General features: G+C 58.1%; 48 protein-coding genes, 1 tRNA gene and 1 riboswitch (2 of these 50 only partly in view). Of the genes, 28 read left to right on the plus strand and 21 right to left on the minus strand.

Translation table 11 applies throughout. The annotated features are described in order from the left end of the window. The 6 genes from flgH to mgtE all read left to right on the plus strand — a co-directional run. Positions 1 to 383, plus strand: the 3' portion of a protein-coding gene (gene flgH / locus BN1117_RS18370) for a flagellar basal body L-ring protein FlgH (protein WP_040099738.1). It extends 289 nt beyond the left edge of the window; the window shows 383 of its 672 coding nt (coding positions 290–672); the start codon falls outside the window, past its left edge; the stop codon is at positions 381 to 383. A gap of 8 nt (positions 384 to 391) precedes the next feature. Then, positions 392 to 1,489, plus strand: a complete 1,098-nt coding sequence (locus BN1117_RS18375; RefSeq protein ID WP_040099740.1) for a flagellar basal body P-ring protein FlgI — start codon at positions 392 to 394, stop codon at positions 1,487 to 1,489. A gap of 43 nt (positions 1,490 to 1,532) precedes the next feature. Next, the gene (gene flgJ / locus BN1117_RS18380; RefSeq protein ID WP_040099742.1) at positions 1,533 to 2,606 is read left to right on the plus strand and encodes a flagellar assembly peptidoglycan hydrolase FlgJ; all 1,074 of its coding nucleotides are present in this window, start codon (positions 1,533 to 1,535) and stop codon (positions 2,604 to 2,606) included. A 3-nt stretch (positions 2,607 to 2,609) separates the two neighbouring features. Beyond that, entirely contained in the window at positions 2,610 to 4,613 is a 2,004-nt protein-coding gene (locus tag BN1117_RS18385) for a FlgK family flagellar hook-associated protein (protein ID WP_040099744.1), read from the plus strand. A 4-nt stretch (positions 4,614 to 4,617) separates the two neighbouring features. Beyond that, a complete protein-coding gene (gene flgL / locus BN1117_RS18390; RefSeq protein ID WP_040099746.1) occupies positions 4,618 to 5,826 on the plus strand; it encodes a flagellar hook-associated protein FlgL in 1,209 nt (402 codons plus the stop codon). Positions 5,827 to 6,003: 177 nt separating this feature from the next. Then, positions 6,004 to 6,173, plus strand: a riboswitch (M-box (ykoK) riboswitch). 122 nt (positions 6,174 to 6,295) lie between these two features. Further along, positions 6,296 to 7,639, plus strand: coding sequence for a magnesium transporter (mgtE, locus tag BN1117_RS18395; protein ID WP_040099748.1), 1,344 nt, complete (start codon positions 6,296 to 6,298; stop codon positions 7,637 to 7,639). Positions 7,640 to 7,699: 60 nt separating this feature from the next. On the opposite strand, the gene ppx is transcribed toward mgtE, so the two are convergent. The 3 genes from ppx to BN1117_RS18410 all read right to left on the minus strand — a co-directional run bounded on the left by ppx (position 7,700) and on the right by BN1117_RS18410 (position 11,843). Continuing rightward, positions 7,700 to 9,190 carry an exopolyphosphatase gene (gene ppx / locus BN1117_RS18400; protein ID WP_040099750.1) on the minus strand — a complete coding sequence of 497 codons (1,491 nt, stop codon included), beginning with the start codon at positions 9,188 to 9,190 and terminating at the stop codon, positions 7,700 to 7,702. Beyond that, positions 9,180 to 11,249: a polyphosphate kinase 1 gene (ppk1, locus tag BN1117_RS18405; RefSeq protein WP_040099751.1), complete on the minus strand. Its 2,070-nt coding sequence runs from the start codon at positions 11,247 to 11,249 to the stop codon at positions 9,180 to 9,182. The genes ppx and ppk1 overlap by 11 nt, the downstream gene beginning before the upstream one ends. A gap of 81 nt (positions 11,250 to 11,330) precedes the next feature. Beyond that, positions 11,331 to 11,843 (minus strand): glycine cleavage system transcriptional repressor, encoded by a 513-nt coding sequence (locus tag BN1117_RS18410; protein WP_040099755.1) that lies wholly within the window; start codon positions 11,841 to 11,843, stop codon positions 11,331 to 11,333. 197 nt (positions 11,844 to 12,040) lie between these two features. On the opposite strand from BN1117_RS18410, the gene BN1117_RS18415 reads away from it, so the two are divergent. From BN1117_RS18415 to BN1117_RS18435, 5 genes are all read left to right on the plus strand, one after another. After that, positions 12,041 to 12,916 (plus strand): DUF2726 domain-containing protein, encoded by an 876-nt coding sequence (locus tag BN1117_RS18415; protein ID WP_040099756.1) that lies wholly within the window; start codon positions 12,041 to 12,043, stop codon positions 12,914 to 12,916. A gap of 269 nt (positions 12,917 to 13,185) precedes the next feature. Further along, positions 13,186 to 14,607, plus strand: a complete 1,422-nt coding sequence (locus BN1117_RS18420) for a sigma-54 dependent transcriptional regulator (RefSeq protein WP_040099758.1) — start codon at positions 13,186 to 13,188, stop codon at positions 14,605 to 14,607. Positions 14,608 to 14,713: 106 nt separating this feature from the next. Then, a complete protein-coding gene (locus BN1117_RS18425) occupies positions 14,714 to 15,748 on the plus strand; it encodes a sensor histidine kinase (RefSeq protein WP_040099761.1) in 1,035 nt (344 codons plus the stop codon). Then, positions 15,745 to 17,088 (plus strand): sigma-54-dependent transcriptional regulator, encoded by a 1,344-nt coding sequence (locus BN1117_RS18430; RefSeq protein ID WP_040099763.1) that lies wholly within the window; start codon positions 15,745 to 15,747, stop codon positions 17,086 to 17,088. Before BN1117_RS18425 ends, BN1117_RS18430 begins: the two co-directional genes overlap by 4 nt. 141 nt (positions 17,089 to 17,229) lie before the next feature. Continuing rightward, the gene (locus BN1117_RS18435; protein ID WP_040099764.1) at positions 17,230 to 17,991 is read left to right on the plus strand and encodes a Nif3-like dinuclear metal center hexameric protein; all 762 of its coding nucleotides are present in this window, start codon (positions 17,230 to 17,232) and stop codon (positions 17,989 to 17,991) included. A gap of 117 nt (positions 17,992 to 18,108) precedes the next feature. Here BN1117_RS18435 and purN read toward each other — a convergent pair whose 3' ends face one another. Further along, on the minus strand, positions 18,109 to 18,747 hold the full coding sequence (gene purN / locus BN1117_RS18440) for a phosphoribosylglycinamide formyltransferase (RefSeq protein ID WP_040099765.1): 639 nt from the start codon (positions 18,745 to 18,747) through the stop codon (positions 18,109 to 18,111). Beyond that, the gene (gene purM / locus BN1117_RS18445) at positions 18,744 to 19,781 is read right to left on the minus strand and encodes a phosphoribosylformylglycinamidine cyclo-ligase (RefSeq protein WP_040099766.1); all 1,038 of its coding nucleotides are present in this window, start codon (positions 19,779 to 19,781) and stop codon (positions 18,744 to 18,746) included. The genes purN and purM overlap by 4 nt, the downstream gene beginning before the upstream one ends. 176 nt (positions 19,782 to 19,957) lie before the next feature. Between purM and upp the strand changes: the two genes are divergently transcribed. The 3 genes from upp (at position 19,958) to hda (ending at position 22,557) form a co-directional block, all read left to right on the plus strand. Beyond that, positions 19,958 to 20,584, plus strand: a complete 627-nt coding sequence (gene upp, locus BN1117_RS18450) for a uracil phosphoribosyltransferase (RefSeq protein WP_005334115.1) — start codon at positions 19,958 to 19,960, stop codon at positions 20,582 to 20,584. A gap of 150 nt (positions 20,585 to 20,734) precedes the next feature. Continuing rightward, positions 20,735 to 21,754 (plus strand): DUF2066 domain-containing protein, encoded by a 1,020-nt coding sequence (locus BN1117_RS18455; protein ID WP_040099767.1) that lies wholly within the window; start codon positions 20,735 to 20,737, stop codon positions 21,752 to 21,754. Positions 21,755 to 21,855: 101 nt separating this feature from the next. Continuing rightward, positions 21,856 to 22,557, plus strand: a complete 702-nt coding sequence (gene hda / locus BN1117_RS18460; RefSeq protein WP_013723920.1) for a DnaA inactivator Hda — start codon at positions 21,856 to 21,858, stop codon at positions 22,555 to 22,557. Positions 22,558 to 22,775: 218 nt separating this feature from the next. Here the strand turns inward: hda and aceA are convergent, their stop codons facing one another. From aceA to BN1117_RS18475, 4 genes are all read right to left on the minus strand, one after another. Beyond that, on the minus strand, positions 22,776 to 24,089 hold the full coding sequence (gene aceA / locus BN1117_RS18465) for an isocitrate lyase (RefSeq protein WP_040099769.1): 1,314 nt from the start codon (positions 24,087 to 24,089) through the stop codon (positions 22,776 to 22,778). A 73-nt stretch (positions 24,090 to 24,162) separates the two neighbouring features. Then, complete coding sequence (gene aceB / locus BN1117_RS18470; protein WP_040099770.1) at positions 24,163 to 25,770, minus strand: malate synthase A; 1,608 nt, start codon at positions 25,768 to 25,770, stop codon at positions 24,163 to 24,165. 686 nt (positions 25,771 to 26,456) lie between these two features. Then, positions 26,457 to 26,597 (minus strand): hypothetical protein, encoded by a 141-nt coding sequence (locus tag BN1117_RS19705; protein WP_167334834.1) that lies wholly within the window; start codon positions 26,595 to 26,597, stop codon positions 26,457 to 26,459. A gap of 223 nt (positions 26,598 to 26,820) precedes the next feature. Continuing rightward, a tRNA-Pro gene (locus BN1117_RS18475) sits at positions 26,821 to 26,897 on the minus strand. A gap of 323 nt (positions 26,898 to 27,220) precedes the next feature. Between BN1117_RS18475 and tadA the strand changes: the two genes are divergently transcribed. The 9 genes from tadA to BN1117_RS18520 all read left to right on the plus strand — a co-directional run bounded on the left by tadA (position 27,221) and on the right by BN1117_RS18520 (position 38,355). After that, the gene (gene tadA / locus BN1117_RS18480) at positions 27,221 to 27,703 is read left to right on the plus strand and encodes a tRNA adenosine(34) deaminase TadA (RefSeq protein WP_040099832.1); all 483 of its coding nucleotides are present in this window, start codon (positions 27,221 to 27,223) and stop codon (positions 27,701 to 27,703) included. 205 nt (positions 27,704 to 27,908) lie between these two features. Then, positions 27,909 to 30,146, plus strand: coding sequence for an ABC transporter permease subunit (locus tag BN1117_RS18485; protein WP_040099771.1), 2,238 nt, complete (start codon positions 27,909 to 27,911; stop codon positions 30,144 to 30,146). 32 nt (positions 30,147 to 30,178) lie between these two features. Beyond that, positions 30,179 to 31,828, plus strand: coding sequence for a phosphate ABC transporter permease PstA (gene pstA / locus BN1117_RS18490; RefSeq protein WP_040099772.1), 1,650 nt, complete (start codon positions 30,179 to 30,181; stop codon positions 31,826 to 31,828). A gap of 243 nt (positions 31,829 to 32,071) precedes the next feature. Continuing rightward, positions 32,072 to 32,890, plus strand: a complete 819-nt coding sequence (gene pstB, locus BN1117_RS18495; protein WP_040099774.1) for a phosphate ABC transporter ATP-binding protein PstB — start codon at positions 32,072 to 32,074, stop codon at positions 32,888 to 32,890. A gap of 84 nt (positions 32,891 to 32,974) precedes the next feature. After that, entirely contained in the window at positions 32,975 to 33,685 is a 711-nt protein-coding gene (gene phoU, locus BN1117_RS18500; protein ID WP_040099776.1) for a phosphate signaling complex protein PhoU, read from the plus strand. A gap of 192 nt (positions 33,686 to 33,877) precedes the next feature. After that, the gene (paeA, locus tag BN1117_RS18505; protein WP_040099779.1) at positions 33,878 to 35,197 is read left to right on the plus strand and encodes a polyamine export protein PaeA; all 1,320 of its coding nucleotides are present in this window, start codon (positions 33,878 to 33,880) and stop codon (positions 35,195 to 35,197) included. Positions 35,198 to 35,216: 19 nt separating this feature from the next. Further along, on the plus strand, positions 35,217 to 35,759 hold the full coding sequence (locus BN1117_RS18510; RefSeq protein ID WP_040099781.1) for a hypothetical protein: 543 nt from the start codon (positions 35,217 to 35,219) through the stop codon (positions 35,757 to 35,759). A 268-nt stretch (positions 35,760 to 36,027) separates the two neighbouring features. Continuing rightward, positions 36,028 to 36,930 (plus strand): homocysteine S-methyltransferase family protein, encoded by a 903-nt coding sequence (locus BN1117_RS18515; RefSeq protein WP_040099783.1) that lies wholly within the window; start codon positions 36,028 to 36,030, stop codon positions 36,928 to 36,930. Between the two features lie 9 nt (positions 36,931 to 36,939). Continuing rightward, entirely contained in the window at positions 36,940 to 38,355 is a 1,416-nt protein-coding gene (locus BN1117_RS18520; protein ID WP_040099785.1) for a basic amino acid/polyamine antiporter, read from the plus strand. A 111-nt stretch (positions 38,356 to 38,466) separates the two neighbouring features. On the opposite strand, the gene BN1117_RS18525 is transcribed toward BN1117_RS18520, so the two are convergent. After that, the gene (locus BN1117_RS18525) at positions 38,467 to 39,306 is read right to left on the minus strand and encodes a sterol desaturase family protein (protein ID WP_040099787.1); all 840 of its coding nucleotides are present in this window, start codon (positions 39,304 to 39,306) and stop codon (positions 38,467 to 38,469) included. A 202-nt stretch (positions 39,307 to 39,508) separates the two neighbouring features. Here BN1117_RS18525 and BN1117_RS18530 point away from each other — a divergent pair, with 202 nt between their 5' ends. From BN1117_RS18530 to BN1117_RS18540, 3 genes are all read left to right on the plus strand, one after another. Next, a complete protein-coding gene (locus BN1117_RS18530) occupies positions 39,509 to 40,264 on the plus strand; it encodes a substrate-binding periplasmic protein (protein WP_040099789.1) in 756 nt (251 codons plus the stop codon). An 84-nt stretch (positions 40,265 to 40,348) separates the two neighbouring features. Continuing rightward, positions 40,349 to 41,140: a transporter substrate-binding domain-containing protein gene (locus BN1117_RS18535; protein ID WP_040099791.1), complete on the plus strand. Its 792-nt coding sequence runs from the start codon at positions 40,349 to 40,351 to the stop codon at positions 41,138 to 41,140. Positions 41,141 to 41,590: 450 nt separating this feature from the next. Further along, positions 41,591 to 42,721, plus strand: coding sequence for a GGDEF domain-containing protein (locus BN1117_RS18540; protein WP_040099793.1), 1,131 nt, complete (start codon positions 41,591 to 41,593; stop codon positions 42,719 to 42,721). Between the two features lie 57 nt (positions 42,722 to 42,778). Here the strand turns inward: BN1117_RS18540 and uhpC are convergent, their stop codons facing one another. From uhpC to BN1117_RS18580, 8 genes are all read right to left on the minus strand, one after another. Then, positions 42,779 to 44,110, minus strand: coding sequence for an MFS transporter (gene uhpC / locus BN1117_RS18545; protein WP_040099795.1), 1,332 nt, complete (start codon positions 44,108 to 44,110; stop codon positions 42,779 to 42,781). 21 nt (positions 44,111 to 44,131) lie between these two features. Then, positions 44,132 to 45,652: a signal transduction histidine-protein kinase/phosphatase UhpB gene (uhpB, locus tag BN1117_RS18550; RefSeq protein WP_040099797.1), complete on the minus strand. Its 1,521-nt coding sequence runs from the start codon at positions 45,650 to 45,652 to the stop codon at positions 44,132 to 44,134. Further along, positions 45,649 to 46,239 carry a response regulator transcription factor UhpA gene (gene uhpA, locus BN1117_RS18555; RefSeq protein WP_040099798.1) on the minus strand — a complete coding sequence of 197 codons (591 nt, stop codon included), beginning with the start codon at positions 46,237 to 46,239 and terminating at the stop codon, positions 45,649 to 45,651. The genes uhpB and uhpA overlap by 4 nt, the downstream gene beginning before the upstream one ends. A 159-nt stretch (positions 46,240 to 46,398) precedes the next feature. Then, positions 46,399 to 46,794, minus strand: a complete 396-nt coding sequence (gene rnk, locus BN1117_RS18560) for a nucleoside diphosphate kinase regulator (RefSeq protein WP_040099800.1) — start codon at positions 46,792 to 46,794, stop codon at positions 46,399 to 46,401. 245 nt (positions 46,795 to 47,039) lie between these two features. Continuing rightward, positions 47,040 to 47,777, minus strand: coding sequence for a substrate-binding periplasmic protein (locus BN1117_RS18565; RefSeq protein ID WP_040099802.1), 738 nt, complete (start codon positions 47,775 to 47,777; stop codon positions 47,040 to 47,042). 83 nt (positions 47,778 to 47,860) lie between these two features. Beyond that, positions 47,861 to 48,547, minus strand: coding sequence for a hypothetical protein (locus BN1117_RS18570; RefSeq protein ID WP_040099803.1), 687 nt, complete (start codon positions 48,545 to 48,547; stop codon positions 47,861 to 47,863). Between the two features lie 59 nt (positions 48,548 to 48,606). Continuing rightward, entirely contained in the window at positions 48,607 to 49,998 is a 1,392-nt protein-coding gene (locus BN1117_RS18575) for an alkaline phosphatase (RefSeq protein WP_040099805.1), read from the minus strand. A gap of 11 nt (positions 49,999 to 50,009) precedes the next feature. Beyond that, on the minus strand, positions 50,010 to 51,407 hold the full coding sequence (locus BN1117_RS18580; protein ID WP_040099807.1) for an alkaline phosphatase: 1,398 nt from the start codon (positions 51,405 to 51,407) through the stop codon (positions 50,010 to 50,012). 321 nt (positions 51,408 to 51,728) lie between these two features. Between BN1117_RS18580 and ylqF the strand changes: the two genes are divergently transcribed. Further along, on the plus strand, positions 51,729 to 52,679 hold the full coding sequence (gene ylqF / locus BN1117_RS18585) for a ribosome biogenesis GTPase YlqF (RefSeq protein WP_040099809.1): 951 nt from the start codon (positions 51,729 to 51,731) through the stop codon (positions 52,677 to 52,679). Between the two features lie 171 nt (positions 52,680 to 52,850). On the opposite strand, the gene BN1117_RS18590 is transcribed toward ylqF, so the two are convergent. The 3 genes from BN1117_RS18590 to dinG form a co-directional block, all read right to left on the minus strand. Further along, positions 52,851 to 53,747 (minus strand): histone deacetylase family protein, encoded by an 897-nt coding sequence (locus BN1117_RS18590; RefSeq protein ID WP_040099811.1) that lies wholly within the window; start codon positions 53,745 to 53,747, stop codon positions 52,851 to 52,853. 98 nt (positions 53,748 to 53,845) lie between these two features. Beyond that, positions 53,846 to 54,505: a YccT family protein gene (locus BN1117_RS18595; RefSeq protein WP_040099812.1), complete on the minus strand. Its 660-nt coding sequence runs from the start codon at positions 54,503 to 54,505 to the stop codon at positions 53,846 to 53,848. Between the two features lie 141 nt (positions 54,506 to 54,646). Beyond that, positions 54,647 to 56,734 (minus strand): ATP-dependent DNA helicase DinG, encoded by a 2,088-nt coding sequence (gene dinG, locus BN1117_RS18600; RefSeq protein ID WP_040099835.1) that lies wholly within the window; start codon positions 56,732 to 56,734, stop codon positions 54,647 to 54,649. Between the two features lie 396 nt (positions 56,735 to 57,130). Here dinG and BN1117_RS18605 point away from each other — a divergent pair, with 396 nt between their 5' ends. Then, positions 57,131 to 57,671, plus strand: the 5' portion of a protein-coding gene (locus BN1117_RS18605) for a porin (RefSeq protein WP_040099814.1). 482 nt of this gene lie beyond the right edge of the window; 541 of the gene's 1,023 nt are visible here — the first part of the coding sequence; the start codon lies at positions 57,131 to 57,133; its stop codon lies off the right edge, out of view.

Here is a 57,671-nt window from a genome sequence, read left to right on the forward strand (position 1 = left end):
CGGTCAGATTGGGCGGCGTGCCAGTCACCGCCAGTCCCTATGATCTCTCGGCCTCCATCGGTCAAAACAGTGCATTCAAGGGCCAGGCCAAGGCGGATCAGAGTAACAGCTTGCAGGGTAATATTTCGGTCAGTGTGGCCAAGGTACTGCCCAACGGCAATCTGGTGGTGCGTGGCGAGAAGTGGATCATGCTCAACAATGGCAATGAATATATCCGGATCACCGGTCTTATTCGCCCGGAGGATGTGACCTCGGAAAACAGCGTCTCGTCCCAGAAGGTAGCCAATGCCCGCATCCACTATGGTGGTACCGGCGATCTGGCCAATAGCCAGGAGCAAGGGTGGTTGACCAGCTTTTTCAACGGGCCCTGGTGGCCGCTCTAGGAGATGTTATGAAGTCACTCCGTCTTGTCACACTGCTCTGCTGTCTGCTGCCCTTGGGCGTGGCCAATGCTGCCCGGATCAAGGACATCAGCTCGGTTGAAGGGGTGCGTAGCAACCAGTTGATCGGTTACGGTCTGGTCGTGGGGTTGCCCGGTACCGGTGAGAAGAACAACGCGTTTACCGAGCAGACCTTCCGTACCATGCTCAACAACTTTGGCATCAAGGTTCCGGACAATATCAAGCCCAAGATCAAGGATGTGGCGCCGGTGGCAATCCATGCTGATCTGCCACCGTTTGCCAAGCCGGGTCAGACTATCGATGTGACAGTGTCGGCCATCGGCGAGGCCAAGAGCCTGCGGGGCGGCACCTTGCTGCAGAGCTTCCTGAAAGGACTTGATGGTCGGGTTTATGCGGTTGCCCAGGGCAGTCTGGTTGTCGGCGGCCTGGGTGCCGAGGGGGCGGATGGCTCCAAAGTAGTGATCAATACCCCGACCGTGGGGCGAATAGCCAACGGTGCAACTGTCGAGCGGGAAGTGCCCAACTCATTCAGTCAGGGGGACACCATTACGTTCAACCTCAACCGCCCCGATTTTACCACGGCACGCCGGTTGGCCGATGTGGTGAACGATCTGGTGGGGCCTAATACCGCCCAGGCACTTGATGCCACCTCGGTCAAGGTCTATGCCCCGCGGGATCCGGGTCAGCGTGTGTCCTATCTCGCCACCATCGAAAATCTGGAGGTGGACCCGGCCAACGAGGCGGCCAAGATCATCGTCAACTCTCGCACCGGTACCATTGTCATTGGCAGTCAGGTCAGGCTGAAACCGGCAGCCATCAGCCATGGTGGCTTGACGGTGACCATCGCCGAAAACCAGCAGGTCTCCCAGCCCAACCCGCTGGCGGGAGGAGAGACGACGGTGACCAACAACTCGACTATCAATGTCCAGCAGGAGCCGGGGCGGATGTTCAAGTTTGATACTGGTGCGACCCTGGATGACCTGGTCCGTGCAGTCAATCAGGTCGGGGTCGCCCCTGGTGACTTGATGGCAATACTCGAAGCGCTGCAGCAGGCCGGCGCGATCCAGGGTCAGTTGGTCATACTGTAACAGGTGGCAAGTGATTGCCACAGGTGGCAATGAGGTAAGCAAAATGGCGGAGTTTGACAGCAACAGTGGCATGAATCTCGGGATGGTACAGGAGATCAAGAACCTGGATCGTCTGCGCCAGATGAGCCAAAGCGAAGCGGGACAGGCCGACGCGCTCAAGAGTGCGTCACGCCAGTTCGAGTCAATCTTTACCCAGATGCTGTTTCAGGGCATGCGTCAGGCCAACGGTGTGTTGACTCAGGACAACCCCATGAGCAGCAGCTATACCCGCTTCTATGAAGGCATGCTGGACGAACAGCGGGTGGCTGATATGTCCAGCAAGGGAGGGTTGGGACTGGCAGAGATGGTGGCCAAACAGTTCTCTCCAGAGACCTTTACCCATCAGGATGGACGGGTGCTCAAGATGCCACAGCGTACTGAGCGGGCCTACAAGCCCTATCTGCCCCCCAGCGCGGCTGCCGATGATTTGATCGCGGCGTCAAAAGTTGGCAAAGATTTTGCTGAAAATAAAATGATAGAGGGGCGCGAGGATAGCCTCAAGCGGGCGATGCCTCACAAAGTTGCTCGCAGCGTGCCGCCCATGGGGCGCATAGGTAACGCAGAGGGCAAGGTCGGCGGGAGTGGCAGCAAAGCGTTTGATACCCCGGAAGAGTTCGTCAATCGCCTTATGCCACTGGCCAAAAAGGCGGCTGACAAGCTCGGTTTAAGTCCGGCGGCACTGGTCGCTCAGGCTGCACTGGAGAGTGGTTGGGGCAAGCGGGTGATCAAGAATGGGGATGGGCAGATGACCCATAACCTGTTTGGCATCAAAGCGGATCCTCGCTGGCAAGGGCCCAAGGCCGTGGTCAGCACCCTGGAGTATGAACAAGGTGTGGCCTCCCGCCAGAAAGCGGCATTTCGCTCTTATGAGTCGTTTGAAGAGAGCTTCAATGACTACGTGGACTTCCTCACCTCCGGCTCCCGCTATAAGGGGGCCCTGGCGAAAGTGGATAGCCCGGACCGCTATTTCGAGGCGTTGCAGCAGGCCGGTTATGCCACTGACCCGCATTACGCCAGAAAACTGAAACAGGTATTGCGCAGTGATGTGATTGCGCAATACAACGAGATGGAGCTGTAACGTATGGCAGTCGATCTGCTTGGAATTGGGACATCAGGTGTGCTGGCTCATCAGCGCTTGCTGCAGACCACCAGTAACAACATAGTGAACGTCAATAGCCAGGGCTATGTGCGTGAGCGTACGCTGGTGTATACCAACACTGTCGGTCTTGGTACCGGTGACCTCAAGACCGAGCGGGTGATCAACGACTATATGCAGGGGGAGGTGCGTCGTGACACTTCCGCCTATCACGCCTCCCTGAACCATTACCAACAGCTGGCGGGTATTGACCGCTTGTTGGGGGATACCGGCAACAGCGTCGGGGCAGCCATTGCCTCCTATTTTAAAGCATTTCACTCAGCCAATGAGTCACCTGCCGAGATCGGTGGGCGCAAGGTGGTGATGACTGAAATGAGTGGCATGGTTAATCGGTTTAATACCCTCTCGGCCCAGTTCGACAAACAGAGCGATATCCTCAATACCCGCATTGAGGATGAAACCAAACAGGTTAATAGCTTGCTGACCAGCATCAATGATCTCAACCAGGCCATTATCCGTACCCAGGGGTCACCGGAAGAGAACCTGATGCTGTTTGATCAGCGGGATGAGGCGATTCGCCAGCTTTCGGAGAAGATGGATATTCGCACCGTTGCCCAACCCAACGGCAGCATGCTGGTCAATATGAGTACTGGTCACTCGCTGATCCTCGATGGAGGCGTTGCCCAGTTTAAAGTGGTGGCGGGCGATCCCGACTCCCGCCATCAGGAGTTGTTGTTGACGCTGGGGAATAATCAGGCGCTCATCGATAACGAGACTTTCGGGGGGGGCATGGGAGGCTTGTTCAAAGCGCGCACCGATCTTGAGCCAACCAAGCGTGAGTTGGGCCAGCTTGCCGTGGCGATGGCCGATGCCATGAACCAGCAAAACCGCCTCGGGATGGATCTGGATAATGAAATTGGTGGCGATATCTTCAAATTGCCCATCAGCAAAGGGCTCCCCTATGCCAACAATACGGGAACGACGGGGGCGAATGTCAGCTTTATGCCAGGCAAGGGGACATCCGTTACGCCGTTTGATTACGAAGTGCGTTTTAGCAGTGCTACCGGTTTTGAGGTGTTTTCGTTGGACAAAGCGGGTAACCGTACCTCTGTGGCGACAGGTAGCACGCCGCCGACGACCTTTGAATTGCCAGATCATGGGATCGCGATCGATTTTACCGGTACCCCAGCGGCAGGGGACAAGCTACTGCTACAACCCACCAAGAGTGCGGCGGCTGGGCTGGAACAGCTGATCACCCGACCGGAAGATTTGGCATTGGCCTCTCCGCTTAAAGTGGAAAAGACCACCAATAATGGCGGTGGCGCAGATATCAAGCTGGGTGGTGTATTCAATACCGGAGCAGGATCAGGTTTTGGTACCAATAGTCTGAGCCCGACAGCGCCTCAGGTCGTCAAGATTGACGCCAACGGTAACTATCAGGTGTTTCAAGCCGATGGCACTACCCTGATTGGCACTGCCCCTGCGAGCAGCAAAGGGCAAAACCTGATGTCGGCGATCGTCAACCCTTTCCCCGCCGGAGCCGCAGTCTATGCCAACCCGAAACAGGCCCCCGGCTACGAGTTCAGCATCACCGGAACGGTGAATGCTAACGACAGCTTCAAGCTTAGCTACAACAGCAATGGCTTTGCCGATAACAGCAATGGCCTGGTGCTGGCCGAGCTGCAAAACAAGGATCTGGTGCGCAAGAGCACCAATGGTGGTACGACCAATGACAAGATGACCTTTAACCAAGCCTATTCCGGATTGGTGATGGAAGTCGGTAACAATACCAGTCAAGCAAATACCTTGCTTAAGGCCAATGAATCCAAGTTGCTCCAGAGCACCGGCATCTTTGAAAGCGTGTCAGGGGTCAACCTGGAGGAGGAAGCCGCCAATCTGATCCGCTTCCAGCAATCCTATGCGGCATCTGCTCAGGTAGTCAGTACCGCCAAAACCATCTTCGATACACTGCTCTCTTCCGTGAGGTAACGTCATGCGCATTACTACCAACATGATCTATGACCGGAACCTCTACTCGCTGACCAATACCAACGAACGGTTGAACAAGGCCTACCAGCAGTTGCAAACCGGTAATAAATTCCAGACTGCCGGTGAAGACCCAGCGGGGATGAGCCAGAAGATGGCGTTGACCAAGGAGATCGACCTGTTCAAGCAGTACAGTGTCAATGGCAGTTTGCTGGAAAATAGTCTGGGCCACGAGGAGACGGTATTGGCATCAATAAATACAGCGATGCAAAGTGCCCAAACCCTGATCCAGAAATCTAACAATGGAGCTATCAGTCTGGATGACCGCAAGGCGATCGCCAGTGAGTTGGAAGGTCTCCAGCAGCAGATATTTGACCTGATGAATAGCAAGAATTCGTCTGGTGAATTTATATTTGGCGGGAATCAAAGCAAGACCCAGCCTTATATAAAAGATGCCAACGGAAAATATATTTATCAGGGTGACCCCGGGCAGCGACATATTCAGGTATCACCAACCGTTCAGATTGCTGCCAATGATTCCGGCCAGGATCTGTTTGAGATTGTAGCGACGCGAAGGACTGCCAGCGCTGCCAGTGCCGATATCCAAGTCAGGATTGGCGACCAGGGTAACTTTGATAATTTTTTTAAATCCAGTTACAACCCTGCGCTGCCAGTCAACAGCTATACCGTGTCTACCGCCCTGGGTCCGCCTGACACTTATGAGATTCAGGACAGTGGTGGCGCGGTTCTACAAACGGGTGATTATACTCCCGGCAGCAAGATCCCCTTCAATGGTCTCGAGTTGACCCTGGATGTTCCCGCTGGCGGGGCAACCCAGCAGTTCAATCTCGATTCCCCCACGAATGACAATATATTGAACGGGATGTCAGAATTTATTACTGCGTTGCGTGACCCCAATATTTCAGCCGAGAGTTTTGAGCGGAAAGTGGTCGATGCCTCCGTCCATATGAATAATGCCCGCCTGAATATCGACCATGGATTGGGAGAGCTGGGGGGCCGGATGAACAGTCTGGAGCAGGTGATAAACTCTAACGAGGGGTTAAGTATTCTCAATACCGAGGCAAGGGCCAAGGTTGCTGACATGGATCTCTATGAGGTCATTTCAACGTTGGCAAAAGAGGATGCCGCCCTGAGTGCCTCACAGCTCTCTTTCAGCAAGATAAGTCGTCTGACGCTCTTTGATTACATCCGCTGACAAGAGGCCTTTCGGGGCCTTCTTGTCTGGTCGTGTCACGCAAACGATTTTGCAGCCCTTTCCCATCAATTGTAACAAGCTGTTGCCATTCCCATTTAAGAGTGGCTATGGGGTTGACCTCCCTGCGGGATTGGATAATCATGCCGCCCGCACAACAGAGGGTTGTGCGAATTATTTGCAGCATCTCGTTAGGCGAGGCTCCTGTATAAACACAGGCCACTGATCTCACGACGTCCAGAGACGCCCAAGATCAGGACAGTTTTCATCGGATTAAGGTGTAAACCCAAGTGGCTTCCGGCATGCCGGATACGTTATACAGTGCTAAAGCTGGTACGTGGGGATGATGACACGCCGAACGGCGTCATTTCCTGCCTATTACTCGTCAATCAAATTGCTGTTTTCTTGTCGTTGCATCCGGCTATTTCCGGAGGCATTCAGGCTTGCCTGAAATCACATGAGGATATCTGTGATGAAGAAAACACATACCATTCTTAACCGTCACCAACTGCTCGATCTGGCCGCCCTGCAGGGTTGGCTGGAACATAATCTGGATCCGGTTCAGCGTGCCGATCAACTGTTGACCCTGCGTCCGGAAGAGCTCAACTGCATCTTTGATACCCTGCCAATATCGCAAGGGGCCGAACTGCTTGGCTCACTCTCGGCCGAGAGTGCCGGGCGTCTGTTGCAGCGGCTCCATGGCAGCATCGTCAGCGTGTTGCAGGAGGCTATTCCCCGGCGCGAGATGGTGGCAATTCTGCGCAAACTGGGTCGTCAGGATCGCACCATGTTGCTGGCCCGCTTCCCGACCCAGGCGCAGGCCATGTATTACTCTCTGCTGGATTGGCCCACCGAGTCGGTGGGTGCCAACATGCGCCACGAGTATCTGGCGGTGCGGGAGGAGGACACGGTCGGTCACGCCAAACAGCTGATCCACGATGCCTGGGACAATGCCCAGCTGTTTCGCCATATCTATGTGGTCAACGGGGATGGTCGTCTGCAAGGGAGCCTCTCTCTCAAGACCTTGCTGATTGCCGACCCGCTGGCCAGTGTCGCGACCCTGATGGATCGGGAGACGGTACGGATCAACGCCCGTGCGGATCAGGAGTTGGCTGCACGCCTGCTCATCGATCGCGACCTCTCGGTTTTGCCGGTCGAGGATCAGGGGCGACTGGTCGGTATTTTCCACGTCGATGATGCGGCGGATATTCTGGAGCTCGAATCCACCGAGGATGCCGAGATGCAGGGGGGCTCATCACCGCTCGATACCCCTTACTTGCAGGCGACCCCCTGGCAGCTATGGCGTAAACGGGTGGGCTGGCTGCTTATCCTGTTTGTGGCGGAAGCCTACACCGGCACTGTGCTGCGGGCATTCGAGGAGCAGCTGGAAGCCGCGATTGCATTGGCCTTCTTTATTCCGCTGCTGATCGGTACCGGTGGTAACAGCGGCACCCAGATCACCACCACCATAGTACGAGCCATGGCGGTCGGGGAGGTGAGCCTGCGCAACCTCGGCACCGTGCTGAAAAAGGAGCTCTCCACCGGTCTGCTGATCTCGGGTGCCATCGCCATGGCTGCCTGGGTGCGGGCATGGAGTCTTGGCGTCGGTCCCCAGATTGGCATGGTGGTGACCTTTACCATCATCGCCATCGTGCTTTGGAGTGCCACGGTCGCGTCCATTATCCCCATGGTGCTGCGTCGTTTACGCATCGATCCGGCGGTGGTCTCTGCACCTTTCATCGCGACGCTGGTGGATGGTACCGGCCTTATCATCTACTTCGAGATGGCCAAGTGGTTGTTGCCCGAGTTGCAGTAACCGGGAGATTGAGATGAAAAAGGCAGCCAGTGGGCTGCCTTTTTCATTTATCTTTCCGGTTTAGCCGAGCTGGAACAACAGTGGCCAGCCCTGCTCCTGGCAATAACGGTGCTCCTTCTCCAGATTCTGCATCAGCAGCCGGTTCTCCTCACACCAGTCGATCGGCAGGGTCACGACCAGCTGATCCCCTTGCACTGCAACTTTCCACTCGGGCAGCAGGTTGTCCTGGCGCTTGTGGTGCGCGGCGACTGCGAGGCGCAGAATGCGGATGCAGCGCAGCACCGTCTGCAGGTCATGGTTGGGTAGGGGCGGCAGCTCACAGAGCTTGAGCGCTTTGCGCTGAAAACGCACCAGTGCCGCCAGCAGTGCCTGATCGTCCTGGTTGAAGCCGGGCAGGTCGGTGTGTTGCAGGATATAGGCTGAGTGGCGATGAATGCCGCTGTAGTTGATGGCAAGACCGATTTCATGCAGCCGCGCCGCCCAGCCAAGGATGGCGCGATAGGGTTCTGCCTCCATCTGCCAGGGCGCTTGCAGGGCATCAAACAGCGTCAGTACGCTCTGCTCCACCCGGGCGGCCTGTTTTTTGTCCATCCGGTAGTGGGTGCCGAGGGCCTGTGCGGTACGCTCGCGAATGTCGTGGTGTTGTAAACGCTCCTCGAACTGGTAGAGCAACCCTTCGCGCAGGGCGCCATCAGAGTAGTCCAGCCGCTCGATGGGCAACGAGGTAAACAGGCCGAGCAGGATGGCAACTGCAGCGGCAAACACCTCCTGGCGCTCCTCGGCGAGCCCGGCCAGCTTGAGGTTGTCGACCCGCTTGCGCTCTATCATCATGGCCTTGAGTCGCTCCAGCCCCTCCAGCGTGATACTGCCATCCGTCAGCCCTTCACCCTGCAGTACATCACGTACCGTGCGAATGGAGCCGGAGCTACCAAGGCAGCTCTGCCAGCCCAGCTTGTGGTACTGGTCGATGATGGGGGCGAGCTGGTGCTGCGCCTCCAGCACGGCGTTGCTGAAGTGCTTGTCGCTCAGCTTGCCGCTGGCAAAGAAGCTCTGGGTAAAGCTGACGCAGCCCATCTTGCGGCTGGTGAGGGCCTTGTGCTCAAACCCCTCGCCGATGATGAGCTCGGTGCTGCCGCCCCCGATATCGATCACCAGTACCTGACCCTCGATATGCTGGGTATGGGCGACTCCCTGATAGATGAGACGCGCTTCCTCCTGGCCGCTGATGATTTCGATAGGGTGGTTGAGTACCTTGGCGGCCTCAGTGACAAACTCGCGGGCGTTGCTGGCGCGGCGTAGTGTGTAGGTCCCTGCGATACGGATATGCTCCGGCTTGATATTGGTGAGGCGTTCGGCAAACAGCGACAGACAGGCGAGGCCGCGGGCCATCGCCTCCGGGCTCATTCGCTTCTGCTCATCCATCCCCTCGGCCAGACGGACTCGCTCCTTGATACGATCAATGAGCCGAAAACGCCCCTCGCTCAGGTGCGCTATCACCATATGAAAACTGTTGGAGCCGAGATCCACGGCAGCGTAGAGGCTATTGTCCATTGTGTGACTCGATACGTTTGAGATAGTCGTAAATGGCAACCTGAGAGCGGACTTTGCGGCGATTACCCCGCTTCACATATTCGTTCTTCTGGTCGGCATCGATCACCCGAGCCTTACAGGTATCACTCAGTTGTAGCTCGAGAATATCCATGATGCGCTGCTTGAGCCGCTCATCATAAATGGGGGTACCTACCTCGATCCGGCCGTCAATATTGCGGCTCATCCAGTCGGCGCTGGAGATGTAGAGCTGGGGGGTACCCTTGTTATGGAACACCATCACCCGCGGGTGTTCAAGGAAGCGGTCGATGATGCTGATCACCTTGATGTTGTCACTCAGGCCCGGCACGCCCGGGCGCAGGGCACACATGCCGCGAATGATCATCTGGATGGGCACTCCTGCCTGACTGGCGGCATAGAGACGGTTGATGAGGTCCCGGTCCACCAGGTTGTTGATCTTGAGGATGATGCCGCTCGGCTGGCCCGCCTTGGCGTTGGTCAGCTCGTTGTCGATAAGACGATAGAGCTGACGACGGCTGTTGATGGGGGAGACCAGCAGATGATTGAACTTGTAACGTCGATAGGGATACTCGATGTACTCGAATACGCTCTCCACTTCTGCCGTGATATCCGGATTACGGGTTAGCAGCGAGAAGTCGGTGTAAATCTTGGCGGTCTTTTCGTTGAAGTTACCGGTGCCGATATGGGCGTAGCGCACCGCTTCGCCCTGCTCGTGGCGGGTGATAAGGCAGAGCTTGGAGTGGATCTTGAGGCTCGGCACCCCGAACACCACCTTGACGCCGGCATCGGTCAGCATGTTGGCCCAGTCGATGTTGGCCGCCTCGTCGAAACGGGCGCGCAGCTCCACCACCACGGTCACCTTCTTGCCGTTGTTGGCAGCATCGATAAGGGAGTGGATGATCCGCGACTTCTTGGCGACCCGGTAGATATTGATGCGAATGGCGCTGACCGCCGGATCGAATGCCGCCTGGCGCACCAACTCGGTGAAGTGATGAAACTTGTGGTACGGGTAGTAGAGCAGAATATCCTGCTTGCTAATCGCATCGAAGGCGTTGACGAAACCGTCAAAATCACGGCAATCGAGGGCCGGCAGCTTGGGATTTTCCAGATAATCCCGGCCTACGTTGGGGAAGCCGATAAAATCCTTGAAGTTGTGATAACGTCCACCCGGCATGATGGCGTCGTAGGAGCTGATCTGCAGCTTGAGCTTGAGGAAGCTTATCATGGCGGCGGGCATCTCCCGCTCGTAGACGAAGCGCACCGGCATGGCGGTGAGACGCTGTTTCAGGCCGTCACTCATTTTGTCCAGCAGACTCAAGTCCAGCTGGTCGGAGAGTCCGTATTCGGCATCCCGGGTCAGCTTCACCGCATAGGCGGCAATCTCGTCGTAATCGAAGAAGCCCTTGAAGATCTCGTCGAGACAGAAGCGGATGACGTTATCCAGAATGATGATCTGCTTCTTGCGGCGAGTCCCTTCCGGCGGCAACTGGAAGAAGCGGGGCAGGTCGTCGGTCGGCACTTCTACCAGGGCGTACTGGATCACCTGACCGTTTTTTTTCATCTCGACGGCCAGATAGGTGTACTCATCCTTGAGGAATTTGACCGGATTGACCTCCTTGTTGAGCAGGATCGGGATGATGTGGCGCAGCACCTTCTCTTTGAAGAAGACCCTCAGCCACTGCTGGATTGGCTCAGAGAGTTGATTTTCGTTGACCAAAAAGATGTTGTGGCGGGCGAGCGCGATCAACAGCTCCTTGTAGGTGTTGTCGAACGCTTCACCGAGCGCCATCACCTTCTGCTGGATGGCGCGCAGCAGCACTTTCGCCTCATCGTCGCCACCATGTACTTCATTGATGAGGATGCGGCGCTTGACGTCCGATACCCGTACTTTGAAAAACTCATCCTGGTTGGAGGAGAAGATCCCCAAAAAGCGGACCCGCTCGATGAGCGGGACCGACTTGTCCATTGCCTCTTGCAACACCCGTTCATTGAATGAGAGCCAGCTTAGCTCTTTCTCTTCATAAAGCTTGTCGGTGTTCATGGTATGCCTCAGGTCCCTGTATCAACGTGCCGATGCGCGGCAGATATGGCGTGAATATATGACAGAAAGATGACAATTATATTACTCGGAGATCGCCTCATCGATATCGACCATCAGGTCGTCGGAGAGGGACTCCAGCGCGCTGATCAGGTCATCAAGGGCGAGGCCATCAGGCAGTGCGACCAGCGCATGGGCGTAGAAGAGCGGGGCGCCGGAGTGGGGGGCCGGCTCACAGCCGGTATTGAGATCGGCCACGTTGATCTCGAGCTGGCGCAGGATGCTGGCCACTTCATGGACGATCCCGGGACGGTCGTTGCCGGTGACCGTCATCATTACCTGATGGGCGGGTAGTGCAGTGGGAGTTCCTTCGGCAAAGCTGATGGTCAAGCCAGGCAGTAAGGCCAGCGCTTCGCACAGGCTACGATAGTGCGAAGTGGGAACACTGACATGGAGGATACCGGCAAACTGGCCTGCCAGCTCACTCATGGCACTGCCCAGCCAGTTGCCCTGCTCACGGCTGATGACGGCCGCCAGACTCTCGACGATCCCGGGTTTGTCTGCACCGATCACGGTGACCACCAATTGTTTTTGCATCCTGCTCTCCTTGAAAATGGATTTCTCTCTCACTCTCCATTGTGCCTGCTGGGGCTGGCCATATGAACCCCGCTTGCTGACAAATAGATAAAAAAGGCGGGACTTTTACGCACGCCATACGCTTGCCTGCTGCCTTGCTCCGTGACGGCTGTGGTAAAGTGGTTCCCCTTTCGTGTCGTGAACTGGATCGTGCTCTCATGAATACCCTTCTCCTATCGGGATTGTTGTTACTGGCGCTGCTTGTGCTGGCGATCTTCTGGCGCAGAGGCAAACAGCAAAAACGTCTGCCCTATGACCTGCAAGAGACCCTGTTCAGTCCCGCCGAGCGCTCCTTCCTCGGGGTGCTGGATCTGGCGGTGGGTGACAAGGCCCGGGTCTTTGCCAAGGTGCGGGTGGCCGATGTGCTGACGCCGCAGGCCGGGATCGGCAAAAGCAAATGGCAGCAGTACTTCAACAAGATCAGTGCCAAGCATTTCGACTATCTGCTTTGCCACCCCGCTGATCTCTCCTTCATCTGTGCCATCGAACTCGATGACAACTCCCACCGTCACCAGAAGCGCAAGGCGCGCGACCTTTTTCTGAAAACCGCCTGCGACAGCGCCGGGCTGCCGTTGCTGCAGATCCCGGCAAGAGCCTGCTATCCGGTGGAAGAGCTGCGCGAACAGATCCTGCCACTGCTGGTCAAAAGCAGCGAACCGCTGCTCGACGATCTGCCGCACGGGGCACGCCGCGAGCCGACGTTCAACCCTCTGTTGCTTGACGGCGTGGATGTCGGTGCCGGGATGCGTGGCCGCACTTCCCATGCCGAGGCCATCTCGCCCGCGTCGTTCCACGAACCCGCCATCCAGGCCAAGGGGGTGGTGGCGGTGCCACAGAGTGAGGGTGAGCTGGTCGATGGCCTGTTCGCCGATATAGAGGATGACGAAGAACACGTACAACATTGTCCACGTTGCGATGCGCCGCTGGTGGAGCGGGAGGCGAAAAAAGGCCCCCACGCCGGTCGACTCTTTCTGGCTTGCAGCCGTTTCCCCGAGTGTCGTTACGCGGCGCCGCACCACCATAATCGCCACTGAGTGCTCTTCACCATGTCCCATGCTGCCCTCTGACGAGGGCAGTTTTCTTTTTGCGATTGGCGGTGTTAATAGGTGGTGATGCATACAGAAAATTCCTCGGCAAAATTTATCTAATCTCCCGTTTCTGTCGATACACTTAGTCTGAATACGACAACTTTTGACAATGTGTCGGAATTTTGGCACTTTGTGTGCCTGCAAAAAGACAGTCGGTAGCTGTTTTATCATTAAATAAAACAATAAGTTAGTTCAGGACATCGCGAGGAATGGATATGGTGGAGATGGGCGTGTTGATTGTTGATGCCGATGCGCAGCGGCGCCAACAGTTGGGAACCGTGCTCTCGTTTATGGGGATCCCGTGGCAGGAGGTGGCACAAAGCGATCTGGATGTGGCCATCGAATCCTCCGGTCCGCTGCAAGGTGTGCTGGTGGGTGAGCTGACCGACCGTCCCTTGCCTGATCTACTGGCCGCTTTCCCCCGAACCCCCTTCATTTCGCTGGTTGAAGCCGATCTGCCCAACAACAACTTTATCGGTGTTGCGCAGGCCCCCTTTACCTATGGATCGCTGACTCGTCATCTGCACTTCTGTCAGGCCTTCGTCTCGCTCCACCCCCGTCAACAGACTCACGACAAGGGTCAAACATTACTGCGTTTGCTGGTAGGCAAAGGGAAGGGGATCCAGGAGGTGCGCCGCCTCATTAGCCAGGTGGCCGAGACCGATGCCAATGTGCTGATCCTCGGCGAGTCCGGCACCGGCAAAGAGGTGGTGGCCCGCGCTATCCATGAACTCTCTTCCCGAAGTCAAGGTCCATTCGTGCCCATCAACTGCGGCGCCATTCCTGCCGAGCTGCTGGAGAGCGAATTGTTTGGCCACGAGAAGGGGGCGTTTACCGGCGCCATTGCGGCCCGTCGTGGTCGCTTCGAGCTGGCCCAGGGGGGCACCCTGTTTCTCGACGAGATCGGCGATATGCCGATGCCGATGCAGGTCAAACTGCTGCGGGTGCTGCAGGAGCGGCTATTCGATCGGGTCGGTGGCGGCAAGCCTATTCAGGCCGATGTGCGCATCATAGCGGCGACTCACCGGGATCTGGAGGCGCAGATCCGAACCCAGGGCTTCCGTGAGGATCTCTACTATCGTCTCAACGTCTTCCCCATTGAGACTCCGCCGTTGCGGGATCGCATCGACGATATTCCACTGCTGCTGCAGGAGCTGCTCAACCGCCATGCCGAACAGCATCACGGCTTTATCCGGCTGACCCAGCGGGCGCTGGAGTCGCTGATGCAGTACCCCTGGCCCGGCAATGTGCGCGAGCTCTCCAACCTGCTGGAGCGGCTGCTGATCCTCTACCCGCACCAGATCGTCGATGTGGCCGATCTGCCGAGCCGTTATCGCCTGTTGCCGAGCGAGCCACGGGATGAGCGGTTGACCGAGATGGATGAGCGGGATGCGTTGGCGGCAGTATTCCAGGAGCCACCCGAGCTGGATCATGCTCTGGTTGCGCCACGCACCATGCAGCTGCCGGAGGACGGGATCAATCTCAAAGAGATGCTGGCTGACCTGGAAGTGGAGCTGATCCGTCAGGCGCTGGAGTCTCAGGACGGGGTGGTGGCTCGCGCCGCCGATCTGCTCGGTATGCGTCGAACCACCTTGGTGGAGAAGATGAAAAAGTACGGAATGAGCAAGGACGTCTGACAGTCAAAGCCTTGACGATGATATACAATGCATTGTTTTAATTAATATATTTTAGTGGCATGAAAATTGAATAACCTGACCCAATAGCCAGTTTGAGGTCAGCTTTATGACAATCCAGCAGCAGGACATGCCACTCCAGTCCCACGAAGTGAGCCAGCTTTATGCCATCTTCAAGGCGCTCCCTACCGGGGTGCTGTTGCTTGATGGGGCTGGGGTAGTCACCCGCGCGAATCCGGCGGCTATCTCCCTGCTGGGGGAGCCGCTGGAAGGGGCGCTCTGGCGTCACATCATTGCCCGCTGTTTTGAGCCGCGCGAGGATGATGGCCACGAGATATCCCTGCGCGATGGGCGCCGGGTCCAGCTCTCGACCCAGCCGCTGCCGGATCAGCGCGGCCAACTGGTCTTTATCAACGATCTGACCGAAACCCGTAAGCTGCAGGATCGCATCAATCACATGAAGCGACTGTCGGCGCTCGGCAATATGGCGGCCTCGCTCGCCCACCAGATCCGCACTCCGCTCTCCGCCGCCATGCTCTATGCCGCCAATCTGGCCAACCGCACCCTCAAGCCGGAATCCCGCACTCAGTTTCAGCAAAAGCTGATGGCCCGTTTGCAGGATTTGGAGAAGCAGATCAACGACATCCTGCTGTTTGCCCGCAATGGTGACCATCAGGTGGTCACCCCTATTTCGGTGCAGGGTCTGCTGGCTGAAGTACATGCCGGTGCTGAAGCATTTTGTCAGCAACAGGGCTGCGATCTGCACATGGAGGCGCCGGAGCCCGATCTCTGTCTGTTAGCCAACAGCAGTGCGCTGGCGGGGGCTATCAATAACCTGATTGCCAATGCCCAGCAGGCAGGGGCTACCTCGCTGCTGGTCAGCGCGGTGCGCAGGGGTGCCCGGGTGGAGCTGCGGGTTATCGATAATGGTAAGGGGATCCCTTCTCACCTGCTCGGTCAGGTATTCGAACCCTTCTTTACCACCCGCTCCCAGGGGACTGGCCTTGGTCTGGCGGTGGTGCAATCGGTAGTGCGTGCCCATCAGGGGGAGGTCGGTGTGGCCTCGGTTCCTGGTGAAGGCACCTGCTTTACTCTGTCGTTCCCCCTGCACCAGCAACCGGTGCAGCTTGGAGGTGTAGCATGACACAGGCCAGGATCCTGGTAGTTGAAGATGACAATGGCCTGCGCGAAGCGCTGGTGGATACCCTTTTGCTCGGCGGTTATGAGTGCCGGGAAGCGGACAGTGGCGAGCGGGCTCTGCTGGCCCTTTCCCGGCAGCCGTTTGACATGGTGATCTCCGATATCCAGATGGGGGGAATGGACGGCCTCACCCTGCTGGCTACCATCCGCCAGCAATATCCGCAGATACCTGTGCTGCTGATGACAGCCTACGCCAACATCGATGGCGCGGTGCGCGCCATGCGTGAAGGGGCCATCGACTATCTGGCCAAGCCATTTTCGCCTGAGGTGCTGCTCAATCAGGTCAGTCGTTATGTGCCCGCCCAGAAGGTGGAGAAGCGCGCCGTGGTCTACGGGGATCCCAAAACCGCCGAGCTGTTCCAGCTGGCTACCCGGGTGGCCAGAAGCGAAGCGACCGTGATGGTGACCGGCCCGAGCGGGACGGGTAAAGAGGTGCTGGCTCGTTACATTCATGACAACTCCAACCGTGCCGAGCAGCCGTTCGTTGCCATCAACTGCGCCGCCATTCCGGAGAACATGCTGGAGGCGACCCTGTTTGGCTATGAGAAGGGGGCTTTTACCGGTGCGGTGCAGGGGTGCCCCGGCAAGTTCGAGCAGGCGCAGGGGGGCACCCTGCTGCTTGACGAGATCACCGAGATGGAGCAGGGGCTGCAAGCCAAATTGCTGCGGGTACTGCAGGAGAAAGAGGTGGAGCGACTCGGTAGTCGCAAGCTGATCCCGCTGGATGTGCGGGTCATCGCCACCAGTAACCGGGATTTGAAAAAAGCGGTGCAGGATGGCCTGTTTCGCGAAGATCTCTACTATCGCCTCAATGTATTCCCGCTGCGCTGGTCAGCCCTGTGCGAGCGGCCCGGCGACATTCTGCCGCTGGCGGAGCACCTGCTGGCACTTCATGCCAGTCAGCAGGGGCTGCCGACACCGCAGTTGACGGATGCCTCGCGGGAACGGCTGCTGGCTCACCCCTGGCCCGGCAATGTGCGGGAGCTGGATAACGTGGTACAGCGTGCCCTGATCCTCAGCCCCGACGGAATCATTGATTGTGACCACCTCATTCTGGAGGAGCTGGACGAGCAGGAGATGGAGTTTGTCAGCGTGGAGCGCAGCTATGGCGGCGACCGCCTCGGCAGCGAGCTCAAGCAGCAGGAGCACCAGATCATCCTCGATACCCTGCAAGATTGTCACGGCAGCCGCAAGGCGGTGGCCGACCGACTCGGCATCAGCCCGCGCACCCTGCGCTACAAGCTGGCCCAGATGCGGGAGGCGGGGATCGATCTGCCAGCCTAAGGCATGTAGGGAAACTGCACTGTGTGGGGGCTGTCATGGTCTTGACGGCCCGGCTCGATTATCATGGGGCCCTTGGCGCTTTGAGCCTGAGCCCTGTTTTTATTGGTAAAGCAGGGGACCGAGCCTTAATAAGGGACCCCTATGATCTCTCATCGAAAACTCGAAACCGTACTGAACCATCTGCTCGAACCGCACGCCATCAAGGATTACTGTCCCAACGGCTTGCAAGTGGAGGGGCGGGAGCGCATTCGCAAGGTAGTGACAGGTGTCACCGCCAGTCAGGCGCTTATCGACGCGGCGGTGGCTGCCGAGGCCGATGCCATTCTGGTCCATCACGGCTACTTCTGGAGCGGTGAACCGGCCCAGATCACCGGCATGAAGCAGCGTCGGATCAAGACCCTGCTGACCCACGATATCAACCTGTTTGCCTACCATTTGCCGCTGGATGTTCACCCCGAGGTGGGTAACAACGCCCAGCTCGCCAAGCTGCTCGACATCAAGGTGCGTCGCGGTCTGGAGCCGTGGAACAGCAAGAGTGTCGCCATGGTGGGCAAGCTGGAAGAGCCGATGAGCGGCCGCGATTTTACCAAGCTGATTGCCGAGCGCCTTGGCCGTGAACCACTCTATTGTGGCGACAGCGGCCCCGAGCTTATCCGCTCCGTGGCCTGGTGCACTGGCGGCGGTCAGAGCTACATCAATCTGGCGGCGGAGCAGGGCATCGATGCCTTTATCTCCGGCGAGGCTTCTGAACAGACCATTCACACCGCCCGCGAGATGGGGATGCACTTCTACGCCGCGGGCCATCACGCCACCGAGCGTTACGGCGTCAAGGCGCTGGGGGAGTGGCTGGCCACGGTGCATGGGCTGGATGTCACCTTTATCGATATCGACAATCCGGTGTAGGGTCGCTTGGCCGCGTAGCGGCGAAATCGGACCTGACCTAAGCCATCGTGCGGTAGGTAGAAATGACAAGGGAGGCCTAAGCCTCCCTTGTTGTATCTGACCTGCAGTTGTTAGCGGTTACTCGCAGGCGTAACCTGCTGGGCCCAGCAGGGTGCCATCCAGTTGCACGGCACCATCTACCATCTGCAGCCTGCCTTCGCAGAACCAGCGTACCACCAGCGGATAGATGCTGTGCTCCTGCGCCTGTACCCGTGCCGCTACCTCGTCCGCCGTGTCCCCTTCGAAGATGGGCACGCGGGCCTGCAGGATCACCGGGCCACCATCCAGCTCTTCGGTGACGAAGTGGACGCTGGCACCGTGTTCACTGTCACCGGCATCTATGGCGCGCTGGTGGGTGTGCAGGCCCTGATACTTGGGCAGCAGGGAGGGGTGGATATTGATCATTTTGCCGGCGAAATGGCGTACCAGATCGCCACTCAATATCCGCATAAACCCGGCCAGCACCACCAAGTCCGGCTGATAGTCTGCCATCAGCGCCTGCAGGGCGGTGTCATACTCTTCCCGGCTGGCAAACTGTTGCTGGGCCAGAATGGAGGTCGCCACCCCTGCCTCTTTGGCACGAATCAGACCATAGGCATCGGCCTTGTTGCTGATGACGCCGACCACCTGACCGGCAATTTTGCCGCTGGCGCAGTGGTCGAGGATCACCTGCAGGTTGCTGCCGCTGCCAGAGATTAGGACGAGGATCCGCATCATTTGATGACGACCTGCTCCTCACCGTCTGCTGCCTTGGCGATATGACCTATGTGCCATGCGTTCTCGCCTTCCGCCTTGAGCAGGGTCAGCGCCTTCTCCAGCTGGTTGGCGGGCAGGGCGATGATCATGCCGACGCCGCAGTTGAAGGTACGGTACATCTCGTGACGGGTAACGTTGCCAGCCTGCTGCAGCCAGCTGAACACCGCCGGCCACTGCCAGCTCTGCTCGTCGATCACCGCTTGAGTGTTGGCAGGCAATACGCGGGGGATGTTCTCCCAGAAGCCACCGCCGGTGATGTGGGAGAGGGCGTGGATCTCGCACTCCTTGATGAGCTTGAGCACAGGTTTCACATAGATGCGGGTCGGCTCCAGCAAGGCATCTGCGAGGGTGCGGTCACCCAGCGGCTGATGCACGTCGGCTTTGGAGACTTCCAGAATTTTACGGATCAGGGAGAAGCCGTTGGAGTGAGGGCCGCTGGCGGCCAGCGCGATCAGGGCATCCCCTTCACCGACCTTGCTGCCGTCGATGATTTCGCTCTTCTCCACCACACCGACGCAGAAACCGGCGATGTCGTAGTCTTCCCCTTCATACATACCCGGCATCTCGGCGGTTTCGCCGCCTACCAGCGCACAACCTGACTGCTCGCAGCCGATGCCGATCCCGGTGACCACCGCGGCCGCGGTGTCCACGTCCAGCTTGCCGGTCGCATAGTAGTCGAGGAAGAACAGCGGCTCGGCGCCCTGTACGATCAGGTCATTGACGCACATGGCCACCAGATCGATGCCCACGGTGTCGTGCTTCTTCAGGTCGATGGCCAGCCGTAGCTTGGTGCCCACACCATCGGTACCGGAGACCAGTACCGGCTCCTTGTAGCCCGCAGGGATTTGACACAAGGCCCCAAAGCCGCCAAGACCACCAAGGACTTCAGGACGACTAGTGCGCTTTGACACGCCCTTGATACGTTCAACCAGTGCATTGCCGGCATCGATATCTACGCCAGCATCCTTGTAGCTCAGTGAGGTTTTGTCAGTCACGAGTATTCCCCGTCATGTAAAGAAGTGGAGGGTAAAATTCGGGGCGTATTCTAACAGTGGCGGTGAAAAACCAGAAAGGAAATCGTTTGCGCGTTTTTGCGCGGAAATGCTCTACAAGCGGTGGCTTTTGTTGTATGATTCCGCGATTTTTTTGCGGCAGGTTAGAGGAGATAATAATGAAAGTCGTTGAAGTCAAACACCCCCTGGTCAAACACAAGATCGGTCTGATGCGTGAAGGCGATATCAGCACCAAGCGTTTCCGTGAACTGGCCAAAGAAGTGGGCAGTTTGTTGACCTATGAAGCGACCTCTGACTTCGAAACCGAGAAGGTTATCATCGATGGCTGGAATGGGCCAGTAGAAGTTGACCAGATCAAGGGCAAGAAGGTAACCGTCGTACCCATCCTGCGTGCTGGCCTTGGCATGATGGATGGTGTGCTGGAGCACATGCCAAGTGCCCGCGTCAGCGTGGTCGGTATCTACCGCGATGAAGAGACCCTGCAACCGGTTCCCTATTTCGAGAAGATCGTCAGCAACATCGAAGAGCGTCTGGCGCTGGTCATCGATCCGATGCTGGCCACCGGCGGCTCCATGATCGCCACCATCGATCTGCTGAAGAAGAAAGGCTGCCAATCCATCAAGGTGCTGGTACTGGTTGCCGCGCCGGAAGGGATCAAGGCGCTGGAAGCGGCTCACCCTGACGTAGAGCTCTACTGCGCCTCCGTCGACCAGGGGCTGAACGAGAAAGGCTACATAGTGCCGGGTCTGGGCGATGCAGGCGACAAGATCTTCGGTACCAAGTAAGTTGACACCTTAACCTGCTTCCCATGTGGAAGGGGTGCTCGGAGCCGGCGCATCGCCGGCTCTGCTGTTTGTGGCCGCTTGTGCCAGCCTTGCCGCAGGATGCGCCTTGCCGCTACCATAAGCACACTCTCCCATCTCGAGACTCTGTTCATGTTCAAACGTGTTGTGACCGCACTCTGCTGCGGCTTGTCATTCATGGCTTCGGCCGCTCAGGTGGCCGACCTTTATCAGGGCAAGGCTCCGACCAGTGGTGACATGGTGGCCGCGCAAGGGCAGGCGCTCGGTCAGGTGCTGATCAAGGTGACCGGCAAACGTGACATCCTCACCCAGCCGGTGGTGGTCAAGGCGCTGGCGGCCCCGGGCGATTATGTCAAAAGCTATGGCTATCAGGATCAGGATTCGGTCAAGTATCTGAAAGCCGAGTTCAAGAGTGACAAGGTCAACGGCCTGGTCTCCGAGAGTCAGTTTGCCCTGCTTGGCCCTGTGCGTCCCCAAATGGCAATCTGGCTGGTGCTGGATCAGGGAGAACGCCGTCTGTTGGCGGATCAATCCAGTGATGGTTGGGCGCAAGCATTACGCGATCAGGCCCAGACGCTGGGGCTGCCTATCATCATTCCACTGATGGATCTTGACGATAACATGGCGGTCAGTGCCACCGATGTCTGGGGACGCTTTGCCGACCCGATTTTGCAGGCAAGCCAGCGCTATGGCGCCGAGATGGTAGTGTTGGGCAAGCTGACCCCGGAAGGTGACCAGTGGAGCATCGACTGGGGACTCTATGGCCCCAAAGCCGCCGGTGATGTGGTCGAGTTGACCCGTGGCAACAGCACTGGCTCTCAGGTGGACATCGCTCAGGGTTTTGCCGATAACCTGGCTGCCTGGCTGGTGAAAAACTACGGTGCTCGCATTTCTGGTCCGGCAACCAGCCAGACCCTGGTGGTGGATGGGCTCGCTGAAGTGGACAGCATGATCGTCGTGCAGAAGATGCTGCAGGGGATGGCCAACGTCAGTAAGGTGGCGATCGGCAAGGTGGAGGGGGATCAGGTCACCTTCAACTTTACCCTGCAAGGGGATCAGACCGAGCTGGTGCGGGTATTACAGCTTGAAAGCCGGTTGCGCAAGGTTGACGATAATGGCAGCAATTTGCGTTACCAATGGTCGCAGCCCTGATTTTATAAGGCTTTGTGTACCGCCCGGCTTATCCGGGCGGTTCTCTATCAGCCACTGCGATGATACACTTAACCACAAATGTCACAGTCAAAGCCCAACGAGTGAAGCAACCGGCCCAACTGTCTTTAGCCGTACAACTACCGGATGATGAAACCTTCGTCAGTTTTTATCCCGGCAACAATGCTCATCTGATCACCGCCCTCAAGAACGCGGCCATCGGTCAGGGCTCACCTTTCCTCTATTTCTGGGGAGCCAAGGGGTCCGGACGCTCTCATCTGCTCCATGCCACCTGTGCCGAGGTCAACGCCCGCGATGCGGCGGCGGCCTATCTCTCCCTCGATCAGTTTGAACAGCTCGATCCCAGCATGCTTGATGCCCTCGAAAGCTTGCCGCTGGTCTGTCTCGATAGCCTTGAGGCGATCGCCGGCAATGCCGTGTGGGAGCGGGCGCTGTTCGACTTCTACAACCGCTGGCAGGAGAAAGGCGAGGGGACGCTGGTGGTCACCGGCTGCAGTGCGCCGCGCAAGCTGGGGCTGCAACTGCCGGATCTCGCTTCGCGTCTCGACTGGGGGGTGAGTTTCCATCTCGAAGAGCTGGATGACGAAGGCAAGCTCAGTGCTCTGCAGTTGCGTGCCGAGCTGCGGGGCTTCAAACTGCCCATCGATGTGGGCCGCTTCCTGCTCAACCGACTCTCCCGCGATATGCGCACCCTGCTCACCACTCTCAATCAGCTCGACAACGCCTCATTTCGCGCCAAGCGCAAGCTCACCATTCCCTTTGTCAAAGAGATCCTCGAGCTCTGATCCTCTCGGTGGTGTGCGGTTGTGCGCCTGACTTTCGTTTGGGTAGCAGATAAAAAGAAACCCCGGCATCAGGCCGGGGTTTTGCTATCTCAAAGGGTTCTGCCTATCAGTGAAACTGATCTTCTTCGGTGGAGCCGGTCAGGGCTGTCACTGAAGACTGGCCACCCTGGATAGCTGGCTGAAGGGGTCACCTTGTCGGCACCACTCCAGCCATCACTTTAGTGGAACTGGTCTTCTTCGGTGGAACCCGTTAAAGCGGTCACCGAGGATTGGCCGCCCTGGATCACGGTGGTCACCTTGTCGAAGTAACCGGTACCGACCTCCTGCTGGTGCGCCACGAAGGTATAACCACGGCTGGCGGCGGCAAATTCCGGCTCCTGCACCATCTCGACGTAGTGCTTCATCCCTTCGCCACGGGCGTACTGGTAGGCCAGCTCGTACATGTGGAACCACATGTTGTGGATACCCGCGAGGGTGATGAACTGGTACTTGTAGCCCATGTCTGAGAGCTCTTGCTGGAAACGGGCGATGGTGGCATCGTCCAGATTCTTCTTCCAGTTGAAGCTTGGCGAGCAGTTGTAGGCCAGGATGCGATCCGGGAACTGAGCCTTGATCGCCTCGGCAAATTTACGCGCTTCATCCAGATCCGGCTTGGCGGTTTCACACCACACCATGTCGGCGTAGGGGGCGTAAGCCAGACCGCGAGCGATGGCCTGATCGATACCGGCACGCACCTTGTAAAACCCTTCGGCAGTGCGCTCGCCAGTCAGGAAGTCTGCATCGTACGGGTCGGCATCGGTGGTCAGCAGGTCAGCGGCGTTGGCATCGGTACGGGCGATCACTAGCGTGGTGGTGCCGCATACATCGGCTGCCAGACGGGCGGCAACCAGCTTCTGCACTGCTTCCTGAGTCGGTACCAACACCTTGCCGCCCATGTGGCCGCACTTCTTGACTGATGCCAGCTGATCTTCGAAGTGCACGCCGGCGGCGCCTGCTTCAATCATTCCCTTCATCAGTTCGAAGGCGTTCAGCACGCCACCGAAACCGGCTTCCGCATCGGCCACGATGGGCAGGAAGTAGTCGATAAAGCCCTCATCCTGCGGCCCTACCTTGTTTGCCCACTGGATCTGGTCGGCACGGGCGAAGGAGTTGTTGATGCGCTCCACCACGGACGGTACCGAGTTGGCCGGGTAGAGGGACTGATCCGGATACATGGTGGAGGACAAGTTGTTGTCCGCCGCCACTTGCCAGCCGGAGAGGTAAATCGCCTCGATCCCCGCCTTGGCCTGCTGTACAGCCTGACCACCGGTCAGGGCGCCGAGGCAGTTGACATAGCCTTTCTTGGCGTCGCCGTGGATCAGTTCCCACAGCTTGTCGGCACCACGCTGGGCCAGAGTGTGCACCGGCTGCAAGCTGCCGCGCAGGTTCACCACATCTTCGGCGCTGTAGCCGCGCTTGATCCCTTTCCAGCGGGGGTTTTGGGCCCAGTCTTTCTCGATAGCCTGGATCTGTTGCTCACGGGTCAGTGCCATATCAGTTCCCTCTTTCATTGATTTCACGTTTCCATTGACTTGTTTTTGGCGAGCCCCGCCCGGGGCCCGTGATTCAGAGCCGCTCGTAACCGGGCAGCGTCAGAAAATCGATCAGGGTGTCGGCGCAGGTGATCTCTTCCATCAGATCGCTCGCCTCGGCAAAGCGTCCTGCCTGCCAGCGCGCAGTGCCCACCTCGGCTTTGACCACCTCCAGCTCCTCGGCCAGCATCTGGCGGAACAGCGCCTTGGTCACTACCGTGCCGTTCGACAGGCTCTTGCCGTGGCGGATCCACTGCCAGATGGAGGTGCGGGAGATCTCGGCGGTGGCGGCATCTTCCATCAGACCGTAGATGGGCACGCAGCCGTTGCCGTTGATCCAGGCCTCCAGATATTGCAGGGCAACCCGGATATTGGTGCGCATTCCCGCCTCGGTGCGCTCGCCCTCACAGGGGGCCAGCAGGTCGGCGGCGGTGATGGGGGCATCCTGCTCGCGCAATACCCCGATCTGGTTCTTGGCGCCAGCCGCAATGGCTGTATTGAATACCGCCATGGCGGTATCAGCCAGACCAGGGTGGGCGACCCAGGTACCATCGTGGCCGTTGTTGGCTTCGCGCTCCTTGTCGGCTTTAACCTTGGCGAAGACCTGCTCGTTGATGGCGGCATCCTTGGCCGGAATAAAGGCCGCCATACCACCCATCGCCAGCGCTCCGCGCTTGTGGCAGGTCTTGATCAGCAGCCGCGAGTAGGCGGAGAGGAACGGCTTGTCCATGGTTACCACCTGGCGGTCCGGCAGGACGCGATCCGGATGGTTCTTCAAGGTCTTGATGTAGCTGAAGATGTAGTCCCAGCGGCCGCAGTTGAGGGCGACGATGTGATCTTTCATCTGATAGAGCTGCTCATCCATCTCGAATACAGCCGGCAGGGTTTCAATCAGCACGGTGGCCTTGATGGTGCCGCGGGGCAGACCGAACTTGTCTTCGGTCCAGGCGAACACCTCGCTCCACCAACGCCCTTCCAGATGGCTCTGCAACTTGGGCACGTAGAAGTAGGGGCCCGAGCCTTTGGCCAGCAGCGCCTGATAGTTGTGCAGGAAGTAGAGAGCAAAATCGAACAGACCGCCGGGTATGGCTTCGCCATCGAAGGTGACATGTTTTTCCGGCAGATGCAGACCGCGCACTCGGCAGATAAGGACGGCCGGATTGGCGTTCAGGGTATAAGCCTTTCCTTCCGGACTGGTGTAAGAGATGGTGCCGTTGACCGCATCGCGCAGGTTGATTTGGCCCTCGATCACCTTATTCCAGGCGGGGGCCAGTGAATCCTCGAAATCCGCCATGAACACCTTGACGTTGGCGTTGAGGGCGTTGATCACCATTTTGCGCTCGACCGGACCGGTGATCTCCACACGGCGGTCTTGCAGGTCGGCGGGAATACCGCGAATGGTCCAGTCACCTTCCCGGATGTGAGCGGTCTCCGGCAGGAAATCCGGCAGCTCGCCGCCATCGATACGTGCCTGGCGTGCCACACGTTGTTTCAGCAATTCCCCTCTTTGGGGAGCAAAACGTTCCACCAGTTCGGAGACCAGCGCCACTGCGTCCGGCGTCAGAATTTGCGCATATTCGGGTTGTATCTCGCCCTGGATGCGAAGGCGGGCGCTGCAGTGGGTCTGAGCTGGTGCCGACATAAGGTTCACTCCTTTGAGAATTACATTTTGAACTAATTAACTACGACTAAAGTCGAATCCCTGTTCTTGTAAACATCCCGTAATAGCGGGGTAACACCATTGATAAGGTGCGAAATATTGTCGATTACGTCAACAAATTTTTTTAAACGCCCGTTTTTGGCTTGTGGTTAAGCTTATGTTTTTTATTGATTTATTTTGTTGGTGCAAAAGCTCTACGCAGATGGTTATGCTCCTGTTTTTCCCCATCGGACAATGGCTAATTTGGGCCGTTACCCCGCCCCCGGTCATGTAACTTATTACGTAATAAAATTACAGATGCAAAAACAAATCCCGACCTTACTCCAGGCTTTGCCAAAACAGCCGTATAAAGTGTGTTTGAATAAGGCAGTCAATCTTTTGCGCTTGCTGGATATGGTGAGTGAACGCGCGTTTTAAACTTGATGTAGTTGTGCGGGCTCTGTTGGCGCCGACGGTGGTCACAACCGAAAGTGAAGTGCAATAACGTAGGTTTGTGTCAGTTGTCGGGGAAAATGCCGGGGAAACCGGGGGAAGAGGCTTTAGTCAATAATACTGCCATTCTTGATATAATTGGCAGTTTGTCGTTTTTTGCAGATCTCTTACCGAGGCGGGGAAAAGCGGGTAGCGAACAGGGGTTGTGGCGGGGATCGCGTGCCATCTGCATTGGCTCAATAGTCATCATCCGGTTCGGCAAGATCAATTACATCCAGCTGGATGACTTGTTCATCTTCGTTTTCGGTATGGTCGTAGGTTTCGTGCGGAACAGTATAAAGTGCAATGGCGGGTGTAACATTAGTGGTCTGGTTCATGCCTGCTCCTGGATTGGACGCAAGCCGGACGGTGATCCCTTCACTCGTGTTTCCACCTCCTTGTGTTCTCTACCGGCGGAAAAGTGCGCATCTTAGTGAGTTCGGCGAAAAGATTCAAGTGATTCTGAGTGTTTTTTGTGCTTGCCGGTAAGGCGTTGCCAGGAGGATAAATAGGAAGCAAAAAAATAGCCCAGTCGCTTGACTGGGCTATTCTCGGGGAAAATGGTCGGTGTGAGAGGATTCGAACCTCCGACCCTCTACACCCCATGCAGATGCGCTACCTGGCTGCGCTACACACCGACGGAGTCAGACTCGGCTGACGGGAAGGGAGTCTAATAGCATGGCTAAATGGGTGCAACTCCTTTTTTATCATAGAGATGCCGATTGCTTCTTTATTGCTCATTCTGGATGCAACTTGGGTCTGACGCGCAGATTTGGCATAATCGCCGCCCTGTCACCGCGACCCATCATGTCAGCCTTCGATGGCATGGTCTGTCTTGTGTTGATAGCGGGCATGCAAACAACATATTGAACAATACAAAGAGGGGATGGGTGTGAAACCATCAGAGGTCCCAGAGCCACCGAGTCAGCTACAGAGTCAGATCGCGCAGGACGAACAGTGGATGCGCTATGCCATGGCATTGGCCGCCCGGGCTGAAGGGATTGGCGAGATCCCGGTTGGTGCGGTACTTGTGCTGGATGGTCAGGTAGTGGGTGAGGGGTGGAACCGCTCCATCAGCGAACACGATGCCTGTGCCCATGCCGAGGTGATGGCACTCCGGGCTGCGGGCAAGCGGCTGGCGAACTACCGGCTGCTCGACACCACTCTTTATGTGACGTTGGAGCCTTGCTGTATGTGTGCCGGTGCGCTGATCCATAGCCGGGTCAAGCGGGTGGTTTACGGCGCCCGGGATCTCAAGACCGGTGCCGCGGGGTCGGTGTTCGAGATCTTGCAGGACCCGCGCCACAACCACAGTGTCGAGCTGACCGGTGGTGTGCTGGCCGATGCCTGCTCGGCTCAGTTGTCGGCCTTCTTCAAGCGCCGCCGCGCCGAGAAAAAGGCAGCTAAACTGGCGCTACAACAATCAAAGGATACCCTCTCCTGAATCCATCGGGGCAGTGCTGGCGCCCCTTGCGGCGTTCATTCATGAATATATTTTTTATAAACAATGAGTTGTAAGCTTTCTTTTTCACCATCATCCCCGACCATTTTTCTCGCTAGCCGCCCCGGTTAAAGCTGTTCCGATGTAACAAAACTGTCATGCAACCGCCATATAATGCCGCCAAGCCTAGCTTACATTGAGGTCTTGCATGTCATCGGAATCGTTACACCTGGGTATGGCGGGAAGTCGTAAACGCCGGATCAAGGATAAATTGGCCAAATATAGCGTCACCACAGGCGGAGCCCTGGTGCTGGTGGCGCTGCTGCTTATCTTCTTTTACCTGCTCTATGTGGTCAAACCCATCTTCAATGGTGCTTCTATTGAGCAGACCGCCTCGTTTTCTTTGCCCGTTACAGGGAAGAGTGCCTGGCTCGGCATGGAAGAGCAGAACGAGATAGGTTACCGCTTTAGCGACCAGGGGCAGGTCAACTTCTTCGCTCTGCAAAGCGATGACAAGGTCAAGGTTGGTCAGTCATTGGGCCAAGCCCAGGTTGCTGGCGACATCAGCACGGCCACAACGCCTGCGCCGGGCCAAAAGCTGATTGCCTATGGTTTTGCCGATGGCAAGGCACTGGTTGTCCAGCCTGCGTTCAAGGTCTCCTATCCCAACGATGTGCGGGTGATTGAACCCAGCTTGAAATATCCCTTCGGTGAAGAGCCGGTGGTGATTGACCCGCAAGGGAAGGCGCTGCAGCGGATGGTGTTCGAGGCGACCAAGGACAAGATGGCGACCGCAGCCGTGACCGAAGATGGTCGCGGTGTACTGATGGTGATGAGCGGTGAAGAGAACTTCCTCTCCGGCGAGATTGAGTGGAGCAGTGAAAACTACACGATTCCCTCTTTGCCGCGCCACGTGGATCAGATGCTGCTGACCCCCAATCTGCGGATCCTCTTTGTACGTCAGGGCAATCGTCTCTCTGTCTATGACATTCATAACCTGAGCGAGATTGCCCTGCGCAATGTGCTGGAGATCAATGCGCCCAACGCCAATGTGACCCGGGTCGAGCTGCTTGCTGGCGCGTCTTCGCTGTTGGTCGGCAATGACAACGGCGTCATCTCCCAGTGGTTCGAAGTGGCGAAGGATGGCAAACGTCAGTTCACCCAGATCCGTGATTTCAAGGGTGATGGTGCGGTGGAACTGTTGACTCCCGAGCATTTTCGCAAAGGCTTCATCAGTGCCGACAAGGACGGCATCATCAGCTTCTTCCACGCCACCGGCGAGAGCAAGCTGCTGACCGAAAAGGTAGCAGGGGGGGGGCTCTCTGCCTTGGCCATCTCTCCACGTCACAACGTACTGTTGATGCAACAAGGCGATACTTTCAAGTTGTTTGCGGTGGAGAACGAGCACCCCGAGGTGACCTGGTCTGCTATCTGGCAAAAGGTATGGTACGAAGGGTATCCGGAGCCCCAGTATGTGTGGCAATCCACCTCCGCCAGCAACGACTTTGAAGCCAAACTGAGTCTGGTTCCCCTTTCGTTTGGTACGCTAAAAGCCGCTTTTTATGCGCTGCTGTTTGCGGTACCGCTTGGTGTAGCTGGGGCCATCTATACCGCCTACTTCATGTCTCCAGGGATGCGAAAGTTTGTTAAACCGACCATCGAGATCATGGAGGCATTGCCAACCGTTATCCTCGGTTTCCTGGCTGGTTTGTGGCTGGCGCCCATCGTGGAAGATTATCTGCCGGGCATTTTTATGATGTTGGTGATGCTGCCGATGGGGATGCTGCTGGCGGCACTGCTGTGGCACCTGTTGTCAGACACGCTCAAGCAACGTGTGCCTGAAGGCAGCCAAGCCGTCCTGCTGATCCCTGTGGTCATCCTGATTGGCTGGCTGGCGCTGACTCTCAGCCCTGTTGTTGAAAATGCGTTCTTCGGTGGCGATACCCGTAGCTGGCTCACCAATGACATGGGCATCAAGTTCGACCAGCGCAATTCGCTGGTGGTCGGTATTGCCATGGGCTTTGCGGTCATCCCCACCATCTTCTCCATTGCCGAAGACGCTGTCTTCTCGGTGCCCAAGCACCTGACCCAGGGCTCGTTGGCGCTGGGGGCTACCCCGTGGCAGACCCTGAGTCGGGTGGTGATCCTCACTGCCAGCCCGGGCATCTTCTCGGCGGTGATGATGGGCCTTGGCCGCGCCGTGGGTGAGACCATGATCGTACTGATGGCAACCGGCAACACCCCCATCATGGACTTCTCCATGTTCCAGGGACTGCGCACCCTGGCCGCCAACATCGCGGTGGAGATGCCGGAATCGGAAGTGGGTAGCTCCCACTATCGAGTACTGTTCCTGGCAGCCTTTGTCCTGTTTGTGTTCACCTTTTTCTTCAACACCCTGGCCGAGTTTGTCCGTCAGCGGTTGCGTGAAAAATACAGCTCGATGTAAGGGGCGACTCTGTAATGGACAAGAAATCGACAATGGGTAAGTGGTTTAAATCAGGGGCCCCCTGGATCTGGATGACCGGTGGAGCCGTCAGCTTGAGCCTGGTTGCGGTACTGGGTTTGCTGCTGCTGATCGGCTGGCGTGGTCTGGTCTACTTCTGGCCACACCCCATTTATGAGTGGCAGCTGGAAGATGCGAGCGGTAACAAGAGCGTGCTGATCGGCGAGATCAACGACAGCGAGCAGGTGCCAGTGGAGCGACTGCGCGCCGCAGGCCTGCCGCTACAAGGTGAAGAGCGTGAGGTGTTGACCCGTTATCTGGTCAAGACCGGCAACCGAGAGTTCGTCGACCTCGATTTTCGCTGGGTGCTGGAGACAGATATCAAGTCTCGGACGCTTCCTGTCGAGATGGCAATGATAGAGCGTACGACCAATGGCAACTTCTATGGCTATCTGGTACAGGCCAGGGAAGATGGCGTCGTGCATGAGCAAGATTTGCACAAAGTGCTCAAGCGGATGCTAGCACGAAGCAATGGCTTGTCTGAGCAGGCCAACGCGCTGCAAAAAGGCCCCATTGGCGCCATCAACTACCAGTTAGAGAAGTTGCGTCTCAAGGAGCGTAAAGCTGAGCTTGAAAATGAGCTGACCGATCAACTTAAAGCCGAACTGGCAAGTGAGCGTCAGGCCCTCAACGATCGCTATCAGGTGCTGGAACAGGAGCTCTTCTCCCTGCGCAGCCAAGCCGATCGTGACGCCATCACAGTCCGGGATATGCGTGGCGAGTTGGTGACCATGCCGATGTCCAAGGTGCTGGATGTGGTATGGCCCAACGACATGAGCTTGCCCGCCAAGGTGGGCCACTGGTTCCACCAGATTGGCAAGTTTGTCACCGGCGAACCCCGTGAGGCCAACACCGAGGGCGGGGTGTTCCCGGCCATCTTTGGCACCGTCTTTATGGTGATCCTGATGGCCATTATTGTCACGCCACTGGGGGTGGTGGCCGCGGTGTATCTGCACGAGTATGCGGGCAAGAACAGCCTGACCAAGCTTATCCGCATCGCAGTGATCAACCTGGCGGGGGTACCCTCCATCGTCTACGGCGTGTTTGGTCTGGGTTTCTTCGTCTATACCCTGGGGGGCTCCATCGATGCACTCTTCTATCCGGAAGCGTTGCCGAGCCCGACCTTTGGTTCACCCGGCGTGATCTGGTCGGCGCTGACCCTGGCTATCCTGACCCTGCCGGTGGTGATTGTCTCCACCGAAGAGGGGCTGGCGCGGATCCCGAGCACCATCCGTCAGGGCTCGCTGGCACTGGGCGCGACCCAGGCCGAGACCCTGTGGCGCATCGTGCTGCCGATGGCAAGCCCGGCCATTATGACCGGCCTTATTCTGGCGATTGCCCGTGCAGCCGGTGAAGTGGCGCCACTGATGCTGGTGGGGGTGGTGAAACTGGCACCGACCCTGCCGATGGATGGCAACTTCCCGTATCTGCATGTGGAGCGCAAGTTCATGCACCTGGGCTTCCACATCTATGACGTCGGCTTCCAGAGCCCCAACGTCGAGGCGGCCCGCCCGCTGGTCTACGCCACCTCCTTCTTGCTGGTGACGGTGATCGTGGGCCTCAACCTGACCGCTATCGGTATTCGTAACCACTTGCGCGAGAAATTCCGCTCTTTGGAACATTAATACGGCGGCCGAGACTGATGTTGAGTCCAGTTATAAACAGTATGAACCTGACCGACATCACAGGTATTCGTAACCACTTGTGCGAGAAATTCCGGTCGCTGGAGCATTAATCCGGCGCCGCTTGAGTGATACAAGAGTGAGATAACAGAGGGGCGGCCGAGCGCGAGCCACCATCTCTGTGCACCAATACGTGAGGGGCGCCGGCAGCTGTCCGGCCACTCCAGATAGATTCTGAGGTAACAGATGATCAATGTAACGACCGCTTCTTCCCGGCACACCGCGCTGGACCTGCTCACCCTGAGCCCGGAGCAGACCGCGCTGGAGGTGAAGGATCTCAACCTCTACTACGGCAGCAAGCAGGCGCTGTTCAACGTCAATATGAAGATCCCCAAAGGGCAGGTGACCGCCTTTATCGGCCCGTCAGGCTGTGGCAAGTCGACCCTGCTGCGCTGTATCAACCGGATGAACGACCTGGTGGAAATTTGTCGTATCGAAGGGGAAATCCAGCTGCACGGCCACAATATCTATGACAAGAGCGTGGATGTTTCCGCCCTGCGCCGTCAGGTGGGCATGGTGTTCCAGCGCCCGAACCCCTTCCCCAAATCCATCTACGAGAACGTGGTTTATGGCCTGCGCCTGCAGGGGATCAACGATCGCCGCACCCTGGATGATGCCGCCGAGCGCTCCCTGCGCGGAGCGGCCCTGTGGGATGAAGTCAAAGATCGGCTGCACGACAATGCCTTCGGTCTCTCCGGTGGTCAGCAGCAGCGTCTGGTGATTGCCCGCGCCATCGCCATCGAGCCGGAAGTGCTGCTGCTCGATGAGCCGACTTCGGCACTCGACCCCATCTCTACCCTCACCATCGAGGAGCTGATCAACGAGCTCAAGAGCCAGTTCACCGTGGTGATCGTGACCCACAACATGCAGCAGGCGGCACGGGTGTCGGATCAGACCGCCTTTATGTATATGGGCGAGCTTATCGAGTACTCGGATACCAACACCATCTTCACCACCCCGGCCAAGAAGAAGACCGAGGACTACATCACCGGTCGCTATGGTTAAGGAGAGGAGAGGATGAACTACCACAAACAGATTGGCAGTCAATTTAACGGCTAAGGCATAATCGGAGCATCAAGGATTATTTGTATGGACAATATGAACCTCAATAAACATATCTCCGGTCAGTTCAATGCCGAGCTCGAGAGCGTGCGCAATCAGGTGCTGGTGATGGGGGGCATGGTCGAGCAGCAGCTCACCGACGCCATCGCGGCGATCCACGACCAGGATCTGGAGGCTGCACGAAAAATCGTGGCCAACGATCACAAAGTCAACGCCATGGAGGTGGCGATCGACGAGGAGTGCACCCGCATCATCGCCAAGCGTCAGCCGACCGCCTCTGACCTGCGCCTGGTGATGGCCATCATCAAGACCATTACCGATCTGGAGCGTATTGGCGATGTGGCCGACAAGATCGCCCGCATGCTGACCGACAACGCCAACAAGCCGCAACCGCCGCTGGTGTCGCTGGAGAACATGGGCCGTCGCACCATCAAGATGCTGCACGATGTACTCGATGCCTTTGCCCGCATGGATCTGGATGCGGCGCTGGCGGTCTACAAGGAAGATGACAAAGTCGACCGGGAGTATGAGTCCATCATTCGCGAGCTGATGACCTACATGATGGAAGATCCCCGCACTATCCCTCAGGTGCTCAACGTGTTGTGGGCGGCACGGGCCATCGAGCGGGTCGGCGATCGCTGCCAGCACATCTGCGAGTACATCGTCTACTACGTCAAGGGTAAGGATGTACGCCACACCAAGACGGACGATTTGGGTACTCTGCTGGGCAAGAGTTAAGGGTGAAATGAATAAAAAGGCGCGTCAGGCGCCTTTTTTGTTGCATAACTGGTCGGAGTAAGATAACGCGCCCAATTGGCGGTTTTCTGATAGAATAGCCCCCCTGTGTGAGTCTCGGATGGACTCACGGTCCGGTCTCCCGGGCCCAGTTTGCCGTCTTGTGCTAAGGCGGGTGTCGCAATTAGGTTAATCATGAGTTTTGCCGATAGTTTGTTTTTCCTGATGCTGCTGGTTGGCGGCAGTGTGTTCTTCTCCCTCTCCGAGATCTCGCTCGCTGCGTCTCGCAAAATCAAATTGCAGGTGATGGCGGATGAAGGTAATCGTCAGGCCGCAAAGGTACTGGCCCTGCAGGCCCAGCCGGGCAACTTTTTTACCGTGGTACAGATAGGTCTCAACACCGTTGCCATCTTGGGCGGTATCCTCGGTGAGTCTGCCCTTAACCCCGCCATCAAGGAGATTGTCTCCGAGTTTTATCAGGGGCCCTGGCTTGGCGAGATCAGCTCCACCGCCTCTTTTGTGTTCGTCACCGCCATGTTTATCCTGCTGGCGGACCTGATGCCCAAGCGTCTTGCCATGATCATGCCCGAGCAGATTGCGGTGGTGGTGGTGCGCCCCATGCTCTTTTTCGTTACCTTGTTGTTGCCGCTGGTGTGGCTCTTTAACGGCATGGCCAATACCCTGTTTCGCTTGTTGCGTATTTCTACCGAACGCAATGACGAGATCACCTCCGATGACATCTATGCAGTAATGGATGCGGGGGCGGAAGCGGGTGTGATCCAGCGTGAGGAGCACCAGCTTATCGAGAACGTGTTCGAGCTGCAGTCTCTTTGTGTCACCTCTGCCATGACGGCTCGGGAGAGCCTCATCTACTTCACCCTGCAAGAGGGGGAGGAGAGCATCAAGGCGAAGATCGCCGAGCACCCTCACAACAAGTTTCTGGTGTGCGACCACAACCTTGACAGCATCAAGGGCTTTGTCGATGCCAAAGAGTTGCTGATCCAGGTTATCAGCGGCCAGAGCATCGATCTCAACAGTGGTTCACTGGTGCAAAATGTCATCATCATCCCCGATACCCTCAATCTTTACGAGGCGATGGAGTACTTCAAGAACCACAGAGGCGACTTTGCGGTGGTGATGAACGAGTATGCGCTGGTGGTGGGTATCGTCACCATGAACGACCTGATGAGTACCGTCATGGGCGAGTGGGCCACCCATGTGGTGGAAGAGCAGATCGTCCAGCGGGACGAGAACTCCTGGCTGGTAGACGGGGTCACCCCCATCTCTGACGTGATGCGCGCCTTTGATATCGAAGCGTTCCCCGAGAACCAGAACTACGAGACCATCGCCGGCTTTATCATGTATATGCTGCGCAAGATCCCCAAACGAACCGACTCGGTAAAATACGCCGGTTACAAGTTCGAAGTGGTTGATATCGACAGCTATAAGATTGACCAGTTGCTGGTCACCCGGGTAGAGCCTGCGAGCAACGAGAAGCCCGCTCAGGAACCGTAAAAGGAGCTAGTTAGCAATCATGACGATGAAGACTCATTCCCGTGCGCTGGCCTGTGTCGCGCTCGCCCTGGCACTGGGTGCCTGTAGTCAGAGCGCGCCGCGCAAGCCAGTGACGCCGCCCCAACCAGCCGCCCCCAAACCTGCCGTAGTCGTCGCGCAGCCTGATCCCGATGCGGTGGTACAAAGTGCCGTGGCAGAGCCCAGCCCGGTCTTTGACGAGCAGTACCACGGCCCGGATCAAGGGTCGCTGGAGTCGGTGACCGCCCTGTTTGCCCGTGGCTACATCGAGTCGGCCATGCGTGAAACCATGCTGGCGGCAGTGCACAACGACTATCCGCTGCTTGGCATGCGGGATGTACGATTGACGGATCCTGTCTCCAAATTTCTTACCTCAGAACATGCTGCCATGACGGCCCATGATTACCTCTATGCCGGGGTGCAACGCCGCCTTGGCCGTCCACTCAGTCCTGCCCAGTGGGCGCAGATCTGGAAGGGGTACCCCCAGCAGGGGCGGGTTTCCGACTGGGTCAAGCAGACCAAGCGTGTACTGGCAGGTCGTTGAATCGCCGGTTAATTCACATTGCCATGAGGCCACCTTCGGGTGGCCTCATGCATTTCTGCCCTTCCATGCTGATTTCTATTGATACCGATTGCTGTCAGTGGCGCTTTGCTCTATCTTGTTTTGGCCGTCTAAACATCTGGGTGTTTGGGTGGCTTTTGTTGGGGGTTACTTCACCAGAGTGAAGCCTGACGGTTTACTGCGGTGCAGCACGCAGCCGCAGTGCAATACAACACAGATAAACACGCAAATAGACAAAGAGACACGACAGATGGAAACCAGGGAATTGTGGGTGCTGGATGGGGGCATGGGGCGCGAATTGGCACGCCGTGGGGCGCCGTTTCGTCAGCCGGAGTGGTCGGCGCTGGCTCTAATGGCGGCGCCCGAGACGGTACGCGAGGTACACCAGGCCTATGTGGCGAGCGGCGCCCGGGTGATCACCACCAACAGCTATGCGCTGGTGCCGTTTCATATCGGCGATGAGCGTTTCTTTGCCGAGGGGGAGGGGTTGGCAGCGCTGGCCGGACAGCTGGCCCGCGAAGTGGCTGACGAGCAGCAGGGCGCCGTGCAGGTGGCGGGTTCTCTGCCGCCGCTGTTTGGTTCCTACCGTGCCGACCTGTTCAAGGCGGACAGGGTGAGCGAGCTGGCCACGCCGCTTATCCGAGCGCTATCCCCTCATGTGGATCTCTGGTTGGCGGAGACCATGAGCTTGATTGCCGAACCACTGGCCCTGAAAGCGCTGCTGCCTGATGACGGCAAGCCGTTCTGGGTCTCCTTCACCCTTGAAGATGAGGCGCCGGGCAACGAGCCGCGACTGCGCTCCGGCGAGCGGGTGGCCGATGCGGTTAGCGCGCTGGTGGCGGCCGGGGTCGATGCCATCCTGTTCAACTGCTGTCAACCTGAGGTGATTGAGGGGGCGCTCAAAGTGGCCGGTGACGCTTTGCAAGAGCAGGGCCGCCCCGATATTCGCCTCGGAGCCTATGCCAACGCCTTCCCGCCCCAGCCCAAGGAGGCCACCGCCAACGATGGGCTGGACGAGATCCGTGCCGATCTGGGGCCGCTGGATTACCTCGGCTGGGCCGAGCGTTGGCGCGCGGCCGGGGCTAATTTGATCGGCGGTTGCTGCGGTATCGGTCCCGAGCATATTCAGGCGCTGGCCAGCCGGCTACGTTAAGGAGCACCCATGAAAGAGAACAAGATTGGGCTCTGGTCTCTCACCGCGCTGGTGTTCAGCTCCATGGTAGGGGCCGGCATCTTCAGCCTGCCCCAGAACATGGCCGAGGTGGCGGGGGCGCGCGCTGTGCTGATCGGCTGGGGCGTGACCGGGGTAGGCATCCTGGCGCTGGCCATGAGTTTTCTCTACCTGTCGCGGCTCAGGCCCGATCTCGACGGCGGCATCTACAGCTACGCCCGCGCCGGTTTTGGCGAGCTGGTGGGTTTCTTCTCCGCTTGGGGCTATTGGCTCTGCGCCACTATTGGCGTGGTGGGCTATCTGGTGATCGCTTTTGCGGCGCTGGGCAGCTTTGTCGATACCCCGGAACAGATCTGGTTTGGCGAGGGCAACACTTTGGCGGCCTTCATCGGCGAGTCCTGCATCCTCTGGGCGGTGCACCTGCTGGTGGCCCGCGGCGTGCAGCAGGCGGCGCTGTTCAATCTGGTGGCGACCCTGGCCAAGAGCCTGCCGCTGTTGCTGTTTATCCTGTTCGCCTGCTACTGGTTTGACCCTGTTACTTTCGCGGCGGATCAGCAGGGTAGCAGCCTGGCGGTGCCGGTTTCCGAGCAGGTGCGTAACACCATGCTCATCACCCTCTGGGTCTTTACCGGTATCGAGGGGGCGGCGGTGTTGTCGGCCCGCGCCAGAAACCGGCGGGATGTGGGCACCGCCACCGTGCTCGGCGTGGTGCTGGCGCTGCTGCTCTATGTGCTTATCTCGGTGCTGGCGCTGGGGATCTTGAGTCGGCCCGAGCTGGCAGCCCTGCCCAACCCCTCTATGGCAGGGCTGATGGCCCAGATGACCGGATCCTGGGGCAAGCTGCTCATCAGCGCCGGCCTTATCGTCTCTGTGCTCGCCTCGTATGTTAGCTGGACCCTCTTCTCGGCGGAGGTGCCGTTCAGCGCGGCTCGACACGGTGCGTTTCCCGCCATCTTCCGGCGCCAGAACCACAACGGTACCCCCATCGCCTCGCTCTGGCTCACCAGCCTGACGGTACAGATTTGCCTGCTACTGGTGTGGCTGCTCGGCAAGGGCTACACCAACCTGCTGCTTATCTCGACCTCGATGATCCTGGTGCCCTACCTGCTGATCGGGCTGTTTCTGCTCAAGCTTTCGTTCAGCCAGAAGGGTGGAAGCGGGCAGGGCCTGAGCCTGATGCGGGCGGTGGCACTGGTGGCGAGCGGTTACGGCTTCTGGCTGCTTTATGCTGCCGGGGTGGAGTACCTGCTGCTCTCCTTGCTGCTCTACGGGCCGGGTTTGTTGCTGTTTCTCTACAGTCGCCGTCAGCTGGGAGCGGATCTGCGCCTGAGCGGCCGCGAGCGATGGCTGGCTGGTGTGACCTTGCTGAGCCTGATCCCCGCCGTCTGGTCGTTCACCCATCTCTGATATCGAAGATATGACTGACCCTAAAAGAGAGCGCCACTGTGGCGCTCTCTTGTTATCAGGGACTGGTTATCAGGGGATTGCTATCCGGGAGTTGCTATTCGGAGCGAAGGCTCAGTGGCTGGCAGGCCCGGCCGGTTTGCCAAACAGCACTGCGAGTTTTTGGCGCCAGGGTAGGCCACGGGCGTCGCGCAGCATGTCGCGCCACTCGTGGAAGGTGAGGGTGAGGGGGTTAAAGCTGTGGATCGGCTTGGTGATGCCAAAGCGACATGGCTCGGCCGGGTCCTCCTCGACAAAGGTGCCAAACAGCCTATCCCAGATGATTAGCACCCCGGCAAAGTTGCGGTCTATGTACTTGGCGTTGCTGGCGTGGTGCACCCTGTGGTGGGAGGGGGTGTTGAAAATCCACTCCAGCCAGCCGAGCTTGCCTACCACCTGGGTGTGGACGAAGAATTGGAAGCCCAGGCTCAGCAGCACGGTGGCGACCACCGCCTCGGGCGGGAAGCCGATGACAATCATCGGGATCCAGAACAGCCACATGCCGGAGATCGGATACATCAGGCTCTGGCGAAAGGCGGTAGAGAGGTTGAGCCGCTCCGAGCTGTGATGCACCACGTGGGAGGCCCAGAGCCAGCGCACATGGTGGCTCGCGAAGTGGAACAGCCAGTAGCAGAGATCTTGCAACAGAAAGAGCAGCAAGAGGCTCCAGACGTTCAGCTCGATATCGAACAGTCGCCAGCCCCAGAGAGTGTCATACAGATAAGCAATGGCGATGGCCGCCAGCGCATCGCCCCCTTGGTGCATCAGGGCCAGGGTGGCGTTGGCGAACAGATCCCGCCACTGGTAGGTGGCGGTGGGAAAGGCCGCGCCATGTTTGCGCAGGTAGAGCATCTCCCAGCCGATAAAGGCCAGAAAAATCGGGGAGAGGTAGAGCAGAAGCAGTTGCACATCCATGTGCTGGTATCCAGTTGAGGGTTCTGTTTCCAGCATACGAAACGGTGATCGCTTTACGAACAATTTTCGGCGGCTTGCCCCTTGGCGAACAAGGGACCGGATCGGTTCGCACAGGGCAGCCAAGCTGTGAAGGTTCCACTATTTCGCCTATACCTATTGCAAGCGTGTTGCGCTGCCCCCCCCAAGCTCAAGGAATGTGCATATGAAGAACAGAGTACTTTTAGCTGGCTTGCTCTTGTCATTTTCCTGGCAAGTGGTCGCCAAACAACAGGTCGTTCTGGTCGGCGATGATGACTATCCTCCCTACAGTTACAAGGACCCGACAGGCAAGACCGCCGGTCTTTATAGTGACTTGTTGCTCAAAGTATCGGCAGCCATGCCCGACTTTGTTATCGAACTGCAAGCCGCTCCCTGGAAACGGGCATTGGATGATGCCGAGCAGGGGCGCGTTATGGGGGTGTATCCTCCTTACAAACGGGAGGCGCTGCGTCCCTGGATGCACTACTCGGATCCCTTGCTGGTAGAAACAGTGGTAGTGGTCTGCCGTAAAGAGGTGGCAGCCAACTACCAGGGGGCGAGTTGGCCTGACGGCTTTGCAGGCTTGAAATTTGGCAACAACGCCGGCTTTCAGACGCCGGGGGATCGGTTTTTTGCCATGGTCAAGGAGGGCAAAGTGACGCTGGACGAAGCAAAGACCACAGAGCAGAACTTGCAAAAGTTGGCTGGAGGAAGGATTGACTGCTATCCAAACGATCGCCGGGCGATATCCTCCGAGATTGCCCGGTTGAAGATGGATCCGGGTGATGTGGTTGAATCAGCCATCATAGGCCAGGAGATGGGATATATAGGGTTTACCTCGGTTCGCCAGGATTACGCCTACATGGATGACTTTATCAAGGCGTTCAATGAAACACTGACCAGACTCCGTGCGGCTGGAGAGATCCCCCCGCTGGAATAGTGCGGTTGCGAGCAGGCTCTGCCGTAGCGGGCAGCGCCTGCTTTCATCGGTCTGATATTTGAAAAACGTCTGTCGGGGTTGTTTATGCGTATCTTGTGTGGCTTGTTACTTGGATTCACCTTGATGGCTGATGCCAAGACCCGTGTCGAAATATTGGCCGACGCCAGTTATCCTCCTTACTCTTGGCAAGAGGGCGATGAGGTAAAAGGTATTTATGCCGATATTGTCCGGGCTGTGGTTGCCGGGATGGAGGAGTACGAGGTTGTCATCAAAGCCTTACCATGGCGGCGAGGGCTCAGCATGATAGAGAAGGGCCATGGGTTCGCCATCTTCCCACCATATTATAACCCTGATAGCCGACCATGGATGTGGCCCTACTCTCAGCCGATGCTGGAGGAGGCTGTGGTGGTGATGTGTGGCAGCAAGCTTGAATCAAATCATCCTGATGCCAGCTTTCCTGAGGACTATTATGGGCTTCGTTTTGGTATCAATGCAGGATTCGCTGTCGGTGGCGAAAAATTCTGGCAGTCGGTGAAAGATAAAAAAATCGATGTTGAAGAGGTAAAAAGCAATCGGGAAAATCTGCTCAAAATATTGCGGGGGAGAGTGGATTGCACCATTAATGATCGGCTCTCGCTGTTTTATGAACAGCTCAATATGATGAAGAGTAATGAACTGGCATTGATGGATATGTCGTTGCTCAAACAGGGCCCAGTACTGGGCCGTGAACAAGGCTTCCTCGGTTACAGCAGAGACGGTAAGTTTCCTTTTAAAGAAGATTTCATCATGAAATTTGATAAAGGACTTTATCAGCTGAAAAAACAAGATGGCGTCACACAAATTGTGGAAAATTATTTGGGAAAGTCCCCCCGCTGAACCCCTAACCGCGGAAGCGGCTTCAGCGGCAAGATTACCTTGACTCACCAAGTCCGCAAGCAGCAAGAGTAGCTGTGTGCCCCTCCTGTCATATCGGTGTTTGAGCCGCTTACCGCCACGGCGGCTTGCTCAAGAGCGGGCACAGGCGATGGGAAGGAGAGGGCAAAAATCGGCCTGTTTATCATCCACTAGTCGTTCGCCATTTGCCATAAAGAGCCGCCGAGCTGCCACTTCCCCCTCGGCTCTCCGGATGCTGCTGTTTGCCAGGGGATGCACCTCACAGCCAACGCATTTTTCTAGATGGGTTGCCTTGATAGCCTCTTTCGTGACCCTTGCCATAGCCCTGTTCGCCAGTGAGAGACCTGTTTTTATGGTGAAAACAGTCAAGTCCCTCTGGGTCTTGGCAAACGGTTCTCATATACTCAGACACCCTCTCTGCATGGTTCTGATATGGACGTCTCGCTGCTGCTGAAACTGGATGTGTTTACTCTGATGGTGATGGCGGTCGGTGGCTATGGCCTCGGCTTTATCACCCTTTCGATCATATGGCTGACCCACAAGGAGATCCCCAGTGTGGGTTTGTGGTGGTGGTCCAGTCTTTGTGCGCTGGTGGCCCAGTCACTGTTCTTTTGGCAAGCTTTTATGCCCAATCTGGCGGGTATCTGGTTGGCCAACCTGCTCATCACCATCTGTGTAGCGCTAATGCCACTGGCACTGCAGCGCTTCTTTGGCCAGCCCCTCAACTGGCAGGCCATGGCGCTCTTTATGCTGATCTATCTGCTGCTGCTCAGTTGGAGCATCATGTTCAACAGCAGCATGGTGCCACGGGTCATTCTTGCCTGTGTGAGTTACATGCTGCTAGGTGCGGTTATCGTCTTCCTGGTATGGCGTCACGGTTATCCGGACTATCTGCCTGCCGTGGTGGTCTTTACTGTGGTCAATATTCTGCTCTATGGCTTCAATCTGTTGCGACTGAATTTTCTGCTGGAGGGGGATGCCAGGGTGTTGATGGATCAGAGTGGCGTCAATGTGCTGCCATTTCTCTCCATGTTGATGGGCAGTTACCTCTCCACCTTCGGGGTATTGCTGCTTTGCACCCAATACCGGGCACTGGCGCTACGTCAGCAAGCCAGTCAGGACCCGCTCACTGGTTTGCTCAATCGGCGTGGTTTTATGGCCTATTTATCGAAAAACCGGATCGGGTCTGGCGGGGCACTGGCCGTGCTCGACATCGATGACTTCAAGCTGATCAATGACCGCCTTGGCCATGAGGCGGGGGACCGGGTGCTGGCGGCAGTGGGCGCTTACCTGAAGGAGCAGCACGATATTGTAAGTAGTCGCTTCGGCGGTGAGGAGTTTGTACTGCTGCTCCCTGCTCGGGGGGAGGCGGCCACTGTGCGGTGCGAGCAGATCTTGCGTGAGCTGGCCTGTGTGGCAACCGGCGAGATGGCTATCACCGCCAGCATCGGACTTGCCCATTGGCAGGGGCTCTGGCATTTTGACCGGTTGTTTGGTCAGGCTGACAATGCGCTCTATCGAGCCAAGCGGCAGGGCAAGAATCGGGTCTGTGAGGCCGCTTGAGCTCGCAGGGTCACATCGTGCAATCGCTTGGCCCGATTTCGGCGCAGCAGACGGCCATCAGGGGGCGGTGAGAGGCGTGCGCGGTGCCTGCGCCTTGAGGAAGGGGAGCAGCAGCAGGGCCGAGACGCCTGCCGCCACCGAGATCACCACGAAAAAGCCGTTCCAGTGCCAGATCTCCATCACCTTGGCCAGCGGATAGCCTGACAGCGCCGCCCCCATATAGGCAAACAGCCCGACAAAGCCGGTGGCCGCTCCCGCCGTGTTTTTGTGGGAGCACTCCGCCGCCGCCATGCCGATCAGCATCTGGGGGCCAAACACGAAAAAGCCGATGGTAAAGAAGCAGGCCGCCTGCATCACATAGCTGAAGAAGGGCATCAGCCAGAGTGACCCCACCGCCAGCAGGATCCCCACCGCAAAGATGAGGTTCATCGGACCCCGGTTGCCGTTAAACAGCTTGTCCGATCCCCAGCCCGCCACCAGGGCGCCGATAAAGCCCCCCACCTCGAACATGGAGATGGCCGAGTTGGCGCTCATCAGATTGAAGCCGCGCTGCTCGGTCATGTAGAGGTTGCCCCAGTCGTTGATGGCGGTACGCACCACATAGACCAGCACGTAGCAGCAGGCCAGCAGCCAGATATAGGGGTTGCCCAGCACATATTTGCGCAGGATCTGGCGGTGGGAGAGCCCCGCATCCTGTGTCTGCTGGGCCTGCTCCATAGCGTCCTTGCGCCATTCGCCCACCGACGGCAATCCCATGGCGGCCGGGGTATCCCGCAGTCGCCAGCAGAGGAACAACCCCGCAAGGATGGCGATAAGGCCGGGCACTATCATGCCGTAGCGCCAGCCATGTTGCAGGGCGATGGTGCTGACGATGAGGGGGATAAGCGCCCCGCCGACGTTATGGGCGGTGTTCCAGGCCGACCACCAGACCCCGCGCTCGGTACGCGAATACCAGCTGGTGAGCAGCTTGGAGCAGGGGGGCCAGCCCCACCCCTGAAAGAAGGCGTTGGCGACCCAGAGGGCGGCAAACATCCAGAGGGCCGACGAGAGGCCGAACAGGATATTGATGACCCCGGTGGCCATCAGCCCTAGCCCCATGAAGTAGCGCGGGTTGGCGCGGTCACTGATGATGCCGGAGAAGAACTTGGAGCAGCCGTAGGTGATGTAAAACAGGGTCCAGAGCATGCCGATATCGGACTTGTCCAGCATGCCGCTTGCCAGCATGTCCGGCATGGCGAAGTTGAAGCTCTTGCGGGTGAAGTAGAAGACCGCGTAGCCCAGATACATGGTGAGCAGAAGGTGCAGCCGCCAGTGGCGATAGGTGGCATCGATCTCGCCCTGATCCCGTATCAGCGGCCGGGGTGGCGCGCTTTTCATAAAGCTCAGCACAGGCTGGCCCTCTGCTGGTGATTAGTCATGGCTCTCTTCCCGTCTGCGGTTGGGCAGGGTGACGGTGAGTTGGGTGCCGTGGATGCAGGAGAGTTGCAAAGTGCCGCCGAGGGCCTGTACCCGCTCGCGAATGCCGAGCAGGCCATAGCCTTGCTGTGGGCGGCTCTGTGGCAGGCCGCGGCCATCATCTTCCAGCACCAGTTGCAACTGTTCGCCACTGGCTTGGGCACGAATGGTGACCGAGTGGGCACTGGCATGTTTGACCACATTGTTGAGCCCCTCCTGACAGACCCGAAACAGGGTGACCCGCTGGGCATCGGAGAGATCGTCATCTGCCAGCTGCCACGCCAGCCGGGTAACGATGCCATGGCGTTCCAGCTCAAGTTCTCGCAACAGAGCACGCACCGCCTGCTCCAGGGTCATGTCATCAAGCTGGCGAGGTCGCAGGCGACCGAGCAGACCGCGCACAGCATCGTAGATCCCAAGCGACAGGGTATCGATGAGGGCACTGCTCTGGCCTACCCCCGCATTGTCGGGGGCAAGACGGCGCACTATGCCAGCCTGGGTGCGAATGGCGGTGATGGTCTGGCCGATATCATCGTGCAGCTCGCGCGCCACCTCCTTGCGGATGCTCTCCTCGGTCTCCAGCAGCCGCTCGGTGAGCTGGCGATTATGGGCGAGCTGGCGGGTCAGCGCCTGATTGAGTTCCCGTTGGCGCTGGATCCCGGCGCCGAGCAGCAGGCCGGTGAGGCTCTGGGCCAGCAGGGAGAGCAGCAGATCGACAGGGTGATCGTGCCAGGCCTGACTGGCCAGCAGGGCGATGGTGTTCATCAGGGTAGCGAGCAGTGCGCCTTGCCAGCCGTAGCGCCACGCCATGGCGATGATGGGGATGGCGAGACAAAACGGGGTAAAGCGCACCAGCGAGTTGGGCAACCCCAGTTGCAGCCAGAGGCTTAACACGAACAACAGTAGATACCAGACCAGATGGCGAACGCGCCAGTCAACCGGTTGATCCACCAGCGCAGGCCCCAGCGGCACCCAAGTAGCGCGGTTAAGATAGTGCCAGATCAGCATACAGGTGGAGGTCAACGTCAGCCCACCGGTCAAGCTGAGCAGCAGGGCCGAGAGGCCATCTTCCCCTGCCAGATGCCAGAGCAGGGCTTGCAGCAACGCCGCTGCCGTGACGGTGGCGAGCAGCAGCAACAGTTGCTGCCAGTCGTTGCGCACCTGCTGGCGACGGGCAATCAGTAGCGGTAGCAGGGTGAGCAGACTGCCCGCGACCAGCCAGGGCCAGTGAGGCAGTCCCACCTCCTGATTGAGCCAGTAGAGCAGCAGCCCTTCGCACAATAATAGCGGCGGCCAGTAGTGGCCGGGACTTTGCAGCAACAACCCGAGGCGCAGGCCAAAGGGGAACAGCAGCACCGCCAGCGCCGGTCCGCCCGCCAGATGCAGGCTGATGCTCCAGAGGCAAAACCAGCCGGCGGCAAAGATGAAGCTGGCCGCCAGTGCGATGGCGACATAGCTGGCAAAACGGGCGATCACCAGCTATCCAGCATCCGGTGGGCCAGCTCGACGTTGTTGCTGACCTTGAGCTTGTCCATCAGGTTGGCGCGGTGGACATGAACCGTCTTGGGAGAGAGACCAAGCTGCTCGGCGATGGCCTTCACCTCCAGCCCCTGTGCCAGCAACTGGGCAATCTCCCGCTCCCGATTGGTGAGGGGATCCCGGCTACTGCTGGCCAGTTTCTGGGCGATGTCCGGTGTCAGATAGCAGCCCCCCTGGGCGGCGGTGCGCACCGCAGCGATCAGCTCGTCCGGACTGCAGCGCTTGGAGAGAAAACCCTTGGCGCCGGTTTGCAGCGCCTGCTCGATGAGGGCCGGGCTGTCGTGGACCGATAGCATTACCACCGCCAGGCCAGAGGGGAGCAGCTTGAGCAGATCCAGCCCCGACTGGTCGGGCATCGAGATATCGCAGACGCAGACCCGTGCCCCGCTGCCGGGCAGACCGGCAAGGGCGTCGCTGGCGGAGCCGAATTCGGCGACCACCTGCAGATCGGGCTCCAGATTGAGCAGTTGGGCAAAACCGGATCGGACGATCTGGTGATCGTCGATAAGGGCAATTTTTATCATGATGTCAGCCTGAAATTCGGTGCGTCATGACCATGACGCGGCCAACAAGATACCTGCCAGCTCGTTCAGGCTCAAGGGAAAGCAGGGGCGTGGTGCGGTAAAGCTTGATCGGGATCAGCTGGCTGGGCTGGTCAACCTGTGGTTGCCAGCCCGGGACTATCAGCGGTGCAGTTCGCCAGCCCGCTCCGGCTGATAGACCACTTCCAGAATTTCGACCTCGATGTGACGGCCTGCGGGCCCCGGCCAGGCGATGCTGTCGCCCACTTTCAGACCGAGCAGGGCGCTACCCACCGGCGCCAGTACCGAGATGTTGCTCTCGTCACCCTTGGCATCGCGCGGGTAGACCAGGGTGAGGCAGAACTCGTTGCCGCTGCTTGGCATCTTGAAGCGCACCTTGCTGTTCATGGTGACCACGTCCGGCGGCATGTCGGCCGGTTCACGGATCTCGGCGCGGTCCAGCTCCTCTTGCAGGGCCAGATGCTGCGGGTGGTTGCCGAGCAGTTGTTCGATACGGTCCAGATCAAGGCTGGAGATAACCAGATGAGGTTGTTTCATAAGATATTCCTTATCAATAGCGGAGAGGGCCATACCGGCGGGTGCAGGTTGGCCATCACACAAAGTGTTACAAAAATGGATTCAACAGGTTCAATCGATTGAAAATGCCATGCCCCCAAGCGACTCGCGGCCGAAGGAGCGAGGCGGGGGCTCAGCAGGGTGTGAGCAAATGCGAGGAAATAGCGAGTATTTTCATGGGGCTACCATAACCATTCTGGCCTGCCTTGGCAACCGCGATTGAGTGACTACTCAGGAGCCTGATAGTTGTACTGACGGATGATCCGCGTGAGCGTGCCATCACGGCGCATCTCGTTGATGGTCGCTTGCCAGCGCTGCGCCTCCTTGAGGGGAAAATCCTTGTGAGCGGCAATAAATAACTGGGTACGCATAAGGATTTCGCCGGGTACCAACTTTGCCGTAGAGGATCCCTCTTGCTGTTGGTGATAGAGGATTGCGTTCCAGGCGGCGACCCAGGCATCGATGCGGCCCCGCTTGAGCTTGCTGGCGTTCAGCCGCTCATCCGCCACAGTCTGCCCTGTGAGTCCCGTCCGTTGTTTGAGCAGATGCTGGCCGAAGGAGTGGCGCAGTACGCCCACATCCAGCGGCTTTAAGTCGCTGCTTTGCAATGGGGTCGGATAAAAGCGGCGATCGCTGACAATCAAAAACTGCTCGTCCAGGATCGGAGCTATCCACTGGTAGAGGTGCTCCCGTTGGCTGCTCCGGACGGGGGGGGCCAGCAGCACATCTTTGCGGTGAACTGTCTGGGCCAGTGCCCGAGGCAGTGGCATCAACTCGATTGTCAGTGGTTCATCCAATCTGCGGGCAACCTCCTTGATGATCTCGATAGTGACACCACCTGGATCGCCATCTTTGGTCCGCATGACATAGGGGGGGATCTCAGCTGCCACCAGCACAATAGCCTGGGCGCCGGTATTCACCAGCATGAGCAGCAAGGTAAGCAAAGGCAGGCAGAGAGCGCGCATCAGGGTCGTTGAGCCAAGGTTGGATGCCCAGAGTGTACCATTCCTGCCTGCATTGTCGCGTTACCTACAGAAGGGTTGGGAGCTCAGTCGAAGAAATCGCGTATATCGCGCATGTCGTAATCCGCGAGTTGCTGCCAGGGGAGCTGAGCAGGCAGCTTGCGCAGGACCACCGCCATCCGGTAGCTGCGATAGCCGTCAAGACTGGCCGACTCGACTACCAGCGGGATCTGCCACTGACTGGACCAGAGGATACGGGTACGTAGCAGACCTTCCCGTTGTTCATACCAGCGGGCCTGCTCGGGGGCGGCCTCATCCAGCGGGGTCATCCCCTCGATCAGGGCCGGGTTGACGAGATGGCGGATCCGCGCCCAGTCGGCTTTGAAGGCCACCTGACCATACTCTTCTACCGGTACCTCAACCAGCTGGTTGTGCCAGCTGTCGGCATAACGCAGTTGCAACTCACCCTCATCACTGCGGCTGACCCAGCGGGCTGCCATCTGGTGGCTAAAGTGTTTGTGACCGGGCTGGGCATCATGCGTGGTGTGATAGGCCCGGGCGAGGGGCAGGGGAATGAGCCGTTGACTCCATATCTGATTGCCCACGCGCAGCCATTTCTCTTGCCAGATGTGCTCTCTGGTGATGCCGTCACTGCCGGTGTGCCGGTCGTGATAGCTGATCCGGGCAGCGAGATCCGGGGGCGCGTTGTCGGCATAAAGGGGGAGGGAGGTCAGGGAGCAAAGTAACCATATAAATAGAGATGATCGCATCATGTATTGTCGCTCGAAAGGGCTAGGCCCGGGTGCGATGAGAAGCCCCGGGCCCCTGCTGCTTACAGGCCGAGCGCCTCCCGCAGTTTGCCAAATACCTTGGTGTTATCCAGCGTGCCTTTGAAGCGGTTGCTGCCGGCGCCATCGGCAAACAGCATCACATCGCCGCCGCCATGGGTCTCGGAGCCGAGCTTGACCCCCGTCTCCTGCAGATAACCATCGGCCATCACCTCCTCGCTGGTGAGGGTCGGGCGCACGTCCGGGCGGTTGGGGCCATTGCCGAATACCAGGGTGGTGAAGGGTTTACCATCCACATCGTTCTGGGTCGAGCCGTCGCTGTTTTTGACCAGATCCAGCACAGGGTTTCCTTTGGCGGCGTAGCCGTTGATGGTCATGGTGTGGTCATGGTCAGCGGTCACCACGATCAGAGTGTTACCGAGATCAACTTTGCCGAGCGCCGTTTTGACCGCTTCATCCAGTGCCACCGCATCGGTGAGCGCGCGTTTGGCATTGGTGCCATGCAGGGCGTGATCGATCCGTCCCCCCTCGACCATCAGGAAGTAACCCTGGCTGTTCTGGCTCAGCAGATCGATCGCCTTGGCGGTCATGTCGGCGAGGGATGGTTGGGTGCTGGCCTCCCCTTTGGCGACGCGATCCAACTCGTAGTCGAGGTGGGATCTGCTGCTGAACAGCCCGAGCAGCTTGCCGTTGGTGACGCTGGCCAGCTCGTCCTTGCCGGTGACATAGCGATAGCCCTGCGTCTGCAGTTCTGCGGTGAGATCCCGGCCATCGGCACGGCCTCTTTTATTGCTGGTACTGTACGGGGTCCAGTGGTTGGCTCCACCGCCCATCAGCACATCGACCCCATCCCCCAGCGCCTGGTTATAGCCAGCGCCCCCCGGCACTGCTTGTGCGGCGATGTCATAAGCGGCATCCCGATGGCAGATGTGGGCGTAGGTGGCCGCCGGGGTAGCATGGGTCAGCTCGGTGGTGGTGACGGCCCCGACCGATTTGCCCGCTGCCTTGGCCAGCTCCAGGATGGTGGGCACCGGCTTGCCGTTGTCGCTGCTGCAATTGTTGATGGTTTTGTTGCCGTTGGCGTCTTTGCCCGGGGCCACCGCCCTGGTATCGCTGCTCATGGCGATCACTTCGTTGTTCATCTTGACCCCGGTGGTATAGGCCGCCATTGAGGGGGCCGAGTCGGTGGTCTGGGCATCGTTGGAGAAGGTCTTGATGCGGGCACTGCGCGCCAGCTTCATCATCTCCAGATCCCCCTCCTCCCCCACCTTGAACAGGCGGGCTGCGGTGAGTACGGAAGGCCCCATACCGTCACCGATAAAAAGAATGACGTTTTTGGCATCACCGGCCTGTGCCTGGGAGGTTGCGCCCAGCGCACTGAACAGGGCGGCGCAGACCAGCGTGTGCTTGATGGATGTGTTCATCTGTTTGCTCATAAAAGTGCTCCTTACAGCTTGGCTACAGCCTTGATCTTGCTAAACACGGCGGTGTTATCGAGTGAGCCATGGAAGCTGTCAGCTCCCTTGCCGATGGCACCGAGGAAGACATCGGTACCGCCGTGGGTCTCGTTACCGATCTCGCCTACCTTGACCACTACCTCCTGGTGATAGTCGTCGGCAGAGACGGTGGCGTCATCCAGTGGGGCAACGCTGCTGCGTGGGCCATCCACCCGGTTGTAGCCGTTGCCAAAACCGATAATGGTGTAGGGCATGCCCTCGCTATCCTTGCTTGGCTCGTTAGTCTCGTAGTTTTTCACCAGCCCGAGCACGCCCGGATTATCGGCGGTGGTCTTGCCAGTGCGCTTGGCGTAGCCGTTGAGCACGAGCGTGTGGTCGTGGTCGGCGGTGACTACGATCAGGGTGTTTTGCAGCTCGGGGTCGCTCTTTTTCACCTCGTCGATGGCGGCCTTGATGGCGTTGTCGAAGGCGAGGGTATCTTGCAGTGCCCGCTTGGCATTGGTGTCGTGCAGGGCGTGGTCGATGCGGCCCCCTTCCACCATCAGGAAGTAACCCTTCTCCTTACCCTTGAGCTGCTTGATGGCGGCCAAGGTCATCTGGGCCAGTGACGGCTCGCTGGCGGGGCGGTCCAGCTCATATTTCATGTGGCTCGAACCAAACAGACCCAGCAGCGGCTTGCCCGCATCGGCCTGGTTCAGCTCATCGAGGTTGCTGGCAAACTGGTAGCCCTTGGCCTGCATTTCGCTGATGAGGTTGCGGCCATCCTCCCGCTTGCCCTTGTCAGCTTTGGGCAGGAAGACGTTACTGCCACCACCAAGCACCACATCCAGCCCCTCCTTGAGGGCGCTGTTGTAGCCTTTGCCGCCCGGTACCAGCTGGGCGGCGATCTCTGCTTCCAGATCCCGATTACAGATATGGGCATAGGTGGCCGCCGGGGTGGCGTGGGTGACCCGGGTGGTGGTGACGATCCCTGTGCCGCGACCATCGGCCTTGGCCAGCTCCAGCAGGGTAGTTACCGGTTTGCCGGCGCTCTTGCTGCAGTCGCTCTCATAGGTAGCGTCGCTGTCCATGCTGATGACGCCGTTGTTGCTCTTGACCCCGGTCATGTAGGCCGCCATGGAGGGGGCCGAGTCAGTGACCTGGGCATTGTGGGAGAAGGTTTTGATAAAGGCCGTCTCCGGCAGGGTATCTATGGTGAGATCTCCCTCTTCACCGACCCCGTAGATGCGGGCCGCCGTCAGGGTGTTGAGACCCATGCCGTCACCGAGGAAGAAGATGACGTTGGTGGGTTGGGTTGCTGGCTTGGTCGCCACCGTGTCACTGTCTGAATTGCAGCCGGCAGCCAGGGCGGCGCCGATCATCACTGCAACTCCTGCCATTTTTCTCATTGGTTTGCTCCTTGTAAAACCTGAGCGCAGCCTAGAGGTAATAGATGACACTTTTGCTGAATCTCTGTGACGCTTGTATGACGTGACGAAGTAAATGTTACTTTATATCAATATCTTATCTATTGACTGGGGTGACGACACGCCACCTTGGCGGGCGGTTTTCTCTGTCCGGTGGGTTTGCTGATTTATAGGGCTGGTGGCTAGAATGACCTGTCAAAATGGGCACGCAGCAGGTAAAATGCGCCCCCTTCGTTCGATGCCCGCGGCAGAGCGCCTGTTGTTTTATGGGCGTGCCAGCAGCCCCCACAGAGAGTAACGGATATGTCCATCAACTGGTTCCCCGGCCACATGCACAAGGCCCGCAAAGAGATTGCCGAGGTCATGCCCCAGGTCGATGTGATCATCGAGATGCTCGATGCCCGCATCCCCTTCTCCAGCGAAAACCCGCTGGTGCCCGAGCTGCGTGGTGATACCCCGGTGATCAAGGTGCTCAACAAGGCGGACCTGGCCGATCCGGCGATCACCGATCTGTGGGTGGCGCACATGGAAAAAGAGAAGGGGATCAAGGCACTGCCGCTTACCCAGCAAGAGCCTACGATGATCAAGCAACTGCTAACCCTCTGCCACGAGATGCTGCCGGAGCGCAATTTTGAGCTGCGCGGCGTGCGGGCCATGATCATGGGGATCCCCAACGTGGGCAAATCCACCCTGATCAATACCCTGGCCGGACGCATCATTGCCCGCACCGGTAACGAGGCGGGGGTGACCAAGTCCCAGCAGCGGATCAAGCTGGATAACAACGTCATCCTGACCGATACCCCGGGTTTCCTCTGGCCCAAGCTCAACCCGCCCTCCTGCGGTTATCGTCTGGCCGTGACTGCCGCCATCAAGGACACCGTGTTCGACTATGCCGATATCGCCATGTTCGCCGCTGACTACTTCATCAAGGCCTATCCGGAGCGGATCAAGGCGCGCTACCAGATTGACGAGTTGCCCGAGACCGAGATCGAGCTGCTGGAGATGATCGCCCGCCAGCGGGCGTTTATGCGCAAAGGGGGGCTGGCCGACCTGCACAAGGCGTCCGAGATCCTGATCAACGAATTCCGCTCAGGACAGCTGGGGCGCATCTCGCTGGAGACGCCGGAGATGGTGAGCGTCGAGATTGTCGAAGCGGCTGCCGAGGCCGAGCAAAAAGCCAAAGAAAAAGCCGAGCGGGAAGAGGAGCGTCAGGCCCGCGCCCGTCGCAAGTACGCCCGCAAGCGGCAGAAATAGTTACCTTCAGGCATCCCAAGCTTGCCTGACAACCAGCGAGCTTGTGTGACCGAGATGACGAAACCAGAAGAGGCGACCCCGGGGTCGCCTCTTCGGTTTTATCTGGTGAACTTTACGCCCGATCCTGATGGCGTCCCCGTGCTTCAAAGCCATGCCCTCAAAGCCATGCCATCAACCGAAGCGGTGGCGTGCCGTCGCAAACAGCGACATATGCAGCGGGATCAGCTGTTGCCAGTCGCGGCGATAGCCGCCACCGGGCACCGCTGCGATGGGGACTCCGTGCTGCAGTGCGTAGTCAAACACCATGGCATCGCGCAGGCGAACCCCTTCATCGCTCAGGGAGAGATAGCCAAGCTCGTCGGCATGATGCACATCGACGCCCGCCTGATAGAGGATGAGATCCGGCGAATAGAGCCGCAGTGCCAATGAAAGCGCCTGTTGCAGTGTGGTGAGATAAGCATCATCTGCCATGCCGCTTGGCAGCGGAAAGTCGAGGTGAGAAGTGGCTTTGTGGTGGGGGAAGTTGTGCTCCCCATGGAGGGAGAGGGTGATGATATCGCGCCGCCCATAGCACAGGGCCGCACTGCCATCCCCTTGATGCACATCGAGATCGACGATCAGCACCTGTTCACAACGCGATTCGTCGAGGCAAGCCTGGGCGGCAATCACCAGATCGTTGAACAGACAAAAGCCGCTGCCGTGATCCCGATGGGCATGATGATAGCCACCGGAGATCTGCAAGCCGCAGCCCTGCTCAAGGGCATGGCGGCTGGCGGCAATGGTTGCGCCCACCGAGCGCAGGGTGCGCTCTATCAGCATGGGTGACCAGGGAAAACCGATCTTGCGGATGGCGCGCTCTGCAAGCTGGCCGCTCAGGGCTGCCGCGACATAATCAGCATCGTGAATGCGACAGATCTCTTCACATGTTGCCGCCTGTGCCTCAGCAAGGGGATAACCCCGGGCCTGCAACAGCTCAAACAGCCCCTGATACTTGGCCAGCGGGAAGCGATGGCGTTCGGGCAGGGTCAGGGCGGAGTAGAGGGGGTGATAGAAAATCTGCAGCGACATCAGCGCATCACTCCATAAGGCCAGAGAGCAAATCGGCTATGAAAAAGGGGAGCCTGGCTCCCCTGGTCATACCCGAAGGTCGGGATGAGCGCTGCAGATTACTGCTGCTGGATCACCCAGATCTGGAAGGCTTTACGGGTTTCCGCATCGGCCTTGTTGTACCAGTTTTGCAGCTGGGTCAGGGCTTCCGGGTTGCTCTGGGCCTTGCTGGGGGCAACCTGAACCGGTGCGCTGGCGGCAGCCATTACGGCGGCGGAGGAGACAGCAACAGTTTTGGGCTGGTTAAAGGCTTTGCCCATATTGACCAGCTCTTGCTGATAGTCACGGGTCAGCTGGAAGCCCTCTACTTTCGGCATCACGAACTGTTCGCTGCTCACTTGCTGGCCGGTGACCTTGTCCTTCAGCGCCACTCTCTGATCTTTGACAAACTGCTTGGCTTCGGCTTCGTTACGGGGCTTTTTATAGTCCAGCACCAGCTGCTGATTGTCGGCGGCGGTAAAGTTGAGCACCAGCGGTTCGGCGGTGACCAGCTTGATGTCGTTACGGCTGGAGTAGTTGCCTTCAAAGGCGATGACCAACTGGTGTTTGCCAGCAGAGAGGGGGAAGGTGCTGGTTTTATCGAGCAGCTTGGGGTTAATGGATTGACCATCGATCAGCTGCACGACATAAGGGTTGGTCACTTCCAATTGGGCATTGGCCAGGGCGCTACCGGCCCACAACAGACCAGCCAGCGCCGGTACCAGAACAGTCAGTTTCATTTCATCTCCTTGAACAGTCAGGCGATTGCCCACTGAAAACAGGGGCTCATTTTTACAGGTTTGGCCTACAGCGGCAATGGCTCTTTCTGGCGGTCATAGCGCGGCTACTATCTGCATAAAAATCAATAAGGGGTGGTGTGATTACTCGATCCGTCGCGTAAAGGGTGGGAGTGCATCAAGTAGCCCCTTGCCATAACGCTTGGTGAGCAGCCGCCGGTCCAGAATGGTGACCCGCCCCCGATCGGCCTCTTTGCGGATAAGGCGGCCACAGGCTTGAATGAGTTTGCGAGAGGCTTCCGGCACCGTCAGCTGCAAGAACGGGTTGCCGCCACGTTGCTGGACCCACTCGGCTGTGGCCTCTTCCACCGGCGAGTTGGGCACTGCAAAGGGGAGCTTGGTGATCACCAGATTGGTCAGATAGTGGCCCGGCAGATCCAGCCCCTCCGAGAAGCTGCCGGTGCCAAACAGAATACTGGCCTGACCGCCATCGCATTTTTGCTTGTGCAGGGTGAGCAGGGCATTACGGGAAGCTTCCCCCTGTACCAGCAGTGACAGCCCCTTGGCGCGCAAGCCCGCCGCCACCTCATTCATCTGGCGATAGGAGGAGAAGAGCACCAGGCTTGCCTCCTTGCCCGCCAACATGCGCGGCAGCACGCTGACAAGTTCGCTAGTAAAGTCGGGCGAGTTGGGTTCGTGCGCCATCTTGGGCAGATAGAGTTCGGCTTTCTGATACTCAAAAGGGGAGCGCAGGCGCAGATAGCGGGTGCCATCGTGCTCTTTGAGCCCCACCTGATGGCGAAAATAACTAAAGGAGGAGAGGGCGGTGAGGGTCGCCGAGACCAGTACGGCCCCCAGACATTTCGACCAGAGCCACTCCTCCAGCAGATAACCCACCTCTATCGGTGAAGCATGCAGCCAGATATCGCCGTCATCGCTTTTGGCCATCCAGCGGGCGAGCGGTGTTTTGCCAGTCGGAATGTGGCGCCCCAGCATCTCCCACAGGGCGCAGAAGCTCTCCAGCCGCTGCAGATGAAAACCGCTTTCGGCCAGCAGGGGTTCTGCCTCCTTGCGGCGGATCTCGCCATCTTTCAGCGCTTCACCTATGGCCCCTTGCATCCGATCCAGCGCCCGCAGCGCCTTCTTGCTCGACTCTTTGAGATTCTCCGCCAGCATCGGCAGGGGATCCGGCAGTACTCCTTCGGCGAAGCGGTAGTGGGGTTCACCGTCAAACAGCCGATCGTTGGCGGCAAGCCACTGCTCGACTGCTTTGAGGTCCGGCTGGATCGAGGCCAGGGCATCCTGCAGTTTGAGCTGGGGGTCCAGCAGGCTCTCCTTATTAAGGGTGCGTGCCAGCTTGCCAGCACTCTGTACCAGCTTCTCCAGCCAGCGGCGCGAGCCTTTGACGCTGGCCGACGCCGCGCCGTGATCCCGGGCGATGGTGGGCAGATGATGGGCCTCATCCAGCACATAGATGCACTCATCGGGGGGCGGCAGAATGATGCCGCCTCCCATGGTGAGATCGGAGAGCAGCAGCGCATGGTTCACCACCAGCACATCGGCGCTCTCCATGTCGTTGCGGGCGCGATGAAAGGGACAGTGCTGGTGATGGCTCAGCGCCTTGTTGCAGGTGTGGCGGTCGGCGGCGATGCGATCCCAGCAAGTGTCGGGAATGGGCTCTGGCCAGTTGTCCCGATCCCCGTCCCATTTACCTTCGGTGTAGGCCTGCCACAGCGCCCGGTAGCGATCCTTGTCGCTGTCAGAGGGCTTGGATTTGCTCAGACTGCCCGTATTTTGCAGAAAAAAGTCGAGCTCGAAGTTGGCCAGCTCGGCGCCACTGGCTGCCTGCTCCAGCAGATGCTCGCAGCAGTAACGCTGACGCCCCTTGACCAGCATAAAGCGAAACGGCAGCTCGCTATGGCGGTGGTAAAAAGGGAGGTCTTTGTGGATCAGCTGCTCTTGCAGGGCCACGGTGGCGGTGGAGATCACCAGCTTCTTCTGGGTGAGCCGCGCCACCGGAATGGCGCCCTGCGCATAAGAGAGAGATTTGCCGATCCCTGTGCCCGCTTCGGCCACCAGGATCCGGCGCTGCTTGTCGTACTCGCCGGTCAGGGTTTTGGCTATCTCTGCCACCAGAAAGTTCTGCTCTTTGCGCGGCACAAAACCGGGCAAGCCATCGGCAATCTGGCGATAAGTTTGACGAATGGTGGCTTTAAGGCGAGTAGAGAGCATGAAGAGAGAGCCAAATTGGGGGTTAATGAGAGACAAGGATACCCGCAACCCCTTGCTAAGGTCGAGGCAGCAGCCATTATCACCGCAGTTTCTCGCTGTTTCGACCTGATTGGTGCTTTATCAGGTAATTGGCGTTGCTCGTATGTAAAACATGCTGTTTAAGGCTAAAACACCAGCGAAACAGAGTGAAAACGTTTTCTGTTGCAACCGGAGTGCCGGTGAGATCTGGCTCACATTTTTGCCTCCATGACTATGGTTTGCGTAAAAAGTTCCAAGTTTTTTCATTGCGGTTCAAAAAGTCCGGTGCTAGTCTCGCCGACATAGTGATGCAAAGAACATCGCTAACACAGGGAATAACAACAACTTAGTGTTTAATTACAGTAGGCATTGGAAACTATGAAAAAGACAATTCTGGCTATTGCTATTCCGGCTCTGTTTGCATCCGCCGCTAACGCAGCAGTGATCTATGACAAAGACGGTACCACTTTCGACGTATACGGCCGTGTACAGGCTAACTACTACGGTGAGCACGATGAAGTTGATGGTGAATTGCAAGGTCAAACCCGTCTGGGTTGGTCTGGCAAAGTTGCTCTGAACAACACCTGGTCTGCTTTTGCCAAGACCGAGTGGCAAGTTGCTGCTGAAAACTCCGGTTTCAAAACCAGCGATATCGACCCGCGTCATATCTACGTCGGTTTTGACGGTTCCCAGTACGGTAAAGTGCTGTTCGGCCAGACCGATACTGCTTACTACACCGGCCTGATTGAAAAGACCGATATCTTCAACGAGTGGGGTTCTGAAGGGAACGCTTACGGCGGTCGTCAAGAAGGTCAGGTTATTTACATGGGCAAATGGGGCGGCTTCTTTGCTAACGCCTCTTATCAGACCAACGATGACAAGGCTGAGTTGGAATTCGGTTCTGACAACAACGGTAAGC

Source organism: Aeromonas australiensis (genome assembly GCF_000819725.1).
GTDB lineage: Bacteria > Pseudomonadota > Gammaproteobacteria > Enterobacterales > Aeromonadaceae > Aeromonas > Aeromonas australiensis.

Excerpts from the sequence above, each read along its gene's own strand:
- BN1117_RS18570 (WP_040099803.1), bottom strand. The coding sequence starts at position 48,547 with ATGATGCGATCATCTCTATTTATATGGTTACTTTGCTCCCTGACCTCC.
- ppx (WP_040099750.1), bottom strand. The coding sequence starts at position 9,190 with ATGGACAATAGCCTCTACGCTGCCGTGGATCTCGGCTCCAACAGTTTT.
- pstA (WP_040099772.1), top strand. The coding sequence starts at position 30,179 with ATGGGTAAGTGGTTTAAATCAGGGGCCCCCTGGATCTGGATGACCGGT.
- tadA (WP_040099832.1), top strand. The coding sequence starts at position 27,221 with ATGCGCTATGCCATGGCATTGGCCGCCCGGGCTGAAGGGATTGGCGAG.
- BN1117_RS18575 (WP_040099805.1), bottom strand. The coding sequence starts at position 49,998 with ATGAGCAAACAGATGAACACATCCATCAAGCACACGCTGGTCTGCGCC.
- BN1117_RS18520 (WP_040099785.1), top strand. The coding sequence starts at position 36,940 with ATGAAAGAGAACAAGATTGGGCTCTGGTCTCTCACCGCGCTGGTGTTC.
- phoU (WP_040099776.1), top strand. The coding sequence starts at position 32,975 with ATGGACAATATGAACCTCAATAAACATATCTCCGGTCAGTTCAATGCC.
- BN1117_RS18420 (WP_040099758.1), top strand. The coding sequence starts at position 13,186 with ATGGTGGAGATGGGCGTGTTGATTGTTGATGCCGATGCGCAGCGGCGC.
- mgtE (WP_040099748.1), top strand. The coding sequence starts at position 6,296 with ATGAAGAAAACACATACCATTCTTAACCGTCACCAACTGCTCGATCTG.
- BN1117_RS18430 (WP_040099763.1), top strand. The coding sequence starts at position 15,745 with ATGACACAGGCCAGGATCCTGGTAGTTGAAGATGACAATGGCCTGCGC.
- BN1117_RS19705 (WP_167334834.1), bottom strand. The coding sequence starts at position 26,597 with ATGAACCAGACCACTAATGTTACACCCGCCATTGCACTTTATACTGTT.
- BN1117_RS18455 (WP_040099767.1), top strand. The coding sequence starts at position 20,735 with ATGTTCAAACGTGTTGTGACCGCACTCTGCTGCGGCTTGTCATTCATG.
- paeA (WP_040099779.1), top strand. The coding sequence starts at position 33,878 with ATGAGTTTTGCCGATAGTTTGTTTTTCCTGATGCTGCTGGTTGGCGGC.
- flgL (WP_040099746.1), top strand. The coding sequence starts at position 4,618 with ATGCGCATTACTACCAACATGATCTATGACCGGAACCTCTACTCGCTG.
- rnk (WP_040099800.1), bottom strand. The coding sequence starts at position 46,794 with ATGAAACAACCTCATCTGGTTATCTCCAGCCTTGATCTGGACCGTATC.
- purN (WP_040099765.1), bottom strand. The coding sequence starts at position 18,747 with ATGATGCGGATCCTCGTCCTAATCTCTGGCAGCGGCAGCAACCTGCAG.
- pstB (WP_040099774.1), top strand. The coding sequence starts at position 32,072 with ATGATCAATGTAACGACCGCTTCTTCCCGGCACACCGCGCTGGACCTG.
- flgJ (WP_040099742.1), top strand. The coding sequence starts at position 1,533 with ATGGCGGAGTTTGACAGCAACAGTGGCATGAATCTCGGGATGGTACAG.
- BN1117_RS18590 (WP_040099811.1), bottom strand. The coding sequence starts at position 53,747 with ATGTCGCTGCAGATTTTCTATCACCCCCTCTACTCCGCCCTGACCCTG.
- upp (WP_005334115.1), top strand. The coding sequence starts at position 19,958 with ATGAAAGTCGTTGAAGTCAAACACCCCCTGGTCAAACACAAGATCGGT.
- BN1117_RS18425 (WP_040099761.1), top strand. The coding sequence starts at position 14,714 with ATGACAATCCAGCAGCAGGACATGCCACTCCAGTCCCACGAAGTGAGC.
- BN1117_RS18385 (WP_040099744.1), top strand. The coding sequence starts at position 2,610 with ATGGCAGTCGATCTGCTTGGAATTGGGACATCAGGTGTGCTGGCTCAT.
- BN1117_RS18535 (WP_040099791.1), top strand. The coding sequence starts at position 40,349 with ATGCGTATCTTGTGTGGCTTGTTACTTGGATTCACCTTGATGGCTGAT.
- BN1117_RS18415 (WP_040099756.1), top strand. The coding sequence starts at position 12,041 with ATGAATACCCTTCTCCTATCGGGATTGTTGTTACTGGCGCTGCTTGTG.
- BN1117_RS18540 (WP_040099793.1), top strand. The coding sequence starts at position 41,591 with ATGGACGTCTCGCTGCTGCTGAAACTGGATGTGTTTACTCTGATGGTG.
- BN1117_RS18515 (WP_040099783.1), top strand. The coding sequence starts at position 36,028 with ATGGAAACCAGGGAATTGTGGGTGCTGGATGGGGGCATGGGGCGCGAA.
- BN1117_RS18510 (WP_040099781.1), top strand. The coding sequence starts at position 35,217 with ATGACGATGAAGACTCATTCCCGTGCGCTGGCCTGTGTCGCGCTCGCC.
- uhpA (WP_040099798.1), bottom strand. The coding sequence starts at position 46,239 with ATGATAAAAATTGCCCTTATCGACGATCACCAGATCGTCCGATCCGGT.
- dinG (WP_040099835.1), bottom strand. The coding sequence starts at position 56,734 with ATGCTCTCTACTCGCCTTAAAGCCACCATTCGTCAAACTTATCGCCAG.
- BN1117_RS18530 (WP_040099789.1), top strand. The coding sequence starts at position 39,509 with ATGAAGAACAGAGTACTTTTAGCTGGCTTGCTCTTGTCATTTTCCTGG.
- BN1117_RS18595 (WP_040099812.1), bottom strand. The coding sequence starts at position 54,505 with ATGAAACTGACTGTTCTGGTACCGGCGCTGGCTGGTCTGTTGTGGGCC.
- BN1117_RS18435 (WP_040099764.1), top strand. The coding sequence starts at position 17,230 with ATGATCTCTCATCGAAAACTCGAAACCGTACTGAACCATCTGCTCGAA.
- BN1117_RS18580 (WP_040099807.1), bottom strand. The coding sequence starts at position 51,407 with ATGAGAAAAATGGCAGGAGTTGCAGTGATGATCGGCGCCGCCCTGGCT.
- BN1117_RS18410 (WP_040099755.1), bottom strand. The coding sequence starts at position 11,843 with ATGCAAAAACAATTGGTGGTCACCGTGATCGGTGCAGACAAACCCGGG.
- BN1117_RS18485 (WP_040099771.1), top strand. The coding sequence starts at position 27,909 with ATGTCATCGGAATCGTTACACCTGGGTATGGCGGGAAGTCGTAAACGC.
- aceB (WP_040099770.1), bottom strand. The coding sequence starts at position 25,770 with ATGTCGGCACCAGCTCAGACCCACTGCAGCGCCCGCCTTCGCATCCAG.
- ppk1 (WP_040099751.1), bottom strand. The coding sequence starts at position 11,249 with ATGAACACCGACAAGCTTTATGAAGAGAAAGAGCTAAGCTGGCTCTCA.
- BN1117_RS18565 (WP_040099802.1), bottom strand. The coding sequence starts at position 47,777 with ATGCGCGCTCTCTGCCTGCCTTTGCTTACCTTGCTGCTCATGCTGGTG.
- aceA (WP_040099769.1), bottom strand. The coding sequence starts at position 24,089 with ATGGCACTGACCCGTGAGCAACAGATCCAGGCTATCGAGAAAGACTGG.
- ylqF (WP_040099809.1), top strand. The coding sequence starts at position 51,729 with ATGTCCATCAACTGGTTCCCCGGCCACATGCACAAGGCCCGCAAAGAG.
- BN1117_RS18375 (WP_040099740.1), top strand. The coding sequence starts at position 392 with ATGAAGTCACTCCGTCTTGTCACACTGCTCTGCTGTCTGCTGCCCTTG.
- BN1117_RS18525 (WP_040099787.1), bottom strand. The coding sequence starts at position 39,306 with ATGGATGTGCAACTGCTTCTGCTCTACCTCTCCCCGATTTTTCTGGCC.